Raw genomic sequence first — 53,724 nt, forward strand, 5'->3', positions numbered from 1 at the left:
AAGGTTTGCGAGGGCCGTTGCGATCGCCTCCGGGCCATCTGATGCAATATCACCAAACGGATCCGAGCGACTTAAATATTGTGCCGCAAAGCCGGCAGTCAGTTTTTCAACAAACCCAGGCAAATCCCCGTCATCAAGAACGTCCTGATCCGTTTTCTCGCTTACAAACTGCGCCAATGCAGCAGCGATAAAGCTCACCTGCCGAAAAGCTTTGTTAATTTGCGCGCTGGACGCCTTACCAGACATAAAGCCGGATAAAAGTGCTGGCAGGTTTTCCCAGTCCGCCTGGGACGTTACGTTTGCGCCAGGACCAGTTGCGAACGGTTTAAAATCGTTAATAGGCATTAGAGTAATTCTCCCCATGCGCCGTCATCAAATCCGGCGATATATTCATTGTCCATGTCAAAACCGAAGAATCGGTTACCTTCTGACGGTGTTTCTACCGCCGGGATTTCTATACTTCCTCCCCATACCCCTGCAGCTTTCACCGTCAGATACCCCTGTCGAATGGCCGCAATAAGTTCAAGAGAAACGTTTGAAATGTCAGTCTCCGGGAATACCCAGATGCTGATGGTCATGTCCTGGTTGTCGACGATCTGCATTTTCAGTCCAGAACCTTCCAGCGCAGCGTCAAGGATTGGCGGGAGCGAGTCGTTACGGCCGTCCCAGTTGTTAATTGCAATTTTCGCTTTAAGGATTATTCGGTAGGTTTCATCACTCAGGGTTGTGTAACCTGAATCAGGGTCATACGGCCCCTGCCATACCCCCTGATCGAAACCAAGACCATCAATATCCAGGCTGAAATAAACTCCACTGATTGGCTGGCTGACAATGCGGCTTCGTCCGATCCACAGACCGAGGATGTCGAGTTGCACACCGACGGCTGTATCGATATCAAAGGCACTTACCAGCCCTCTTGTGGCGGTAGAGATATCAATCAGTGGCCGGGTGCTGAGATCGATATGGTCAAAAAATTTGGGCTTCGTCGCGTGGTAGTTGGTGATTAACTCGGTGTACTTGCTCATGACGTCACCGTAATAGCGATATTTGCCGGGTTACATGACGCTGATTCGTTGTAGGCAATATCGATGTTTGCCGCCGCTAATGATCCAGCCGATTTGCCAATCAGCAGTTCCTGAATGTCGTAATAGCGCGCGCTGCCACCACTCACGACGCCGAGGTTCGCCGGCGAGTAAATGCGGCTCAGCAAAACAGAATCCCCTATCGTCAGCCCGTTGATATAATCAGCGACCGCCTGCTGGATCTGCACACCGATTTGAGATGTATAACCCGCGAAGGCTTTCAGCGTGATATGCCCGTAGACCGGGACATCAGTCGACCGGGAGAAGCTGATAACGTGCGGATTGCCGTAAGTGTCCGGCACCGTGACAGAGGTAGTCCCGTAGGTTGACGTCCCCTGCCCTTTGCTGCCCCTGATGGTCTGGGCGATTTCTGTAATGTCACCACCGTCAACAATGGCAGAAATTGAATGCGGAGGAAGACCGTTAGCATCAAAAGCGCCAGTATCGTTCTCGTAGAGCTTGTGTCGCGTCACGCCAGCAACATTGGCGATCGCACCGTCGACACCTTCAAACGGTGTGATCGATGGTAGCGCAACGCTCTGCCCCTGCCGGATGCGCAGCTCTGCGTCTGTTTCTGCTGGTGCGCCGACAGTAGCCGCAGTCGGGTTCGTTACCGACGTCCAGCCGCGGGTAGGTGTGTTGATGGTGGTGATAGTTCCGGCCAGCGCTGCAATCGCCCCGCTGTTAGCGCTCGTTGCAGTAGCCTGTACGGTTCCGTCTACACTGATTGACACCGAAGCTGGCAGATTCCAGATAATATTATTCTGATCCCGCACGGAGCCGTTTGTAATTGTCGTGCCGGCAGTTCCAGTAAGCAGCAGATCTACAGTCGAATTCGTCGCGCCTTTGCGGGCGATACCGTTAATTTTTACATTGCTTGTCAGCGCTGCGCCGTACCCGGTAGCAGGGGAAAAGCAGTTATAGACGGAAATAGCCGTGTTATTGGCATCGTGAATCGCCAGTGCCACCAGCGCCACCATCTGACCGTCTTTGCTGTCCGGTTCCAGATAAGCATCACTGCCATAAATCTGCTGGAAATAGCTTGTCAGGGTCTCGAGTATCGTCTGATAGTCAGGTGCACTGATCCCCTCAGCGGTTACCGTTGCCGATAAGCCGAGTGTGTTGAGGTTTAGGGCCATCACGCCTCCGATGTGACTGTTGTTGTCCCGAAAATGGTGTCGATCTCAGCGGCGAACGTGACGCGGCGCGTCGTGGTGTTCACCGTCGTATCGAAAGAGAGGATTGATTTAACGCCCCGCGTTTCAAGAATACGTTTGCGGATAGCAAGGTTGTATGTTTCCGGCTTCTGCTTACCCAGCACAGACTGGATCCACGGGGTGCCTTCCGTGGTGTCGAGAAACCATTGCCCGTACCACAATTCGAATCGCGTTTTCACAGCCTGCGCCACGGCCTCTGGCGAGTTAATCAGCCAGGTATCATCGCCGCTGCCAAAGGTGTAATCACCGTCGGCGTCTTCACGTCTGTATCGCATCAGTTCACCCCGTCTGTGTTGCTGGTGCCATGCTGCACGCCGCCGTGAGTGTGGGAATCATCAATGGTTTTGCCGTTCGCTTTCACACTGCCGATAAACTCAACAGCGCCGGTGATTGTTGATGCCACGCCGGAAGCGATGGAACCGATCATGCCGCCCATCCACGTTAACAAACCGTGAATAGTGACCTTCTCAGAGAAGTCAGCCAGCGGGGTAATCACCTCCACACCTCCCGGCGCCACAATTTTAATTTTCTGCGTAGTGGGGTTGAGCTCAAAGAACGTGCTTCCGTCGTCGCTACGCAACTGCGCGGCTCCCGCGCTGATTCCGCTTATTTTCTGAGCCTGTGACTGCGGTCCGACGATACAGAACGCATCAGATAAATCATGCACCCGGTCATCGACAGGCTCCTGCACTCCCCCGTTCTGCCACCAGAAATCGATGCAGCGATCGGCAAAAACCACCAGGCATTCATCACCTGCTTTAACCGGGAACGTTAGCGTGCATCCCCCGCCGCGCGGAAATACCACCGGCACATCAACCAGCAGCGGGTAATTTTTGGTAATGCGGTTACCGTCGTTATCGGTTTCAACCGAACGGATAGCTGGCTGCACAACAGCCGTAACCGCGTCAGGATCGAATGACTGAACGATGCCAGGCAAAGCGACGCGGATCTGATTCTTTGTGGCTTCCCGTTCAGATTTGAGGGTTTCGGCAAGGTCGCCGCTGCGGGTCTGGTCAGATACTGCCATTTGGTAGGCTCCAGAAAGCAAAAAACCCGCCGAAGCGGGTTTATCCATATTTAGATGAGATTGATCACGAAGCTTTTGCGGACTTAAGTTGAGACCATCTCTCGAAATAGATTTCTGCTGCTTCAATAGCATCCAACCCCATTTCAGCAGACACTGTTACGCTGGTTAAGTCGTAATCCGCTTCATTTCGCGCATCACGCCATTGCTTAAGAACCCAGCCTAATGATTTTAGTGTCTGAGTCGAATATGGTTCACCTTTACACTCTGCGGGGTTGACCATATAGCCCACCGTATTTTTATGGTGGTCGTGCGAAAAATGGGGCAGCGACTGCAGCGAGGTCATCGATTCATGAAGCATGCTGTAATAAGCTCGGGAAATCGCGCTCCGATATCCACTTTCGCAGTTTTCAGAAAGACACAAACGTGCAGTATCAAGAAGCTGATCACTAGTTACCGGCACTGTAGCTGACCCCCGTATGCAATTTCCGTGGCGAGGAAAAGCGAGCAACAAGGGCACAATCATCCAAGCGCTCATCAGCACAAACCCTGTCAGCAAGCTCAAAATTCATTTTAGCGATACTTTTAGGGTCAAGATTTTTCACATCTACGATGTAACACCCAGTCCCACGACCACTAAGTTCTACAAATCCCGTAACTGCTTTATGCTCGCTCAGTACAGACCAAATTATTGATGCCAGGATTTGGAATTGAGATTTTGAGCATTTAGAAGCATCAAAGATGCTATCCATTTCAGAAAGGAGTTCTTCTTTATGTTTCATAGCATTACTCCTACCTTCGGCCTCTGAAAGGAGCTTGATATGTTCGTTATAATAAAACTCAAGGTCCTCACGCTCACCATAACGATAAGCCCAACTCATGGCGTTATGGCTGAACTGTTTGCTCGGGTATTTTTTTGCCAGAGCATAGGAAACACTTCTCAACTCATTGTAGCTAAAAGTATGAAGAAGGATGTGATGATAATGGCGGGCTAGATTAACATCGTTAACCTCAAGCGAAAGCCTTGGGTACTTTAAAGCATCTTCACTTTTTCCCGATACAGCATCAAGGTACGAAAGCGCAATGTTGGTAAGCGGTGTCGGTTCAGCGGTTAATTCTGTGCGAATTTTCCGCTCAGTGAACGGGTCAATTGCCTTGTATTCCACTAAGAGTTGGTTGATCTCATCAAGATGTTTTTGTGCTTTTTCTAGTGGAATACCCGCAGCCATATGGTGAGTCTCATGCAAAATGGATAGTAATTGTGGTTCTTGCGCACAAACTAGTCAACATGAATGTTATCGGCAACCTTCCGATTTACTTCACCTTCACGCAAGGAAACGAGCCAATGACCTTTGGCGCGTCCATGTTGTTCTGCAGCAGCTGGACGTTCAGAAAACGCGTTTCGGTACCAGGGCGACGAATGTATTCAAAGCCGTAGTTGTTACCGTCTTTGGCTGGCATAAGCCCCATGTCTACTTTCAAACCATTGGTACCCAGCTCAGTGATTTTTTGAGAGGTAACTCTTTCACCGTTAATTGTCGATAACTCGCCCTGGTTTGCAACCATAGTGTAGCCACCGCATTTAACCGTGAAACCATCCGCCCACGCACTGCACGTAGAAAAGACAGCTAACAGAAAAATAATACCTCTCATTGCTCATCCCCTTTGCAAAGCCGATTGCGTATACAGATCCGCCGCGCCACGCGCTTCGCACATCATATCCATGTACCACGCCTGGCCCCTTGTGTCGCCAGTGTACATAATCCCGCGCACAATATAAACGCCATCCGTTGCAATGCTGGCAGGCTGTGCCGTGGTTCCGCTGAGCGTGATATTGCCGTCCGTGTTCTGGTCGGTAATCTGCCCGCCAGCCATCGCTATATCGTTGTTCGACAGCGCGGTGCGGAATACAGAAGCCTGATCCAGATGAATGAGCCCGTTTACCCGGATGTTCGGGTTAATCAGCGCGCGGACGTTCACACCGTTACCGATGGTTTGCTGCGGCATACCGATCAGCCCGGTGGCGCTGTTGAGCACGATCGCATCATGCACATACTCGTTATTCGCCACCATCTGCCGCTGGCCATCCACAAACTGCCACGTGGCGCCACACTGTGAAGCTACATTATCCATTAGGTGCCGGGTCATGCCGAACAGCACACGACCACGCGGAAACACCGTTGCGGGCATTTCCGATGTAAGCCCTTCGGTCGCGCCTTTGGCTCCGAAGTCTTTCATCAACGCGCGATTGACATCGGCGACCGTGTAACCGGAGGCCAGAGTCTGCGAGGTGATGCTGGTGGCGAAAGCCAGATCGGTATCTGCGGCCTGAATCAGCACGTAGGAATCAATCGGGCTGTCCTTCCCGGTCAGGGAATAGCGGATCTCCCCGCTGAAAATCAGCCCATAGTTGCGACCGTCACTCTGTCCAACCGCGTTGGTATCGACTTCCCGCGCAACACCAACATCGCTGGCCGCTACTTCAGGCGCAATGCCGTCATATCCAGCAATCAGCCGCACTTTCGAAAACTCCTGCCCGGTGATGCGGTTCACCGTATCTGCTGACAGGTTGTAAATTTTGAATGTGCCCACCCGTGACGCACTGCTGATGTTGAACCAGTCGATCGTGAAGGTCACTTTAAAATCGCTGAGCTGTATGCCCTGCCCGTTGTCGTCAACGAGCTGTAGCTCGAAATGCCGCATCCAGTTCTGTGACATGATTACTCCGTTGAAACCAGTAAATGACTGCGGCCACCCAGATCAGTTTTCGTCGGATAGTCCTGCGCGTTGTCGTCGCAGACGACCACCAGCTTAAACCCCAGATTCATATGTGCGTACTGAGCCAACAGGTCAGCACCCGTGACAAGCGGGATTCCGGAAATTACCGGCTCCGCCCTGTCGTTCTGCAGGTCCATAATCCAGTACAAATCCCGCCAGATGATGCTTATCCGGTACGTGGTCCCGGCGATGTTGATGCTGAATTCCTGGTTATCCGCCGTCAGTGGAATTTCCTGAATTGCCATTAGCCAAGCCCCAGTAGTGAAGCCGCGCCACCGGCGATGCTCTTCAGCAGGGAGGTGTTCGGCGGTTTGGTGGTTTTCGTGCCAGTGTTCTGCACTGAGGAAGTGCTTACGCCGTCTTTCATGTCCTTTTTATCCGCCACCGTAACCTGTTGCGTCTGGGAAATAATAACTTCCCGCAGGGTGATGATGGCTGAAAGGACATTTTCAGTCGTTTTATCCGTAGTCACTTCCAGCGCGCGGATCAGCATGTTGTTATACAGGCGTTTACCCGTCACCACATCAAACGGAACGCGGCTGTCCTGCAGGTTCAGTATCTCCTGATACGTTTCCTGCGGACTCAGACCGAGTAAACCGGTAGCCGTCAGGTTGCTGGCAAAGTCCAGGAGAGAACCACCACCAGCAAAACCGACCTCCATCACCACCTCGGAGGGCCGCTTGTAAGCATGGTCCGCAACAGCGGCACCAACTTCAACCGGGTGTTCGGTTATCTCCAGCGTATCGCTGTGTTTCTCGGTAACGACAACGCTGGGGATAATCACGCCGATTTTCCGGCTCTGCTGCTGAAACAGCGTTGAGAGAATATCCATTAGCCCACCTTAACCTGGTTGCCACGCATCACCTGGGCGTTTGATGACTGCTGTCGGCGTTCGACCTCCGTACCAACAGAACGAGCATCCCCGCCGCCATAAATGTAATAATTGTTGTTCTGATTCACCTGCGTTCCGCCAATACCAGCTATGGCCGCTTTGTTGATGAGCTCGCCGGAATAGATATTCCTTCCATTCTCATGATGGATAATGCTGCTCATCAGGGCGGACATGGTTTGCGGGTCGCTCATGTTCAGGGCTGCCTGCGGATCCACACCGAGCCGTTCAGATACTGCCTGAATGTATGCTGCAGTGTTGTTATTGTCAGAGGCTGGTGCCCAGGTGGAGATGATTTTCTCTATGCTGTTTATTCCGCGACCAGCATAGAGCGTCAGTTGTCGTGATAGCGCACGTAAACCATCGAAAGCAGTTTCAAACCTGGCAAATCTGCCGCCCGGGCGTTCGAGCGCCGCCCCCGCCTGTCCTGCGAAATTAAGGTTGCCGGGGTTGTTATTTCGTTCTCCGCGTTTCGTAGCCTGCGCGTATTGCTCTGGTTCATCATCACCAAACCATCCACGGACTGTCTGGCCCACTGAACGCGGGTCCCAGCCAGTTTTATTCTTGATCCATTCCGCTGTGCTGTTGGCGCTGTCGGTGACAGCAGGCATTGCGGAAGGCTGACCACTGCCCTGATTGAGTAGGTGCCTGCCAATGCTGGCCGCGTCGCTCCATCGCCCCTCGTTTATTGCGTTCAACAGGTCAGCGATCAGGTTCAGCATCTTGCTGAATTCACCCATCTGTGTGATGAAGTTCTGAACATCCCATTTCAGAGACCACGATTTCGGATCAATACCGAGCAGTTTCAACAGGGAATCTGTCAGGCCGCTGATGCTGTCCTGTAGCTCTTTGATGTTTTTCAGCGCTTCGTTGACGCCGGGAGCCCATTTTTCCCAGTCGATAAGACTGTCGCCGCCCTCTTTCCACGTTTTATAGTCGTCATAGAGCAGGACCAGTGCGCCCGCCAGCATCATGACAATGCCAATGGGTGACGCAAGAAACGCGGAATTCAGCAGCCGCCAGGCAACTAACAGCGCACCGAACAACGTGATTAACTGCTGGGTTGCCGGGTCGAGCCGTTTAAACCAGTCGATAATGTCACTGACGGCGCCACCAGCGCGCCAGAGTACGCGCGTAATGGCATCACCAGCCCAGAGAATGCCCTTGATGACTTTCGTCAGCACAGCTTCTATACGCGGCCAGTTATCCAGCAACTGTTTCCGCAGGTTATCCATGCTCCCGACAAGACCGCCGGCAAGTGTGGCACCAATCTTATCGCGCGCCATTCCAGCGGCTTCGCTGAACGCGCGTAGCGACGTCATAAAGCGGTTGGAGGAAACGGCGGCCTCGTTAGCGTTGAAGCCGATCGCTTTCGCCATCGCCGAGTATTGCGCACTGAACTGCCCGACGCCCCTGCGCATTGCCATCAGGGTATTTTCATCAATCCCCAGCATTTGTGCATACTGGTTGGCGCGGTAATACGGCATGCTGCTGAGCTTCTGCCCAACTCCCGTAAAGATGGTGGACATATCCCGCATTTTGCCACTGGCGTCACGCGTCTGAACGCCCAGGCGGTTAAGGAATCCCTCAGCGCCTGGATTGTTACGCATAAAACGTGACAGACTTTCCAGCGAACCGCGCGCGGCGTCGGCGCTGCCGCCAACCTGAGAAACGGCGTAGCCTACCGCCTTAATCCCCTGAACCGTCGCACCAGTGCGCTGCGATGCCCAGTAAAGCTGATCCAGTCCTGAGGCTATTTTCGCGGTGAATGCCACAACGGAGAGCGCAGCCCCTTCGACCGCCAGCCCCATTTTGATCGCGTTAGCGGTCGCTCCCGTAAGCACAGAATTAAATTTCTGATACCCGGACTCATCAAGGCTGAATCCCAGCGATACGAGGAAATCTTTAATAGTCTCCGCGTTCATTAGCCTCTCTCCATTTATCAATCCGGCGTTGGTTGTCGGCCTTAACAGCCAGATGGTCATTCATCAGCGCGATATCGCACAGATCGACAGATCCATCCTTCAACGCGTAGTAAGGAATTAACCCGGCATCCACCGGGTCAAGGAGATAAGACAGCCCGTCAGGCAGGCTGTTAAGAGTTAATCCTGAGACGGGTCCGGCGTCGCGCTGGTAGGGAGTGCGGGCAAAAAATTTCCGAGCGAATCGGCGACCACCCGCGCCACAATCTGTAGCATGGAAAACAGGTCGAGATCGTCGAACATCAACTGACCGCTGTTAAACACCGGCGCCCATGTTTTCCCGTTCTGGCGAGCCACTACCGCAAGGCAGGGGTGAATAATCGCGTTGGTGTCTTCTTCGCTCAGTGCTGAGAGCTCACTGGCGATACGCGGCAGCACTTTTTCAAGTACCGGTGCCAGCGCATCGAGATTCGCGTTTTCCATACCACCAGCAGGAAGCATCGCGCGAACACTGCCAAAATCCGCCAGCACACCGGCCAGAACTGGCAGCAATTTACGAGAAACCTTTAACTGATCAAAAACGCTGAGTTTCCCGGCATTGTATTTAATGCCCTTGATTTCAAATTCCATTGGTTAAAACTCCCCCAGCAGGCCGTCAACTTTGCCGCAGTCGAATACCCAGGCTACCGTTCCGGCGACCTTAGGGTTATTCCAGTCCGGCTGTTTCTGGAACGCACAGGATCGGGCGGTGAAAAAGTCGCCAGAGACCTTGTTACGCACCACGATCACGTTATTCCCCCAGGTCGCAGAAGACAGGCGTTGCGCGTTATACATCAGCGACAGTTTTTTGTTCACAGGAGAAGTTTTCAACAGAGTAACCGTCAGCGTCCCACTGTTGCCACCATGCAGACTGTGCATTACTTCGCCGTCAGCACCGATTGTCATGGTGTTTTTGGCTTCAGTCATCGACAGCGTAATACCCTCTTCGGAGTTAGCTGAGCCAGAACCGAGATCGATAGTTCCGGTTGGGCCCGCCAGGGTGCTTGATACATCGAGAAAAGAATACGTAGACATTTTTTCTCCTTAACGCACTACGGTGATTGCGACGTCGCCGTAATGAACGGCACCAGCCAGTTTAGCAGCGACCTGAATCGGTACGCCTTTGCGTGCTTCACGATCGGTCTGCAACTGGTTATCAACGGTGTCAGCCCAGGTGTAATAGCCCTTCGTCAGCGTATCGCCCGTATTGAGTTGTCCCATAGGGCCACCGCTCCAGACGCCAGGTGCAAACAGGCCGTTTCGTTCAGCCACATCAAGCACCTTCTCAATGTTGGCGATACGGGTGGTTGTCCCTGCGTCGGTCTGAGGGATCTTCGTGGTACTGGTGTACAGCGTGTTGTAGTCGGCGGTCTGAACCGCGTTCTGCAGCCAGTCGAGACCGTGGCGCTCGTCGAAGAAGTCGCCATTACACATCACGCCCTGTTCAAGAATGGCCGTATCGTTCTCGTAATAAACGTAAACGTTACAGTTTTTCGCTTCCAGCGCGTTCGCCTGTGACGTACTGATGGTTTCGTAGGTCACACCTGGCAGTTGCTTGAACTTCAGGGTGATAGTGGTGTTGCTACCGTTGAAGTTGACCGTAAAGGCACGACCAAACGAAGACAGCGCGGCGTAGCGACTGGTAGATGAGTACTGAATAAAAGAACGGCTGTATTTCGCCGCTTTTAGTTTCGACGCGAGATCCGTTTCAACAACCGTACTCATAACATCCGCATCATCAGAGGTGATCGCCAGAATGCGGGAGACAGTCGCTGATTCCACTGCCGCCGAAACGGTAATCATATCCGCGTCAGAAGGATAGTCGGCCTCAGGGACGGCGAGATGCAGCCCGTACCAGGAATTATAATCCAGCAGTGCATTCACCGCTTCCAGCAGGGTCTCCGGTTCACCGGTTTCCGCAGACTCGAGGGTTTTCACCCAACGCCCAACGTAGACCTGAGTCGGTCGCGGCGACTGGGAGAACCAGATAACCGCAGCTTTATATTCTTCACTGTCCACACCGAAATCATCGCCGATATCGTCCGGGGCTGAATACAGGCGCAGACGTTCGGCAATCGGAATAACAGTCGAGTTACCCAGAATCAGCATAGAGCCAAAGTTTCGGCCCTGTGCTGCTCTGGCTGAAAGCGTCACAGTCACGTTGGTGACGCGATTTAAAGGCAAGCCTTTCGCCATGATCAATCTCCGGTTGAAATTGTAACGTTGGGTTCAACGATGGATTTAATGTTGTAGGTGCGGATGGTTTTACGGGTCAGCGTGACGGTGAGATCGTAGCGCCTCACCCACTGCTTATTAATCAGTTCGGGCAGGTTATAAATGGTGCCGGCATCGCTGAGGGATAGTCCGACGCGGTTAAGCTCTGTGTTGTTTTGCTCAACAAAGAGACCAGCTCTGAAAGTCGTCGCCGTGCTGGCTCCCTGCGGACCGTAAAAGCATAAAATGACAGTCACGCTCTCCCATGCCCACTGATCAGAGGTATTCTCATCCACCTGGATATTCGCGGGTATGCCGGGGAGCGGTACGGTCGTGATGCCGAATGCACACCATGTGTTCCCGTTTTTCGGTATCGACGGTTGCGGATCCGTCCACCGGGGAAAAACCGCTTTGGCCGGTAACCCGGTGACGCCGCGGATCCATCGGCTGATTTCCCTTTCCAGCGCCTCATCGTAGGCAGGCCCACCAGCGGCAGGCGTCAGGTATCCGCGCGTGGTGCTGTCGTTACTCATCCGGCGTCCCTCCGTCAAAGTCCATCAGTTCACAATGTGCCTGGACGAATCCGGCACCGTAGCGGGTGTACGGGTCGACGAAAGTCACGCGATAGTCGCGGCCGCTATAGGTCACGATATCGGCATCCAGTCGCGGGGTACTGTCTGTACCAGGCTGGCCCTGCGTTAGTCTGAACTGCGTCACGATGAGGATTGCTCCGCTGATGTTCTGGCCTGCGGCCATACGTTTCGCCTCGAGGGAGCGATCGACAGTCACTACTCCGGAAAACGGAATATCCTGCGGGGTATTTGTCGCGAAATTATCCTCATCAACCGTCTGAACCTGTCGGTGACAAACCAGACTGGTGTCCATGAAGTCAGGATCGAGAAGAACCTCACTCACATCGAGAAAAGGCATTATTTTTTCCTCACGACGTAGTTAATGGAGCGCAGCAGATAACCGTGGGCATACAGCGGCTTCTCGCCGGGAATGCCTTCGGCCCGCCTGCGTTCAAGGGTTTTCTCAGAAAGAGGATGCAGGCGGTCACCAGCACCTATAACGGCTTTCGCAGCATCACGGGCAATCTGTCCGGCGCTTTCCAGCTCACGCATTGCCGCTTCTGTGTTCCCCTCCAGCGCAGCAGTTGCCGCCGCTTTCAGGTGCTCAGTAGTTCGGGGTTTTGAATCCTCGATCCCCATATCCAGAAATGGCCTCGGCGGTAACGTAACGGTCTCACCGTCAATTTCCACCGTTGCGCCGGTTGAGTGGAGGTAGCCCAGCTCTGCATTGCTTATCGGAGAGCCTTCGCGCGCCGCTTTGTCTTCCGGGATCCCCACCAGCACATCCATGCCGGATAACTGGCGCAGGGATTCCAGGACAGACGCTGCGTTGTCCGTTCGCACCGTCAGACCGCTTTTCATTACGGTGTCCCCAGTTGAATAGCCCCGGCGCCGAAAATCATCAGGTATTCCCAGAATTCAGAGCCGTAGCGGGTGTTATTCCAGAAACCCGCATCAGGATTCATGGTCATGCTGGCGTCATAGCTGACAGAAACCTTGTCCACTGATTTTGATGTCTGCACCCCGCTGTTCGCACCACCGGAAGAACCAACCGCGGCGCCACGCTGATCCGCTGCGTACAGAGCCATGTAGTGCGCCACGAATAACTCAACGACATAAGGGAAAATATCTTCGCCAAACCGTGACTCACTCATCAGTACATCTGCCAGGGCGAGACGGGCCTGTACCATCGGAGTGGGGTATTTTGTTGCATCAGAAAACTGTGGAAAGTCAGCGCGGAATTTCTCAGGCGTCGGCAGACTTTTGTTTTTTGCCATTAGCTTTTGCCTCTGCGAGTTGCGTTTCGAGCTCTGCAATACGGGTAGCCTGTTCCGCCGCCAGTGTTTCGAGCTCTGCAATACGCGGATCAGCTTCCAGCGCCGGTGCTTCACCATCAGGCGAACAGTGCGCCTTCACGAACCAGTGATCTGCCACATCGCTTTCGACGTCATGAAACCCGGGAGTAAACGTCTTGATGCTGGTGCCGTCGTTGAAGTTGAACGCGGTCAGTACATAGATTTTCTTCATTGGAATTCCTTAGAAAAAAGCCCCTGTGAAGGGGCTGTATCTGGATTAAATGCCATCCATGTAGTTCAGGGTTTCCGGGTAAACCGGCTCAACTGCACCCAGCTTGCCGTAGTAGGTCACAAGCTGATAAATGCCGCGGTACTGAATCGGAACGCTCTGCAGAGGGACCATCGGGAAGCGCACAAACTTTTTATCGTTCGTGTACGCGACCATACGGTCTTTACCTGCCACACCGCGACCGATAGACCATTTAACCGGGCGAATGTTCAGCGGCTTGCCGTTCTGGTGGAAAGCGATCGTGTTGGTTTCAAGGTAGGTCAGCAGTGACTGGTTACCCGCAGAAGAAACAATGGTGCTCGCCAGGAAGGAATACTGTTCCGGCGGGATCAGCAAATCTTCCGGTACTTTCGAATAAGCCGAGCGGATCCACGCATTGCTCAGTACCTGGTTGATGCTGGCGCGGATTTCGTCCGGAGAGGACGTCGCCCAGGTCTTCGCCGCGTTCGTCGGGGTTACCTGTGACAGGTTCAGCAGACCTTTAGCACCTTTCACCGAATCCCCGATATACACCTGCTCGTCAGTATCCATGTTCCACTTCAACTGCATACCGTCGTATTTCTGGGTGTCGATAGGACGGCCAACCTGCGCCGCTGCGGCCAGTTCGATAACCGTCCATCCAAGCTCCATCCCCCACAATTCCAGAGGAAAGCCTGTTTTTGTAATATCCACATTCAGACCAGCGATAGCGGTCGCAAGCTGGTTAATCCAGTTTTTACCATTCGCGTTCGGTGTGCCTGCTGCCGCAAAGGAAGTGTTGGTGAAAGAGCTCATCTCATCCGCAATAGAAATGTCTTCGCGCAGTTCAATATCGCGGCTCCATGTCTGGGACGTCAGCGGAAGGTTCAGCGTCTGGTCGAGTCTCTCCAGTTCGTGAACAAGGAAAGCACCAGTGCTGTCGACTGTTGCCTGATCAAAGGTCATTGGCATTTTTAATGCTCCCTTTAAATGTTGTACGCCAGTTCAATATTCCCGTCGGCATCGCCGGGACCATTGAAGTAAGCATTGGTGATCTGGACGGTGTTCGTACCGTCAGGAGCGGCGAGGAACGCGCCGAGCGGGCTGGTTTCGGTCGGTGTATCAACGCGCATATAGACCGGCGCGTTCAGGGCAACCGCTGACGCGTCGCCACCGATATTGACCGTGACATAACCACGCTTCAGGTTGTCGCCGGAAAAGTTGAAGCCAGTGCCAACCTGGCGAATCTTGTCGGGTTGTGATGCCGTCGGGTAAGGACGAACAAAAACCCCCGCCAGCACCGTAGCCTCATCGCCCGTTTCAACAGGAACAAATTTTCCGCCAGATATTTTCCCGCCCAGACCATACGCCGCGAATGGCTTTGTGGAATCGAGTACATGAGGCTCGACAGTTAAATCCTGCGGGCGTGAAATAGCCCCGGCGATGCCCGAAGACATCCGGTAAAGAATGGTGTTAGCCATGTTTTAGCCTCGTTTAGCCCAGATTTCTTTCGCGGCTTTGTTGATCTCCGCGATAGATTTTGTGGTGGTAGTGGTCATCGTGCGGAAACTGTCGACAGTCTGCGCGTTAGTGTTGCGGTTTTTCGCCAGTTCAGAAACGGCGTTGAACGCCATATCCACAGTGGCTTTTTTCAGTTTTGTCACATCCGCATCGCCCACAATGGAACGAACCAGTGACTGATCGGCAGCGGCAAGGATCTGGCGTTTGAACGCCGTAGGTTTCGCTTTCGCTGGCAACTGAATGCCTGGCTGAATCAGGTCGGCGCGGTAAGCAGCGTCTCCAGTAACAGCGCCCTCTTCTTCGCCCTTCTCGTCTTCATCTTCGTCAGCCGTCGCCGGAGCAGCCGGAGTGAGCTTCGCCACGGCTTCAATCAGCGCTTTCCCCCACGCCGGGATCTCTTCTTCCGAGTCGGTCGTGACAGGCAAAGTCGGCGCAGGCATTGGACTCTGGGGTGAAAGGTTGATGACCACGCCGCCCGGAGTCACGGCTGTTGATACATCGTCGTTATCGCCAGTCATATTGTCCGGCGGGTTATCGATCAGGTTCGCCATTTCGGCGGCGTCGTTGGTTTTACGGGCCTTTAAAAGCCGGGTAAACCAGTTTTTAGTCGTGCTAGGCATAGCATCCCCTATTTTGCAGCGGAAACCGGCCCGCCCGTTTGGGACAAGGGCCAGATGGTTACCGGTTATCGCAGACTGATTTGCGAGGCCGGGTGAGATTTGTTCATAATCAGCGTCATACCCACAACTGACCTCATCGTCACCATCGTCGATGGCCTGTAACCCCTCGGGGGTTTTAACGATCACATCAGCAAGCAACAGGTCGGATTCTGAACCTTGCCCGCGCCTGACGTTCTGAATGTGCCCGTTGGCTAGCTGGCGCCAGTTCTCCGGTGTGACAAAGATAATTTCCCCGTTGAAGTCTCGAGGGTGGCCGATGGTCACCGCCATACCTTCAAAGGAAGCCATCGCACGCTCACTAAAGACCTCTTCCGGCGTGCGTCTGACAATCACCTTGCCTCTGGAATCCGGTATCAGTTCCGGGCGTTCGGTGGCGTCATACTCCTGCTCGCCAGTGCGCCCTATCGGCACATCTTTAAAGAGCACCGAGCCATCAGCCAACTGGAAACGAGTGTTCCCCAGGCGGGTTTTAAAGAAATATTTCATGAGTTACCTGCCGAATTGCGGGCATAAAAAAGGCCGCCGATTGGCGACCTTAGATTAGTTTGCGATTTAATGAGAACTACTCATCATCTGTTTCGATTGGTGGTAATTTCGAACTAACGATTGCAGCTTCAATATCAGCATTGTCAGGCTTTTTCTCGTATGAAACGAGGTATTTTTTGACGCTGCCGTCAGGTTGAGTAAAGTCATATTCTTCTATATCAAACTCCACAGAACCTGGGGCATTAGGTCCCATCAAGATAGGCTTCAAGTGTTTAGTTTGACCATAGCTTGCGATATTCCGGCATGGTTTACCTGACGACGGAAAAAATAAATATGAGTTCATAATTCATTCCATTTGGTTGTTCTGAATCAGAATATCTATTTTCTCGGTTCGGGTATATGCACTTCTGACCAGCATTCGCAGTTCGGCAGACACCCGGCATGGCCGGTCATACCGTCCAACGTTGGCGGGGCGTCCCAACGCACGAACACATTTTTCATCTTGCGATGCGATGGGCGCGTTCCTGCCCCTTTAACCCGCCACCAATACCCCTCTGACCCAACGGCCTGTGCGCGAGCTTGCGTTAACGCACCAGTAGCCCTGCCTATCTCTGTGCGGGCAATAGTACGCGCACGGCCAGCAGCGACTTCACCAGACTGCATTATCATTTCGTAAAGCTGATCGGGGCGTTCGCCATTGATCACCGCTTGCATAGCGCGCTGCTGTATTTCGGTGACGCGTCCAGCCGCCTCAAGCGGGAGCGACTTCATGTACTGCACCTGCCTGGCGACAATATCCTGCGCCACCTGCCCGACAGGAGTGTTCCCCACCACATCGCGCAGACCGGCGGCAATCTCTTCCGAGACGGATCGCCACTGGTTCCACTCTTCGCGCTCGACCTGATCAAACATTTTGCGACCGACCATTTCCGCCCAGTCGCTGATGACGTCCGAATAGTCCACAAGAATGCTGGCGGTTTTGTCAGCGCTGGCCTGTGAACCATCGTAAGAGCCAGCTACGATTTCCCCGATCTGGTTTGCTATCGCCAACAGGCTTTTGCGGTACTGTATTTCCGAACGCCGGCGGAGGGCTGGTTTCAGATTCATCCTCCTCCCACTGGGTTTTCGCATTATTGATGTCCTCGTCGGATATGGACGCCCCGATTCCTGTCACGTCAGCCATTTCACGCAGGTCCGTCAGCGCGGCCGCTTGCGACATTCCCAGGTCCCGAACCGCTGTCGCCAGGGCATTCGTAGTATTGGTCGCTACAGTAGAACGGTCGACATCGCTCATCTGCCAAAGCGGGTTAAATTCAAAGGTAAAATCGTCTGGCAGAGGTTCGCCAAACTCCGAACGATGCAGCACGTCAAACAACAGTCTGATGTGTGGGCGTAGATCTCGCTCCTGCTGTGTTCCCACGTCGCCGTAATAGTTTGCCAGGTCAGCATCGCCAGTTGAAAAACCCTTTGGCGATTGTCGGAACATACGCACAAGAGGGATCCCAACGGCTCCGGCAATATCTTCCTTAAATTCACTTAACAGGTCGGAAAGCCCAGCGAATGAGTATGAGTGAGTTTCGAACGCATCCTCAGCATCGAATAGGGACATACCTTCATTGGTCTGGAACTGGCGAACCATATCCATTTGCTTGATCAACGCCTCGTACGGTTTCCCGCCCATTGCAATGATCTCGCGAAGCTTTTTTATTTTTGCCGTTCGAAGATGTGCCTTGTATGCTAACTGCGCTGCGCCGACGCTGGTGCTATCGTAAGATGTCAGGCGGTCGAAGATACGTTCGACAACAGACATTCCCCATTCGTTTTCGGTGACCTTCTGCTGATAGGGTAACTTCACACCGTCCATTCTTATGAGTCGGCTGTGGTGCAGGGTCCATGCTGGCAATCCCTGCGCCGTTGTGACGATGTCATAGAACTCTGGTTTGCCGAGGTTAGGACCTAGTGTTTTGATACGGCGGCCTAACTGCGGGTTGAGCATCCAGCGGTCAAGTACAGCCAGCCCCTTGAAACTACCTTTACCGACTTTATCCAGGATCAGCGGGGTCAATGGCGCCTGCCCTTCAATCAGGATCAGCGCCCCTGCGCCACCGTATAGACGCGACCACTTAAGCGACTCATTCAGGCTTTCCCAGAGTTGTAACTCTTCGAACCTGCTTTCAAGTATCCCCCGGCGTTTCGGGTCAATTTCGCTGGTAATGCGAACACCCTTTTTCGTCATGTCATCAGCAATAGCATCAACAGCTACGCCGATAATCCATGAAGAACGGTATGCCCATTCAATCAACAGACGGTTGCGGCTGGTGTAATTTGCTCGATAAGTTGACGCTGCATGCTGGTTAGGTTGCTGCATACCAACGCGAGCAACAAAGTTATCGTACGAATCAGCCGTGGCGACTCGTCCCGTTTTTTTCGCCATGGTTATTCTCCGAGTTTCGCCCAAACATCCATAGAAGTGTCGGTAGGCGCGAACGCCATGATGAAGGCGTCAGCGATGTTTGGGGATGGCACATCACGTTTAGCGAGGTCTTTTTTAGACTCCACCATCACACGCCCGTTTTTATCAAAATCACGGTGCGGCGTGGTCAGTTCAAGCTTGAGTTTTTCCAGCATCGGGCAGGATGAGTCGATGCTAATCAGTTCATCGACGGGATATTGCTCACCATTATTCACGGCATTGAAGGTGTTACGAAAACGGTCCGCCACCAGCCACCAGGCCTGCGCCTTCAGATTGGCGAAAAAGTCCTTGTTGGGGATCCCATTGTACTCATCGTCTGGTTCATGGACCGCAGCACCAGCATTGAACCGTTGATAATTTACTCTTGTGGAGTACATATTCTCGAGTTGCCTGGCGTTGTTGATTTCTGAGAACTTGGCACCTGCAGAAGCCCCTACGCCGATTGAGTCATAAACAATATCTGCGCCGCGCTCCATAGCGGATTGATAGGTCCGCTGGCAGCTCTTCAGTAACTCGTCTTCTTTGGCCTTCCATTCCTCAGCCCAGTACACGATGGATCCGTGGCGATAAATATTGGCGCATTTATCCGCACCACTATCTGCGACATCAAAACCAATACGCTTACGACCGCTGGGCTCGAAGTTCAAAATTTTGTGAGCATCTACTGCAGCTTCTATCCAGGACAGTTTGATGATGGCCGCATCATCATCCGATTCTGGCACTCCCTCATACACATGCTTAAACCCATCAGGATCGCGCCGTCTGGCGGCATCGATAACTTTCAGCATGGTGTCAGAAAGGAACGGATTTTCGTTGTAGTTTATTTTTCGGATCAGAGTATCTTCCGGTGGGTCGACTACGAAGTTACGCCAGACAAAATCAGTTACCAGTCCAGGGTTGAAGATGAACCAGCACTCCGAACCACTTTTACGGATTGTTGGTTCCAGTATTTTCCACTGGTATTCCGTCAGCGCATGCGCTTCCTCCAGCCACAAGACGCTGATACCTTCCAGCGACTTTATCTCTTCAATATTTCGCCAGAGTCCGTAAAAAACAAATTCAGAACCGGTAACCCGGTTGATGATTTTATTGTTCAGGATGCGGAAGCGATGACGCAGGCCAAAACGCTCAATCTGTATTTTTAGGAGGGTATAAACCGACTCTTCAATTTTGTTCTGGATCTGACGTGCACAGCAAAATCGCAGGTTGTATTTATTAGCCAGAAATATTGCAAACCCGGCAGCATCCCATGATTTTGACGAGGAACGTCCACCGAAAAGCACTTTGTTTCGCGCCTGCGTCGTCCAGAAATTTCGCAGTACCGGATTAAGTGTCGGTCTGGATGTCAGAGTAGAAGTCATTGAGGTCACGTTCTCCGTTGCCGTCGTCAATGCCAGCATCACGACGCAGACGATCTGCCTCAAGAGACACTTTATCGGTCGCCGCAACGCGGTAATCGGTATCAGCGAATATTTTGTTAACTGTCGCCAGCGTTCCGGTAATAGATTCTATTCGCACGGTGTTCCGCATCATGGCGTTCTCAGCAGCCCTGATGTTTTCCATCAGCACCTTTCGAGCCTGCACCTCCTCAATGCCAATATCCTCAAGCATGGTTATCCAGCGCCCGATGTTTTCTGCCGCAACCAGGTTACTCGCACGGAGCCGGAATAATTCATCCTCCAGCGTCAGGGCTCTGGCATCTTCGATAACCTCATCTTTGAGCAGGAGACGTCGGGCATAACCGCCATGCTTGAGAGCTTGCTGATTACCGGGCTTGAATGGATTGGTTGGAGGTGACCGCCTTGTGCCGCGTATCGGTTTCGTATCTGGAGAATTTGAGGGTTCAGGACAATCTTTGTCGTTCTTACCCTTAGGCAACATGAGGCGTTTACTGACTTTCCCCTTCTGCGAATTCGCACTTTTATTCGCAGTTTTTTTTTGCGAATTCGCAGTTCCATTCGCAATTTTGATATAGCGCTTTGCGCTGGCGTAGTTCAGTCCCTGCGCTTCACACCAGTCTTTGGGGGAGATACCGGATTTAGCATGCTCGGCGAGGAACTGGTGTTGCAGTGCTCCCCAGTCCGGTTTTGCCATATCTGATCACCTGCCTGTTTGTTATTATCGAAGCCCCTCAGCGAAGAGCTTCTGTAATACTTTGCCACTTCCCGGAGTGGCCACGCTCATGCCCTTGAGTTGCTGTCGCATCATCGCCGCTGATAACCGGTGCGCGTTTGGCGATCGCGCTGCCTTCCCGGAGCTTATTGTTATCTATGAACCCTTACCCATCACTACACAGGCTCGCCATTACGCGACTCGGAGCAGCATCACTACTGCTGCATTGCCTATCGGCTGCGGTCAATCCGCTTAATGCTTCATGGTCTTATCCTCGCGTGGGGATATTTAGTAATTTATCCGCACAAGGGGATAAGGCTCATTTTCGGTCCTGCTCGATTTGACGTATGCCAGCCAGTTGGTTATTCGCTTTTTCAATAGTGGCCAGTAACGGCTTAATCCAGAGAACGGCCTGGCAATACGTCAGCGAGCTGGTGGAAGCGGTGCTATTACTGGCTGCGTTAGCGTTACCGGAATCGGCGTGCATTGCCCCGGTACGTAAACGGTTCGCGTATTCGAGCAGCCCACCAGCGACATCAACAGGAACAGGCAGATCACAAGTTTTTTCACGTCGGAGGATCTCCCGGTATTCGATAACAGTTTTATCAGTGCTGGCATCAATCAGAGAATTGTTGCGGTTAGTGAATTCAGCAACCTGGTTAAACCGGTTGAAGTTGAGTGCCTGAGTGGCAATAACCTGTCCCTGCAGCGAGTTGTCATTGCGAAGCACATCGTTATCACTCTGAAGTAGAGCGACATCAGAACGGCTATTTTCCAGCAGGATACACAACACGGCGACAACGATAACCATGGTCATCACCGCCAGTGGCTTCCAGTATTTTCCCGTCAATGTAAGCATCATAACTATCAGTCCGCGCTTTATATGGACGTAAAAAAACCGCCACAAGGGCGGTTAGCATTACTAAGATACCATTTTAGTCTTCCACTCCACCTGGGTTTACAGGCTTTGTGATTTCCCTCAAGCGAACAACAGGACTACCGCGACCATCACTAACGGATGTTCGGATTGTCTTGTCGTCCCTTGGCGTGAAGGTTACTTCAACATCAAATCCCATCGCTGCATGCTCGTCGCACAAATAAGCATTGGTATTGTGGGCCCAAATTGCAGATAAATTATCCAGCTCACGTCTCAGACGAACACCGATAATTTTATCTGCATGTCTACCACATCCGTCAATGATGCATGTTCCTGACATTATTTTTTCCTTCTTTGGTTAACCAAGAAGGAAACTACCACAAACCAGAAGCCTATTCAGCCTTTTTGCTATAACTTATTACTCCGCCTAATCTTTTTCTCTTCAGGCCTAGTCTCTCTTTTGCAACAAGGCAGTGTTCTTCCAGCAATTCAAAACCCACTGTCTTTCTTGCAAGACGCTCCGCCACCAGAAGAGTTGTCCCAGAACCTGCAAACGGATCCAAAACAACATCCCCTTCAGCAGTGAATAAACGGATAAACCACTCGGGAAGAGACTCAGGGAATGCCGCGCTATGGCTTTTATTACCACATTCGGTGGCCATATGGAGCACGTTTGTTGGATAAGCCATATCTCTACCTTTCCAGTTAGATATGTTTTTACCGAAGCCGCTTCCAACACGAGATTCATCGCGGGTTACATCTCTGGCGCTCAGTTTTTTTAGTCGTTCATTTTTCCAGTCTCCCATAGGCACCATTACAGCTTCCTGATACATCGAGAATTTTTTACTTTTGGTGAAATGAAGACAGCGTTCCCATGAATCTCTGAACCGGTTTGGCCACTTTCCAGGGAATGAATTCTTTTTGTGCCAGATGTATTCTTCTGTCCACAACCAGCCAAGCTCTCGCATTTTAAGAATAAGTTCTAAAACATATGTATGTCTTTCGCCATTCACGGCTTTTTCTTTAATGTTAAGAACAAAGGATCCTGAGGGCTTAAGAACCCGTAGCAGTTGCTCAGCTATAGGTGAAAACCAATCAACATACTGGTCAGGAGAAATGCCACCATAGGTTCCCTTTCTCTGGTCTGCATACGGCGGCGATGTAACAATCAGGTCGACTGATGAGTCTTCCATCATTGACAACATACTGAGGCAGTCCCCTTGGTAGAGATTCACATCATCAGTATGTATATTAATCGTCGTTTTTCTAAGCATCCCTGAATACCTCAAAGCTAAAGTACCAGAAGAATAGCAGGCAATTCTCACGCGGTCCATCTCTTTATTTACTGGACGCCAGTTCGACTGCGCGAACAAACGTATCGAAGCCGTAAGGCTGACTGCCGTTCTCGTGCTTAATGATGGCCTGCAACAACTTCATCATGAAACGACTGTCGCTGGTATCGATGCGCTGGTCGGGGGAAACGCCCGTCGCCTGAGCCACGCTATTGATATACGACTGTGTGTTGTTCTCATTCGGCGGTGCCCAGCGTTTAATAATGCCGCTTACCGTGTTCAGCCCGTGCTTACGCTGGTAATTGCGCAGGATGATGATCATCGCCCGGACACCATACTCAGACGTGGTGAACTGGCAAAATGATTTATCTGTACGCTGTGCTTTGGGTACCAGACCCTGCCATTCGTCACCCCAGCGGATATTGCCGGGATTGTTGTTGCGGATACCGCGGGAAACATTACTGGTTGTCATCGTTCACTCCTGCCTTTTTTTTAAGTGCGCTGATAGCGATCTCGCGCAACTTGTCCACCCCGACGAATCCAATCACGCCACCAACAAAGGGTGATATCGATACCGGAAGCCCGACAACATCAAGTGCACTGGTGATACATAAAGAAAGAGCGCCACAAAGGACGCCCTCGAGCCATTTATTCTTACGGGTGGCACCGTCGTATATCAGTCGACCGTAGGCAATGAGTCCGGCCATTGACGCCCCCAGAATCTGGGGCCACGCATTTTTGAGTCCGGTCAAAACCGCAGCCCAGAATTCAGGGTTTTTGTCATTCATTTTCATAGCCTCACCTCGCATAGTTAGCGGGTGCTGTGTGTGTTTGAAAGGAGTCAGGCTTCACGGGCTGGATTTTCAACAAAGCACGTAGTGATTGATTCCCGTGAGCCTGAAATAAAAAACCCGCTCAAGGCGGGAATGTGAGGGTGTGGCAATGTCAGCTCTGCGGCTGAAGATACCCTGGCTGGGTTTTGGTGGGCCGTGAAGGATTCGAACCTGTCTACCCTTCCCTTATGAGGGGACCGCTCATACCAAATGAGCTTCCGGCCCGGAAACGAAAAAGCCCCGCATTTAGCGAGGCTCTTAATTCTTTGTCGACCTACGAAGCTATGGCGACGATATCAGATTTACATAAAATGTATGCTATTTAATTGACTTTTGCAATACCATGCCGCGAAAAAGTCGTTTTTTGTTGTGAACGTGATCGAGAAACCGTCAGCAAAGCCTGGCTATCCAGGCCCTGGAAAATTTCCCCCATAGCCCGCCAGTAGACAGAATAGTTATGGCTCCAGTTATCAGGTTTAATTCCGATCATAGAAGCAGGAGCATAACGTAAGCAGCCCTCCCTGCCTGAAATCTCTGCTTTTGCATTCTGAGCCGCCAGCCAGATGAGCTGACGCAGGCGATCTACCGTTTTCTTTGCAATGCGCACACCTGCAAATTGCTGGTTGAATTGCTCCCATGCCCAGCGGACAATCGTCTCCTGGTGTTCCCAGCGGATATTGTCGCTGTAGGTCCAGAGCAGCCAGGCTTTCTGATGCTCATCCAGCGACAGGACTGCGCGGCGCCACGATGCGGTGCCAAACTCTACCGGGCTTACCAGCGCGATGGATGATCCCTTGGCGCGGGATTGGCTACCGCTCATCGGCGGGCCGTCGGGGTTAACCATGCGCTTTTTCTGCACGTCATAGACTTTCTTCCGGCCCCGGCTACGCGCCGTCGCCTCAAACGTCGCGTTTTCAGCAAATGCGACAAGTTGCCCCTTCGTCGCCCCGCTCAGATCTGCGGTCGCCACAATGAGCTGCTGACGTACATATTCCAGTTGCTGATTGTTCATTGTGTGGCTCCTGCAAGGTGATAAATGCGAACGAAGTTACGAAGGATACGGTAATCCACCAATACAGATCCCGGGCGTCTGTAGATGCGCAGGCGCAGCCAACGAGTGCGGAATATCTCGAGCGTTTCTGGCTTCATGCTGCCTCCAGTTCGGTGATTGTCAGCTCGAGCTTTCCGCCTTTGACGACTGGCATTCTCTTCACGCTGTAGTAATCGACCTGCTGATCATCAAGCCAGAACCCGGACTTAGTCAGTGCGTCGAATGCGGCCTTTTGCAGGTTGTCCAGGTCACGGCGACGGCGATCCGGCATATGGCACTCGATACGGATTTTCACTGGTGTGGCCAGGCCGATATCCAACATTGAGTCTTTGATGATTCTGGCGACGATATCCCGGTACGCCTGCCCTTCTGCGCTGATATGCGTGCGCCCGCGGTTATGCCGGTAGTATCGGTTGTTGCTCGGCGGCCATGGCAATGAGATACGGTATTGGTTCATAATTTCACCATCCCCTCTTTCAGCCAGATAACCTGAGTTCTGGCCATGCCTTCCAGCGCACACTCCTTCGCATATTCCGCATCAACCAGGTGAGTACGGCGGTCGATCTCATCGTGGCAACTGCTGCATGCAATGGTGGCAATAAGGTCTGGCGGTTTGATGCCGGTGCCACATAACCCGGCAATGCGAATATGAGCCAGCACAGATGTCTCAGGGTTACCGTTGCATACTCCCGGAATACGCACCTGGCATTCCCGGCCACGCGCAGCTTTTCGAAGATTAGCCATGCTTATCCCCATCCTTTTTGTCGGAAGGTTCTCGGCGTCCGCGCCGGACGTCCGCACTCCGGCAATTTCACGCTGACCGTCCAGGTAAGGAAATCAGGGTTGAGGCTTTTTTCGGTCCTGATACCGCGAGCCCGATAATCTGCAATCAAGCGTTCTGCCTGCTCGTTGGTACATTCCGTGTGGTGAAAATATGAATATTTCATCACCCTCACCCCGCAAAGCTCATAAGCTGGGCGGCGGCATTCTCGGCCTCTTCCCTGCTGTTGAACGTGCGGGACAATATCCAGCGCCAGAGCACATCCAGAGCAGATTTATACAGATCCTGGAATTCGGTTTCGTCCATGTTCGCGAAGGCGATACTACGGGGATGTTTGCGGAGAGTTCCATCTGGTAACTGGATTGCGTCATAGTGCCCGGCTTCGACGGTCACCCATGCGCGGTAAGCGTCGAAGGATTTGCACAGACTTATGCCGTTCGTGATACGCCGACTGGCGATCTGCTCCAGATACTGCTCAGCAGCATCCAGCAGAGCGCTTTCATTTCCGCCGTATGAGGCAAGGAATCTGGCATAACCATTAACGAGTTTGCGTTCATTTGAAGAAATAGCGCCGCCGGTTGGTTCCCAGTATTCAAACCCGAGATTCAGGAGCGCAAAGAAACGGCGATGGAATGCAGGATTCCTCACCTGGCGAAACTCAGCCACCAGCACAGCGCCGAGCTTGATTTTTGATTGCAGAATATCGCTGGTCTCCGGCGTCGCGGGGATCAGAATTCCTGAGGACTGCTTGATGAGTTGTAGTTCGTGCGCCATGGTATTCCCCGTGGCGCATAATTGTCAGGCTACTGGTTGTTCAGGCCAGTGAGTGAATTATGATTGTGTATGCAGCAATAAGTCAATTTCCAGGAGTCATTTCCCTGACGACTTCCATGATGGTGTCTTTTGACCAGTAAAGATCATCCCTGGATAGTTTTCTGGTTGTCACTGTCCCATCCCTGTTTGAAATGATAAACCGGTCATCTGTTTTGATCCCGAAAGACAGAACCTCCCGCCCTTTCCCATCAGTTATGGTCACCCGAAAATTATCAGCAAGATCTGATTGAGCTATATCCGCCACGTAATCCCCCTGAGCGACATACAGACGCGATTATAAATGTCGGCAGCAGCATCAAAGGTATACACAATGCGGTATTCGGATAAATGCGCGCCAGCCCCAAGCGCAATGTCAGTAAAACCAGTCGTCAGCGCTTTCCCAGGTTTCCTGGAGGATCTTCTCAATTTTCTTTTTGTCGTCCTTATCAGCCCCGAAAACGCTCAAACCGTCAGAACCAGCCCGCCGAATTATTAGACTGCAATCCTCATACTGATGATTAAGGCGCTTCAGCAGTTCTTTCTCCAGTGCAGGCAGCGCTCCCTTTGGAAGTTCTTTAGTGCGATCAATGGTTATTTCAACTTTCATAATGGCCTCCATTGCACATACTGTATTTTTATACAGTATACCTATGAGAGAAAATGATCAACGTCTTAAGGGCACAAATTGTTAAGTTATTGTCAGCAGTAAATAACAAAACCCGCCGTAGCGGGTTGAATTGAATAATATTTTTAGGCGGCAATTTCTTTCGTCTGGCAGAGTTCCGGCAAGTTGGCGCGCACCAGCGCTTCAGCGAACGGTGGCGGGACTGCGTTGCCACAGCGTGCTACCTGCTTGTCTTTTGCGTATTTCACGCCACGATAATCTCGGTCGATGATGTACCAGTCAGGGAAGCCCTGTGCACGGTAAAGCTCGTGCGGCTGAAGCATGCGCATACCGATATCGACGATGCGGTACGTTATCCCATCGATGTCGACCATCCCGGTGCATTCCTCGCCGCAGTATTCACGCAGAAACGCCAGTGCCTGCTGTGCGCGGTATTCGTCGTAGTCGTCAACCGCCAGAGTGGTTTTGACTTCCCCGACATGCAGGCCGCCGGCCGTAACTGTCGGCATTGGTTTACTCGTGGGCTGACCATCGCGACAGGTGCCGCGCAGTTTTACCAGGTGAGAAGCCACAACAGCATGATGATCGACCGTCGTCACCGAGTGGACTGGTTCATCCAGCCCGACGCCCGGCCCCGTATAGTTGCCGCCGTAGTGCTTCGCCAGAAATGCGCTGGCCACGGCGAACTTGTTACCACCAGCGGTTACTGTCCCCAGCGGCTTTTCAAGCTGCAACACGCGCGGGTCCTGCCCCGGTCTTTCGCCATAACCCATCTGGATCAACGTTGGCGTCACCAGTTGTGAATGACCACCGCCGCCCGCCGTAATCGTCGCGCTCGGCTCGTCTGCCCGGTGACCGATGCTGGCCCCAAACTGGCGAGCAATAACCGGCGCAACCAGACAGGCACGAGACTGTTTCAGGATGGTGTGAGCGGGTTTATCCAGCGGGCGCGGCTTTGCCTGGTACTCACTGCCACCGTTACCAGCCAGGAACGGTGTAAGCGCGGCCTCAACGATGCCGAGGGCATGGCCATTCCCGCCCGGGCGCCGCGATGTGCCGGCAGTGATTGTCGGAACTGGTTGTGTGACATCCTGCCCTGTCGCGCCTGTTCTGAATTTCGTCAGGTGCGGTACCGCGATTGCGTAGCCGTGGGTTTTGGTGATTGTCTGCAGCGGTTCTTCCAGCGACTGGCCCCGGAAGCAGTCGTAATGCGTTTTGGTGCTGGTATGGTTGCACTTCACGATAAATGGCGACGCGCTGTCGATTACGAAACGCTGAATGCCGCGCGCGATGCGCTTGAGCGTATTCACTGCCAGTGGCTTTTTGCGGTCGAAGATCGACGGAGCTGGAATAGTCCAGTCGATGCACTCCGCAGCGGTGCGCCACGGCAACAGCTTGCCAGCCTGAACCGCCGGTGATTTCGGATCCCCGTGTGTTGGCTCCGGCCACACTATAGGTTTCCCGTCACAGCGCATAACCATGAAGAAGCGTTTTCTGATCGTCGGCGCACCGTAGTCACAGGCGCGAAGTTCGCGATACTCAACAACATAACCCAAACCTTTTACCAGCATGGCGGCGTCCTCGCTGTCGAGAGGAATACCCAGGAATTCGCAGCACTCCACCAGCGCAGGATGATCGGCAGAAATTCCGGTAGTCAGCATGCCAATGAACGCTTCAAAAGTTTCACCTGTACGGGCCGGGTCTGGTCGCATTTCTCCAGCCAGTAGCGGTCCCCACGTTTTAAACTCTTCGACGTTCTCCAGTTTCATCACCCTGGGTTTTACATCCAGCCCCCAGCGCAGTGTCACCCAGGCCAGACCGCGTATCGCTTTTTCTACTGGCTTTGCACCTTTAGCTTTCGAAAAATGGCGGCAATCCGGGGAAAACCACGCAAGCGCAACCGGGCGGCCAGCAGTCGCAACTTTTGGACTGACGTCGTATACAGATTCGCAGTAGTGCAACGTATCAGGATGGTTTGTCGTGTGCATCGCCACGGCGTTCTCATCGTGATTAATCGCAATATCGACGCTTCGACCAATCGCCATTTCAATACCGGTTGACGCGCCACCACCACCAGCAAAATTATCAACAATGATTTCTCTCACGCGTAATTCTCCATCGCGCTTGCCAGCGAACGGGCAGCTGTAACAATTGACGGTACCGGCATTTTCTCCAGCCACATCCTGTTTATGTGATGCTGCAGGCGTCGCTGGTGGTGAGAAGGGAGATCACTGGCATTCTCGACCTGAGAAAAAACCATTTTCACCTCCGCTGGCCAGACGGTTTCAGGAACATCCACCAGCAGCAGATTTTCCAGCTCAATAATCCGGTTGGTTGCGTATTGCAGTGGCTGATCCATCACTTGTGCTCCTGCTGTTGATCCGCTTTGATGTGCAGCCGCGGTTCTCCGTCTTTCGGTTCTGGCCACTGGCGCGCCATATTCACCTTCAGCTTTTCTTCCATTGCCGCGGTGATTTCACCGTCACTGATACCAGCGCGCCGCTGTGCGTCCCACAACAGGAACTGCATGTCAGCCCACTCGCTGAGGTCGTCAGGTTCTGCTGCGGCTTCCAGCGCCTCTTTAGACAGATGCTTAAGTGGACCAATCGGGCCAACATTGCCAAACGTCTTATCTGACCATTCAGCATGGCGCTGCCGGATTAGATTGCGAAGTTGGAGTGATGCGCCCTTCTCAGCCTCCAGCGATGCCAGCGCGATTTCAGCGACGCGCAAGCGGATAGCGGCGTATTCCTTTTGCCGACCGCTATCGGTATCCATAGCCAACTGCCAAACATCAACGTTTTCCTGCGCGATCTCAATTAACTGCTCTTTGGTGAATCTGGTAGTGGTCATGGGTTAGTCCTCACTTTTGAAGCTTCTTTCGTGACCGTTCTTTTTGAGCATGCGGTCAATAAGGCCAACATAACGCGCCCAAGCTTTGTCTGAATCATCCTCACCGCTACCGATCATTGATGCGCAGTCATCGGTGAGGCGCTTAATTGCTTCAAGTTGAGCGGGGGTGACATCCAGCTTCATACTTGTCCCCCCTTATCGATGCCAGCGGCGACCGCGCTGATTGGTTTGATGCTTTCCAAGAGCAACCGGCGGTGCATGTTAGGCGCGCCCCAGCGGTAACCAGTCGTTTTGTCGTAGGATTCACAACGCCCGACAACCCATGAGTTTTCAGTGGAATGTAGTTTCAGCCGTTTTTTCCCGTCGCGAGTTATCACGATCCCGGTGTGCGTTTTGATAGTTTTCACGCTGACACCCTCCCACCTAACCGTTTCAATCCGTGATTCTGTTTGCTCACTTCGCGCGCCGCATCCCGTAGTTTGTACAGACGCTCCAGTTTGGCTTTCGTCCGGCGGATCTCGTTTGAAATAAAACGGACATTAGGGATAAGCAGGTCATCTGGGCACGCTCCGTGTAAGGCCGGTTCTGCCAGGTCATCGGCATTGTATTTTTGCTCCTTTTTGGCAGTGACTTCTGACGCGGGAATGTGAACTGCTTCCGGCGTTGTCGGAATACAGGACCAGGTAACGCCCTTCCCTGAACCGTTTTTCACAATCAGCCCTCGGTCAGAAAAGTGACGCAGCGTTGTACCCAGGCCACGAGGATTACGTTTGAGCAGTTCGGCAAGATCTGACGTGTTCATCGAACCATTTCCGGTAAGCAGATCGATAACCATTTCCGGGGTGACGGGAGAAGGTTCGGCTCCGCGCACAACTTTGGAGCTTTTGCGCGGCGGTGTAGTTCTTTTCGGGGTAACGGCTGGCGCCGTAATAACCTTCGGAACTGATGCATCGTTGCTTGCAATATCCCAGTAGCCGTTGATGAAAGTCACAGTTCCGCTTTCTTCCTGTTCGCGAAGCATAGTCAGAGCTTCAACCGGTTCGATTTTCAGGCGCGCGGCAATTTCACGTGCAGTCGCTTTTCCCATTACGCTTAATACACTTATTACGGTTTCCATAGTGTCTCCTGTTAGATCAAACCGGCGTCTTTGCGTTGTTTGTACTGAGCCAATAACAGCTCTGCTGGCGTTGGGCCACTTGCTTTCGCTGGTGCCGCGAGTGCTCTGCGGACTGGCGGAACGGGTTTACCTTCGGCAGCCCTCTTCTCCCATCCAGCCAGGACTTTTGAGGCTGCCTGACGCAGCTCCTTCTCGGTCATTTGCCGATCAGTACTCTGGCGACGAAGCTCAATGCAGATGTGATACAAAACCGGTGCTGGCCATGGATATTGCTCGCTGGTCGGATAGCGGAAAACCAGCCTGCGCCATTTCCAGTACTCAGCCATCACGTCGTCAACGGTGATACCAAGCAGGCAGCGTTCTTCCTTGCACCATGCAACGAACTGACCAGGCGATGGCAGGAATGGTTTTTCCTGGCGACGAGCAACGCGCATTCCAGCGGCAACTTGTTCCATGGTGGTGATCCCGTTTTCATGGAAAGCCAGGACCCACTGCCGACGTAATTCGTTGAAATCGTTTTGTTCCCGGAATCCTGCCATTGCAGCGGGGAATGCTGCACGTAAGGCACTGAACAAGGCATTGAATATTTCAGCCGTTTGCTCAGCTTGTGGACGTTCTGCTGGCGTTTCTGGCATGTCGTGAGCAATGCGGAGAAAGGTCTCGCGATCGCAATTCATAAGCTGCTCAGATAGTCTTTCCATCGAACACCTCGTTTATCCAGTCTGTGTTGTTGAAGTCGATAACCTGAGAGGAACTGGTTATCGTACGGCGACCAGCAGCCTCACGCTGGAGACTGAGTGTGTCCCACTTGGCGCGCAGCTTTGCAGGAGAAAGGATGTTGGTATGCCAGAACGCGTCTCTGCTTGCCCACAGGAATAACTCGCAGATCTCCCGATGGGTGTGGCCATCCAGTTCTCGCATTAGACGTACGTCGTTAGCCCAGGACACGAGACTGGGTTTCTTTGGAAAGGGTTTTACTTTTTCAAGTAGAGCGATGATCCACTCTGCGCATTGTTGGTCTGCAACTGTTCCCCATTTAGTGAAGTTGGGGGTGTAAATTGCAGCATCAGGATGGGTAGATAAAAATCTTTTCAGGCGGTCGCCAGAGGATTCGAGAGAATTCTCTGACGATGATCTTTTAATATTGTTATTGTTATAGTCTTGGGTGTCTACCGTTTCCGGGAAGGTTTTTCCCGTTTTAGGGAAGACTTTTCCCGATTTCGGGAAGGTTTTTCCCGTTTTCGGTTTGTCTAAAATCCAGGCAGATAGCTCAGTATTTATACCAACCATTTTCATCACGCCTTGCTTATGACTGAAAATAATTCCACGTTCAGCCAGAGACCTGATCGCATCAGAAACATGCGAATCTGACAGACCGGTCAGACCTGAAATTACTGTATTCGTAACCCGGTCCTGTTTTTTATTCCATCCGTAGGTAAGCCAGATCACCGCTTCAAGGCACTGCCATTCCCGCCCTGACATGCGAAGGCGCGGTTTCAGCTTCTGAATCTCATTTGCGATCCTGGTGTACCCGTTGGACAGGTCGGCCATGTGACCTCCTGCTTGTTCGGTTTTCATGGGGAAATTGATAACTTCAGCGGTATTTGACATACTCATCTCCGCAATTACCTACCGTTTTTGCACCCGAAAGCCGTTGGTGTTCGAGCACCGCGGCTTTCACCTTTTCATAACAGTCCTTTTTGCCTGTCACGTTTAGCGCGTTTCGATTCAAACCGATCCGCCGGCAATGTTTGTTTCTCAGCCCATAATTTCGCGTGGCGTAAAACATCATCAAAAATCCTCCCTTTCCTGCTCGCCTGGCTCATGCGCTTGTACATATCGACAGCCTGAAATGCCCCCCCCCTGCGCTACTGCCGCAGTGAAGCCCTGCCGGATTAACTCTTCCCGGACGTGCTTTTCTATAAATTCCATATGATTCATGGATTAATCCCACCCTAACGGTCCAGGCCTTGCTCGTTCTGCTTTCAGCCCTATATCCGCGAGAGTTTCAACTGACGCCAGATATTCCCGGGATACCAATACCGCTTCCGGTGGAGCAGCCTGGATCCCCAGAAATGCCAGCTCTTTCGCCATATTGCTGAAATGCCCCTCAGCTTTACGTCTGCTGGCTGTCGACTCGCTAATGCCCATATGCTCTGCATATGACTTCTGACCAACTAACGAAAGCCGGTTGAGCAGAACGCTCTCTATCTCAATCGGGTTGATAACTGGCGGATCTAACTTTCGTGCTATTGCGTTCTCCATAGTTGAATATCCTCTGTATGAATTGGTGTGCGGTTTAATCCTGTTGGCCTGGCAACCCGTCGGTGGGGTTTGGGTAAATATCGCTACGAACCTCATGAGGGGTGATTTTCCAGTCCAGTAACTTGCAGATCGGGAGCACTCGATGCGCGGGAACTTCATGGTTTAGCCACAGGCTCACCGCCTGAGACGTCGTACCAAGCCGTTTAGCAATTTCCGTTTGTGTCGTGAGTGCGCAGATCTGACGCTTTAATTCAGGGGTCATATAGTCTCCTTAACAATTTCAAGAAAAACTATACATGCAAATTTTAAGAGTTTCTAGTTTTTCTTGAACAAGACTTGAAGTGATGTTCGCAAGGCGGCCTTGTAGAATGAATGGTATGAAAGAAGAAAATCAAAACTTCGCTTATCGGATTCAACTGATCCTAAAACTTACTGGCTGGAATTTATCTGAGCTGGCGCGTAGGGTTGCAGTTAGTCCGCAAGCAACTCACCAATGGTCTCGCGGAGACACAACTGCCAGAGGGGAGCGCCTCAAACGGCTTTCTGCTGCCACAGGCAAACCTGGCCACTGGTTCTTCCTACCACCTGGCGAGGAGCCGAGTGAGGAGGAATTGCAGGAATTAGCCAGAACAACTCCTCTTGATGATAAAGAACAGGCTTTACTGGCTTTGTTTAACCAAATGCCAGAAGCTGAGAAAAACAGACTTATCGTCCACGCAAAGGGTGTTTTGAAAGAGCTTGATCTACTTAAAGGTGACGTTGCTGACATTATAAAAAACATATCAAACTAGCCTTTCATGCAGCACAGCATTCGCTATGTGCTGTTTTTTTACACCCTCAATTTAAAGTTTTTCTATAAATCCACTTTACAGTTTCTAGAATTACTTGTAATGTTTATCCCATCGACAACAAGCGCATCGTTGTCAGGTGATAAACGTTCTGGCAGCCGGGAAGACGGCAAGGGGAAAAGTATGGCAAAGGCATACGAGGAATACTTTGAAGGTCTCGCCGAAGGCGAGGAAGCACTGAGCTTCGCAGAATTTAAAGAGGCTCTGTCATGAAAGCAACCAGCTCAATTCCTAACAGCGGGCGCGCTGTACCAATGCGGAACATCCGTACTGGCGCAGCATGGCAGGTTTCATTTGACTACCGAGACGGCACTTACTGGCACGAACCGCAGGGAAATCTGCGCAACATTCGCCGACCGTATGCCTCACGAACCATTGAACCAAATCTTGTACCGGCGGGGACACATTGATGGGAACTCTGTACGCATTAGTGCTGACGATCGCCATGACAAATGGTGATTACCAGGAAGCTGTTATTGGTGTTTTTGGAAGTGAAAGAGAGTGTCTGTCGGCAGCAAGTGAGCAAAGCAGCGTCACCAATTGTTACCCGGTTGAGAAGATTATCCGCGCCGATGAAGTTCAGGCGGGGGAAGGCGTAAATCTCTGAGGGGGAAAAGTGGAAAAGGAAAGGTCATGCGCTTACTGCAACAAGTCCATTGAGCAAGGCAAGGAAGTAAAAAACGTATTGCTCTATCTCAACGGCCCACAGTTGGCACAGAAAGAAAAAGAATATTGCTCTAAGCAATGCGCTGAATACGACCAGATGGCGCACGAAAGTTAAATAGCAGTCCTGAAATATGAAATGAAAAATTCGCCATTAATTTGGTGCGGCTTCTTACACCCTTAATTTAATAACTGGAGATTTTATGGAAATCGTAAAAATCGAAATGAACCTGAAAGCAGTGAATAAAGAAGTGGCTGCATTCAACTGCGAGAAGAAAGTATCAGGCGTTATTCACTCAACTACAAACGGTGAAACAACAGTCATTCTCGACGGTGGCTATGTGCTTGGCAAGTTCGACTGTCCTCTCTGCGCTGTAGAGGCAATTTCAATACTGTCCGTGAAAGTGAGTGATGGCGATAACGCCGGGTTTGGTAACTACCGCAGCTACAAACTCGATTACTCAGAAAAAGTTTTCAGCACCGTTAATTAAGCGAAAGCCCACCGAAGTGGGCCCGCCATGTCCGGTCTCACCGACCAAAGCGAACCGGACATTTCTACCTGGTAAATCAGAGGTGTCATTAAAGCACCTCTTATCTACACGGTATTAATTCTACACAATTTATTGAGGACAAAGCAATGAGTGGAACTAATCCTGTATTTTTAGTCCGCAAAGCAAAAAAATCATCAGGCCAGAAAGATGCTGTTCTCTGGTGCAGTGATGATTTCGAATCGGCAAATGCCACGCTGGATTATCTCCTGATTAAATCTGGCGCAAAGCTGAAAGATTATTTCAAAGCTGTCGCTACTAATTTCCCTGTCGTCAACGAGCTGCCGCCGGAAGGCGAATTGAGCTTAACCTTTTGCGATTTCTACCAGCTCGGCAGCGACAACATGACCTGGGCGCAAATTCCAGGCGTGACACTGCCATCATCTGAAGCCGTTGCCGCCGCCCGTCAGCGTATCGTTGACGGTGTTGATACCGAAACAGGCGAAGTGCTGGAAGACCATACAGAAACCTTTGGCAACGAAGATAACGCTGTAAAGCCTGGAGATCTCCCTGCTTACGCTTACAACGTCAACGGCGAACTGATGGAGGAAGTGGAAAAGGAAATGAACCAGCCGGTCGCCAGAATGAGCGAACGCCACCGCATACTCTCTCAGTTCATTCTTGATGATGCATTCTCACATCACGTGACACCGGTACAGCTCGCCGAAGTAAGCCGCCTTGAACTGGACATGAGTAACAGTTATATCCAGGACATGTTGCTTGCCTGCCATAACGTACCAGCCATTCAAAAGCTGGATACTCCAAACCTGTGGAAATTTACTGACGCCTTTAAACGAATTTTCCCACAGGACAAACGACACACCCTGCATTTGATGATGAATTTTGCACAAGCATTTGTTGATACAGAATACATCGATCGTGGCCTGCTCGTTAAAGAATGGGTGAAAGGCAATCGTGTGTCTGAAATTAATCGCACACCATCTGGCGCGAACGCCGGTGGCGGTAATAAGACTGACCGTCTTACTCCACTGACAAAAACCGGGCTCGAATATGAAATAGCACTTGGCCTGATCGCCCGTAACAAAGAGTTCGATATTTACAGCCCTTCCTTCGAGATCGATGTTGAAGCCAACGCCATTATGAATCTCTCCCGCTCAGGGGAAGATAACGTACTCGATGAATTTATTGCGACCTGCAAATTGTTTGAAGAAATGCTTGGTGGGATGGATTACTCCCGCGCCTGCAATGTCGCTACGGTAAAAACAACACCAGAGGAACTGTTTAAATCTCCTTTCCGTCATCGCGAGTATCTAAATCGTGTCATGACTGAAACCGACCACGCACACCCGGATGAAATGATCGTTGATATCGCCTGCGGTCGCTCATCAATGCCAATGCCTCAGAAGGTGACAGCAGAAGAAGTGAATAAAATCCTTGCGGCTTCACGTGGTGATTACGTTGAAGGAATCAGCGACCCGAACGATCCGAAATGGGTGAAGACAGAGACAAGCCAGCAGACCACGCAACCGGAAAAAGCTGCCGATGGCATTTTTGACGCTGCCGCTTTAATCAAGAACTCTTCGACTCATGGCACTAAAAAGGATCCGGAGACCACCAGCAATGTGCAGGTTCAAGAAACTAACGGTGATGAAAAACAGGCTGGTGATGCGCTGTACACAGGCGAAAGTAATCTGGGGAATGGTGAAGAAGCAGATGCCGGAGAGCAAGCCATTCTGAACCAGAGTCAGGCTGAAACGCACCAAAATGCCGACTCAGTAAACCATTCTGAACCAGAAGCGCAACAAAATGCGCCGGAAACGCAACTGGATGAACCAGCACCGGAGTGGCCGTCATACTTCGAGCCTGGCCGTTATGAAGGTGTGCCAAACGACGTTTATCACGCCGCAAATGGTATCAGTTCAACGATGGTAAAAGACGCACGAGTGAGCCTGATGTATTACGACGGGCGCCACGTATCTAAAACCATCAAGAAAGAACGCTCCAAAGTTCTGGATATGGGAAATCTGGTTCATGCGCTGGCGTTACAGCCTGAAATTCTGGATGAAGAGTTCAGCATTGAACCGGTTATCCCGGAAGGCGCTCTCACGACGACAGCAACGATCCGCGCAGTTATCGACGACTACAACAATGGTTTGCCGGTGCAGCTCAGCGCAGACGATATTAAAAGGTTCCTGGAGGAATACAACGCCACCCTGCCGCAGCCAATTCCTTTAGGCGATGATGTTACCCAGACTGGCGAAAGCTACATGTCGTTACCGCCTGAATTCCAGCGAGTGGACGAAGGCCAAAAAGTTACAGCAGCCAAAATGAAGGCGTGCATCAGGGAATACAACGCCACTCTGCCGGCGCAAATGAAAACCAGCGGTAGCCGCGACACGCTACTGGAGCAACTGGCAATCATCAATCCTGATCTCGTTGCGCAGGAAGCACAGAAACCTCAACCGTTGAAAGTATCTGGCACCAAAGCGGATCTGATTCAGGCAGTGAAATCCGTCAAGCCTGACACAGTGTTTGCCGACGAGCTGCTTGACGCATGGCGAGAAAACCCAGGCGATAAAATCCTTGTTACCCGCCAGCAATACGCTACCGCGCTGGCTATCCAGTCTGCGCTCTATGCCCACCCTGAGGCAGGTAAGTTACTGCAAAACCCAACACGCGCCGTTGAAGTCAGCTATTTCGGCATTGATGACGACACCGGGCTTGAAATCCGTGTTCGACCGGATGTTGAACTCGAGTACGAAGGTCTGCGTATCGGCTTCGACCTGAAAACAATCAGCATGTGGGATGTGAAGGAAGATGCCCTGAAATCGCGGCTTCACCGCGAAATAACCATGCGTGATTACCACCTCAGCGCCGGTATGTACTGCAACGTTGCCGATCTGGACAAATTCGCCTGGATCTTCGTGAACAAAGACGAGGGTTATCACTGGGTGGCTGTTGTGTGGGCTTCGGAATCACTGCTGGAACTCGGAAAGCTTGAGTATTGCCAGACGATTCGTTCCATCGCGAACGCCATGGACACTGGCGAATGGCCAGCACCGATAACTGAAGACTATACCGACGAACTGAACGATTACGATCTGCGCCGTCTCGATGCGCTGCGTGAAATGGCTTAAGGGGGAAACTATGGAAAACAAAAACATAACTGTTGCCGATCAGAATGCAGTAGTTAACTCAAACATTGCTTTGTTTGACTCGCAGTACCTGAACGCTATCAGTGCATTTGCTCAGATGATGTCTCAGGGGGCTGCAACGGTTCCTCGCCATCTGCAGGGTAATGCAGCAGATTGCATGGCAGTAGCTATGCAAGCTGCACAATGGCAGATGAATCCTTTCGCTGTGGCGCAGAAAACGCACCTGATCAATGGCGTTCTGGGTTACGAAGCACAACTGGTTAACGCAGTTATTTCCCGCAGTGGCGTACTGGCAAGCCGTTTTGAATATGAATGGTATGGCCCATGGGAAAAGGTCATCGGCAAGTTCAACATCAGAAAAGGTGAAAAAGGCGAATACCGCGTACCGGGTTGGACAATGGCTGATGAAGAAGGTATCGGCATCATTATCAAAGCGCGCCTGAAAGGTGAGGATCAACCGCGAGAACTCGACCTGCTGCTTGCTCAGGCACGCGTTCGTAATTCCACTCTCTGGGCTGACGATCCGCGCCAGCAACTTGCTTACCTCGCAGTGAAGCGCTGGGCTCGCCTTTTCTGCCCTGACGTCATTCTTGGCGTCTATACGCCAGACGAACTCGATGAGCGGGAAGAGAAGATTATCAACCCCACCCAGAGCACCCAAAGCATCACCATGCAAGATATTAATGCAGATAACCTGCAGACCACCAGTACGCAGGAAGCTGATGTAAATATCGATGATGCTGCAGAGAAATTCCGTGCGCGCATTGATTCGGCTGAGACGCTGGAAGATGCAACTGCTGTGGGAAACGATATCAATACGGCAAAACCTGCATTAGGTACGGCACTGTTCACTGAGTTGAAGAATAAAGCTACCCGCCGTTATCACCTGGTTAAGCATCGCGCCATGCTTGATGAAGCAATCAACGGTCTGCCACAGCCTGGCACACCAGACGCTGCAACGTGCTTTGAAGTGGTAGAGAAAAAACTCTCCGCAGCGAAACGGCATCTTGGTGACGAACTGCACGATAAGTACCGCATAACTCTTGACGACATGAAACCGGAATACATCGGCTAATTGAATAGGGAGGGGTAACGCCTCCCTCACTGGGGGTTCTTATGCGCCTTATCAATCGCAGTAAACAATCACCATTGGGACGCCGGGCATGTGATGCAGCACTGGCAAAGCATGTTGAACGATACGGTGACTATGGTCGCAGTGACAGGAAGGAAACATACACAGTGAACGTGGACGGCGTGAAGATCTGGGTAGAAGTGGTCAACCGCCATAAGAGCTATGTGGCGACCGCTATGACAGGAATGCGGCGCCTGCGAACACTGCCCGGGCAGTATAACTGAATTAAATAATCAATAACGGCCCCGGTCGGGGCCACAGGAGAACATCGATGGAAGAAGAAGTATTCACCAGAGATGAGGCCGCAGCCTTCCTGAAAGTGGATAAAGGCACGATTGCCCAGTGGATTAAGTCCGGTCGTCTGGTCGCCACCCGAAAAAATCCGCATAAGAAAAAAAGCCCATACCTAATCTGTAAAACAGACTGTATTGCGGCTGTGAAGAACCCGATCCACAATCAACCTGTGAATGCGGTTGATGTGCAGGAGGATAAAGCATGTCAATCAAACTACGTGCCGGTACGTGGCACTGCGACTTCGTTACGCCTAGTGGAAGTCGAATTAGACGGTCTCTTGGGACAACGGACAAAAGGCAAGCGCAGGAGCTCTATGACCAGCTGAAAGCCGAAGCCTGGCGAGTTGATAAGATGGGAGAGTTTAAGCCGAGAACGTTCGATGAAGCGTGCGTTCGCTGGCTTAATGAAAAGCAGCACAAGAAAAGTCTGGATGATGACAAAAGCCGGATCGGATTCTGGAGGATGCACTTCAAAGGAATGAACCTGTCAGATATCACTGAAGACAAAATATTGTCAGCAGTGAGTACGATGGTTAACCGTAAGCACAGAATGAACTGGGAGGCCAAACGCGACAGCTTGTTGCGCAAGGGTAAGCCTGTTCCTGAATTTAAGGATAAGCCGGCATCACTGGCAACAAAGGCTACGCACCTAGCATTCATACGTGCCCTGCTACGATGCGCAGCCAACGAATGGCGATGGATCGCCAAAGCACCGAACATCAAATGCCCGGTACCAAAAAACAAACGAATCCGTTGGCTGACAAAAGAGGAAGCGGCAAACCTCATTCGGGAGCTTCCCGAGCATATGAAGCCTGTTGTTATTTTTGCACTGGCGACGGGGTTGCGCAGATCGAACATCACCGATCTGGAGTGGTCGCAAATTGATATGCAAAGGAAGGTCGCATGGATTCATCCGGAAGACGCGAAAGCAGGAAGGGCGATTGGGGTCGCCCTGAATGAATCGGCCTGCAAGGTCCTGCGGGCTCAACTGGGGAAACATAACCGGTGGGTCTTTGTTCACACTGAATCATCTGTTCGCCCGGATGGAACCAGAACAAAGGCAGTACGCAAAATGCGGTCTGATGCTAACACGGCATGGCGTGCAGCGTTAAGGCGGGCTGGGATAGAAAATTTCCGCTTCCATGACCTGAGGCATACCTGGGCAAGCTGGCTTGTACAGTCCGGCGTACCACTCAGTGCACTACAGGAAATGGGCGGGTGGGAGAGTATAGAGATGGTGCAGCGTTATGCACATCTGGCACCAAATCACCTGACGCAACATGCCATGCAAATCGACTCATTCCTGGCGGGGAATGGCACAAATATGGCACAAGGCACTTTTGCTGAACTGGTGAATATCGCGTGAAGCCGCGTGGTTGTTGGTGCCGATAATAGGAGTCGAACCTACGACCTTCGCATTACGAATGCGCTGCTCTACCAACTGAGCTATATCGGCCCTGATGAGGACATGCCCACGAGTGTGAACACGGGGTAGAAGGTTAAAACTAACCGAGTGATGCGTCAATAGCCTTGCGAATCAAGTGGCTGATTTTGCATCACCCGGCGTTAATTAGGCACGAATCGTGTCGTCACCAAAGCCGATCCACTTGTAGGTAGTCAGCGCTTCCAGCCCCATTGGACCACGGGCATGTAATTTTTGCGTGCTGACGGCGACTTCCGCCCCGAGACCGAACTGACCGCCGTCAGTGAAGCGCGTGGAGGCATTCACGTACACCGCAGACGAATCCACTTCATTCACAAAACGGTTCGCGTTGTGCATGGTGCGCGTCAGGATGGCGTCGGAGTGCTGGGTGCCGTGCGCGCGAATATGCGCGATGGCGTCATCCAGGTCAGCGACAATTTTGACGTTCAAATCCAGCGACAGGAACTCGTCGTCAAATTCTTCCGCTTTAACCGCCACCACGTTCGCGGGGCCCGTGCTCAACGGGGCAAACGAGCGCTCATCCGCATGTAGCGTCACACCGCTCTCAGCCATCTGCTGACTCAGCGCGGGCAGGAAACGCGCAGCGATGTCCTGATGTACCAACAGCGTCTCTACCGTGTTACAGGTACTTGGACGTTGCGTTTTCGCATTGACGATAATCTTCAACGCCGGAGCAATCTCTGCGCTATCGTCGACAACGATGTGGCAAACGCCAATCCCGCCGGTAATCACCGGAATGGTCGACTGCTCGCGGCACAATTTATGCAGACCCGCGCCACCACGAGGAATCAGCATGTCGATGTATTTATCCATGCGCAGCATCTCATTCACCAGCGCACGGTCGGGGCTTTCAATTGCCTGAACCGCCGCTTCCGGTAAACCGCAGGAGATTAACGCCTGCTGGATCACGCGTACGGTGGCCGCATTGGTGCGGTATGTCTCTTTACCACCGCGCAGAATTGCCGCATTACCCGTTTTCAGGCACAGGGAGGCGACATCAACAGTGACATTCGGTCTCGCTTCATAAATGACGCCAATCACGCCCAGCGGCACGCGGCGACGCTCCAGACGCAGCCCGCTGTCCAACAGTCCCCCGTCAATCACCTGACCGACCGGATCCGCCAGATTACAGACCTGACGGACATCATCAGCAATTGCTTTCAGCCGCGCAGGCGTTAGCGCCAGGCGATCGAGCATCGCCTCACTCAGACCGTTCGCGCGCGCTTCGGTTACGTCCTGCGCATTCGCGTTCAGGATAGTTTCCGTTTGTGCTTCAAGCTCATCAGCTATTTTTTCCAGTACGCGATTTTTTTCGCGGCTGGAGAGCAGCGCCAGTTTGTACGACGCCGCTTTGGCAGCAATGCCCATTTTTTCCAGCATTTATCTGCTCCTTAACGGGTAATCATGTCATCGCGATGGACGGCGACAGGGCCATATTCATAACCCAGAATCGCGTCGATCTGTTGGGAGTGGTGTCCGGCAATTCGGCGCAGCGCGTCACTGTTGTAACGGCTCACGCCGTGGGCGATGTCGCGCCCTTCCTGGTTACAGATACGGATCACTTCACCACGTGAGAAGTTGCCTGTCACGCTTTTAATGCCTTTTGGCAACAGGGAGCTGCCGCGTTCCAGAATAGCCGCCGTCGCCCCTTCGTCCACGGTGATTTCACCGGCAGGCGGCGCGCCGAAGATCCAGCGCTTGCGGTTCTCCAGTGGAGAAGCCTGCGCGTGGAAGCGGGTCCCGACAGAGATGCCTTCCATCACGTCACCAATCACGCCCGGCTTGCTGCCAGCGGCAATGATAGTGTCGATACCGGCGCGACAGGCGACGTCAGCGGCCTGCAGCTTGGTACCCATGCCGCCCGTTCCCAGCCCCGACACGCTGTCGCCGGCAATAGCGCGCAGCGCATCATCAATCCCGTAGACATCTTTAATCAGCTCAGCCTGCGGATCGGTACGCGGATCGGCGGTGAACAGCCCCTGTTGGTCGGTTAACAGCAGCAGTTTGTCTGCGCCGGCGAGGATCGCCGCCAGCGCGGAGAGATTGTCGTTATCCCCCACTTTAATTTCCGCCGTGGCAACCGCATCGTTCTCATTGATTACCGGAACAATATTGTTATCCAGCAGCGCACGCAGGGTGTCGCGCGCATTCAAAAAGCGCTCCCGGTCTTCCATATCCGCCCGCGTCAGCAGCATCTGCCCGACGTGAATGCCGTAAATCGAAAACAGCTGTTCCCACAGTTGAATCAGTCGGCTCTGCCCAACCGCAGCCAGCAGTTGCTTGGTGGCAATGGTCGCAGGCAGTTCCGGGTATCCCAGGTGTTCACGCCCGGCAGCGATAGCGCCCGACGTGACGATAACAATACGATGTCCTGCGGCATGCAGCTGCGCGCACTGACGAACAAGTTCTACGATGTGGGCACGGTTAAGGCGGCGCGATCCGCCCGTTAGTACACTGGTGCCGAGTTTTACCACCAGCGTCTGGCTGTCACTCATGATTCTCTGCCGTTCAAAATAGGGAAAATGATAGTAAACGAACGTTTTAGCAGGACTGGCCCCGGTTGCCAACAAGCAGCGCACAAAGCATGGAATTTTGTTGTGCTGGATCAGCAAGCGTAGCGGTAGTTTTTGACGTTTGTATTACCGAAACAGAAAAACATCCTTTTTTAAAATTATTCTTACTTTGTCATAAAAACTTCACCCCAGAGCGATAAAAACCCTCCTGTCTTTCAACGGGGATCACACCCAGTAAATATTAGCGCGTACTTTAAATCAGGACTGAAAATGAAAAAGAGCACTCTGGCATTAGTGGTGATGGGTATTGTGGCATCGGCATCCGTGCAGGCAGCGGAAGTGTTTAACAAAGACGGTAATAAACTGGATGTGTATGGCAAAGTCAAAGCGATGCACTATTTCAGCGATAATGATGACAAAGACGGCGACCAGACTTATGTCCGCTTTGGTTTTAAAGGCGAAACGCAGATTAACGATCAACTGACCGGCTACGGTCGCTGGGAAGCGGAATTTGCGGGCAACAAAACCGAGAGCGAAACCGGTCAGAAAACGCGTCTGGCGTTTGCCGGGGTTAAACTGAAAGATATCGGTTCTTTTGATTATGGTCGTAACCTGGGCGCACTGTATGACGTTGCCGCCTGGACCGATATGTTCCCGGAATTTGGTGGTGACGGCCTGGCGCAGACCGATAACTTTATGACCAAACGCGCCAGCGGCCTGGCGACATACCGTAACACCGACTTCTTCGGCATGATCGACGGTCTGAACATGACCCTGCAATATCAGGGTAAAAACGAAAACCGTGACGTGAAGAAACAGAACGGTGACGGGTTCGGGACCTCACTGAGCTATGACTTCGGCGGCAGTGATTTCGCTGTCATTGGCGCCTACGCCAACTCTGACCGTACTAATGAGCAAAACCTGCAAACACGCGGCCATGGCCAGAATGCTGAAGGTTGGGCGACCGGTCTGAAATACGATGGCAACGACATCTATCTGGCAACCATCTATTCTGAAACCCGCAACATGGCGCCTATTTCCGGTGGTTTTGCCAACAAAGCGCAAAACTTCGAAGCCGTTGCCCAGTATCAGTTTGATTTTGGCCTGCGTCCGTCCATCGGTTATGTTCAATCGAAAGGCAAAGATATTGAAGGTATCGGTGATGAAGATATCGTGAAATATATCGACGTCGGCGCGACCTATTATTTCAACAAAAATATGTCGGCGTTTGTTGATTATAAAATCAACCAGATTGATGACAACAACAAACTGGGCGTCAACAGCGATGACATCGTGGCGCTGGGTATGACGTATCAGTTCTGATTCCGTGAAGGTATCGGATGACGATGCTCTGACGTCGTATCCGGTCTGAGGACGGAGAAAACAGAGAGGCCGGATGAATCATCCGGCCTCTTTTTTGGATTACGCCGTTAACTTCACCGGCTCATCACGGAAATTGTCAGCAGGCTCCAGCGACAAATGCAGCGTGTTCAGCAGCCCCCGCAACTTCTCGTGAAACTCGCGCAGGGTATATTCCAGCCGCTCTACCACTTCTTTATCTTTGACAGGAACCGTCGTCCAGTTCCCCGCTTTGTCGAACAGACCAAATTTATAGCTATAGGTGAAACGCTTTTCCTGCGCTTCCAGTTCCATCCACCAGCCCCAGAATTCGCGCAGTTCAGGCGCGGGTTTCACGTTGACGCAAACGGCCAGACAATCGAAAAAGAATCGATTATCTTCGCACTTTCCTTCCCGGATATAGGGGCCAAGCGCGGTGAATTTCTTGATCAATCTGCTCTTCGGGTGTCCACTCGGTAACGTCATTGCGATCTCCTGTTGTGAAGCAACTGTTTTACCAAAACAGTAGAATTTAGCAAATTATTAACACAATCTCTTTTCAATCCAGCGGGTGATTTCTTGTAACGCGTTGTCAAAATTGCGATACACCGGATTGAATGGAATCTCCAGCAGCTTACCGTCAGAAGATGAAGACGTGATTAAGCGCGACTCCTCTTCCGGACTAAAGGGATCGTTCTTCCAGAAGCCCGACAGCATTGGCGTTGGGCAACGTCTGCCGAGCAGTCCCTGCACCTTCAGCGAATAGCGATTGAGCTCCACGCGCAGCGCTTCATCGGACGCATCGTGCATTCCCAGTCGGCTCGCCAGAACGTCAAGATACATTTCCGGTACCGCCCCCTGACGCAATGGATCGCTTAGCAACGCATGGACAACCGGACCAAGACAGGCCACCGCCTTCAGACGCGGTGATTCAAGATAAGCCAGCCGCACCGCCACATTGGCACCAAAACGGAATCCGAACGCCGCCACTCGGGTATGATCCACCCACGGCACATTCGGCAGCGCTTTCAGCACATGCTGATGCAGCAGGCTGGAGTCCTGTGAGAGCTTCCACTTTGAAGAGAAACCGACGGAAGGCATGTCCAGCGTGAGCATGGCAATGCCACGCGGCGCGAAATAGCGTTCATACAGGGTGTAGTAATCGGTTTGCATCGAATCCAGACCGCCGCACATAAGTACCGTCGGGAACGGGCCGTCGCCTTTTGGCATATGCAAGAACCCGGTGATGGGGGAACCACCGGGCACCGTAAACTCCATCTCACGCAGTGAACCAGGCAGTCGCTGCGCGGCTTCCTCATAGGCTCGGTTAGATAATGCCTGTGCCTGTTCCGCCAGATCGTCCCCTTTCAGGTGTGGATAGGCGGCGATGTTGTACAACGTCGAGGCATGCAGCCAGTGGCGACCGCTGCGTTCAGGATCCGTTTCCTGGCAGGCTTTTTGCTGCCAGTCCATTGCCTGCTTTGCCCATTCATAAATCCAGTTACCGCCACGATAACCGATCACCGTATCGTAAAGCTCGGCATCGGTGCGCTCGGCGTCGCTCATCACGATACGCGCCTGGACATCAAGAATTTCTCGCGGATCCACCCCGCGCCAGATCCACATCAGGCGGTTAATCATGCGATACCAGTGGGGAACGTTCTTGCCATCCAGCGCCGATTGCACAGGCGGCTGCGTCCCGGCATTAAAACGGCGGACAAGGGTCGACGTTTCGGGATGTTTAAAACGGGGTTTGAACAGGATTTCGCTAAGATTAGCCTGTGACATGCGTACAGCCTCCTGAAGTACTGACTGAGGCACATTGTAACCCGACACCGGCTAAATAGAACAACGCCCGGCAGTGCCAGGCGTTGAAAAAGTCAGAGATTAGCGGCCAGAAATCGGCGGAATAAAGGTCACGCCCATATCCCACGGCTGCTCAATCCAGGTATCCTGCGGGATATCAATCACATAATCATCGACTAACGGACGACCCGCCGGTTTCGCGAAGATGGTGACAAAGTGCGCTTTTGGATACATTTCACGGATAGCCACGGCGGTACCACCGGTATCCACCAGATCGTCGATGACGATAAAACCTTCACCGTCGCCTTCTGCGCGCTTGAGAATTTTCAGCTCACGCTGGTTGTCGTGATCGTAGCTGGAAATGCATACGGTATCGACATGACGAATGCCCAGTTCACGTGCCAGCAATGCGCCCGGCACCAGACCGCCACGGCTAACGGCAATAATGCCTTTCCACTGTTCTGAAGGCATCAGGCGGTTTGCCAGTTTGCGTGCATGAATCTGCAGCATGTCCCAGGTGACGACGTATTTTTCGCTCATGTGAAGTGTCCCAGCCTGTTTATCTACGGCTTAAAAAGTGTTCAAGGGGGAAATGGGTTGCGCGAGATTATAGAGATCTGAGCCACCAAAAACCAGTGTTTCGCGGAATCGGGCCCTCTTTTTACGTGCTTTATACTCGCAGCGAGCGCAGAAAGTGGTATTCTCAAGCGCATCTCGCAAGCCTGACTTGTGGTAATAATTAACCTGCTAACCCTGTGACCTGCAAGCTTGTTTGCAGAGCATCTATACCTTAAATAATTCGCGTTGCAGGCAAGCCAACACACATGCAACCTGAAATATGACGGGTATACAAGGAGAATGATCGTGTCTGAATTATCTCAACTCTCCCCGCAACCGCTGTGGGATATTTTTGCAAAAATCTGTTCTATTCCTCACCCGTCCTATCATGAAGAGCAACTCGCTGAACACATCATCGGCTGGGCAAACGAGAAAGGTTTCCACGTTGAGCGCGACCAGGTGGGCAATATCCTGATTCGTAAACCGGCCAGCGCGGGAATGGAAAACCGTAAACCGGTGGTCCTGCAAGCGCACCTGGATATGGTGCCGCAGAAAAACAACGACACCGTACACGATTTCACTAAAGATCCGATTCAACCTTATATTGATGGCGAATGGGTGAAAGCGCGTGGCACCACGCTGGGTGCCGATAACGGCATCGGGATGGCTTCCGCACTGGCCGTTCTGGCTGACGACAGCGTCGTTCACGGCCCGCTGGAAGTGCTGCTGACCATGACGGAAGAAGCGGGTATGGACGGTGCATTTGGTCTGCAGGCTAACTGGCTGCAGGCGGATATCCTGATCAACACCGACTCTGAAGAAGAAGGTGAAATCTACATGGGTTGCGCGGGGGGGATCGACTTCACCTCTAACCTGCCGCTAACCCGCGAAGCCGTTCCGGCAGGTTTCCAGACCTTTAAGCTGACCCTAAAAGGGCTGAAAGGCGGCCACTCCGGTGGCGAAATCCACGTCGGTCTCGGCAACGCAAACAAACTGTTGGTTCGTTTCCTGGCCGGTCATGCTGAAGAGCTGGATCTGCGTCTGGTTGATTTCAACGGCGGTACGCTACGTAACGCGATTCCGCGTGAAGCCTTTGCGACCGTCGCCGTCGCGGCGGACAACGTTGATGCGCTGAAAGCGCAGGTCAACGCTTATCAGGACATCCTGAAAAACGAACTGGCCGAAAAAGAGAAAAACCTGGTGGTTCTGCTGGAAAGCACGGCGAACGATAGAGCGGCACTGACGGCGCAGTCTCGTGACGGCTTTATCCGTTTGTTGAACGCGACGCCAAACGGCGTGATCCGCAATTCCGACGTCGCAAAAGGCGTGGTTGAAACCTCACTGAACGTGGGTGTCGTCACCATGACCGATGACAACGTCGAAATCCATTGCCTGATCCGTTCGCTGATTGACACCGGTAAAGACTATGTCGTTAGCATGCTGGACTCACTGGGCAAACTGGCGGGCGCGAAAACCGAAGCCAAAGGGAGCTACCCTGGCTGGCAGCCGGATGCGAACTCGCCGGTGATGCATCTGGTACGCGAAACCTATCAGCGTCTGTTCAACAAGACGCCGAACATCCAGATTATCCACGCAGGTCTGGAGTGCGGTCTGTTTAAAAAACCGTACCCGGATATGGATATGGTCTCTATCGGGCCAACCATCACCGGTCCGCACTCACCGGATGAGCAGGTGCATATCGAAAGTGTCAGTCATTACTGGACGCTTCTGACCGAACTGCTGAAAGCGATTCCGACAAAGTAAGTCACGATCGTTATGCTTTAAAAATGCCGGATGGCGGCGCATTGCGCCTTATCCGGCCTACGAACTGTCAGCAGATTTGTAGGCCGGATAAGTGAAACGCCATCCGGCAGTTTTCATACCCGTTATTCATCGCGGTTATAACCCCAGTAATAACTGTCGTTCCAGTTGCGGGTCAAGCAGAGTAACATGAAGTCCCACCAGACGAACGCCCCGCCCTCCCCGGCGTTCTTCCCAGGTTTTACGCGCGGTAGAAATCAGATCTTCTTTATTCAGTCGCGGCCAGACGTGTTCCTGGGTGGTTTGCTGAAAGTCATTAAACTTTAGCTTCACCCCCTGACGGGCGATGAGCAGATCGGGTTTCACTTTCGCCAGTCTTCGCTCAAGTTCCGGATATAACCGTTCAATAATCGCTTCACAGTCAGACCATTCATGAATGTCTTCCGCCATTGTGCGTTCAACGCCGACCGATTTGCGTAAGCGTTCATTATTGACGTCCCGTTCGTCGATTCCCTGACTGCGCTCCCACAGTACCCGCCCAAACTTACCGAAGCGCTTGAGTAATGTCGCCAGGTCGAACTGTTGCACATCACCGCAGGTGCGTAGCCCCATGCTTTCCAGCTTTGCCGCAGACACTTTACCGACGCCGGGAATTTTACCCAGCGGCAACGTGCTGAGGAACGCCGGGACATCATCCGGCGTAATGACATATTGCCCGTTGGGTTTATTCAGATCGGAGGCGATCTTGGCCAGAAACTTCACCGGTGCCACGCCCGCCGATGCGGTAAGTTGCAGTTCGTTGAAGATAGTCTGGCGGATCTCCTGGGCGATGAGCGTTGCTGAACCATGACAGTGCGTGCTGTTTGTGACATCCAGGTATGCTTCATCCAGAGACAGCGGTTCAATTAACGAGGTGTAGCGTGAAAAGATGTCCTGAATCTGGCGGGAGGCTTCTTTATAGGCTTCGTAGCGGCCGGGTAACAGCGTGAGGTGTGGGCACAACTTCAACGCCATTCCAGTCGGCATCGCGCTGCGCACGCCAAATTTACGGGCGGGATAGTTGGCGGTACTGATGACGCCTCTGCGCTCGCGGCTGCCGCCAATCGCAATAGGAATATCGCGCAGCGCCGGGTTGTCACGCATCTCAACCGCTGCGAAAAAACAGTCCATATCAATATGTATGATTTTACGCATCACTCACCTCCACAACACTGTTTAAGTATACAGTGTTTTTCTGCAATGGGAAGTCGATGAGAACGCACTAAAGTAAAACGCGGCGAGTTGCAACAAAAGAAATATCTGAGATCGTTTTAGTATAAATTGTAAACGCACCACGAGGGGCTTGCGAAAAAATGTCGTGGTGTTAATGTGAGCGCTCCAAATCCAGATTAGTCCGATTTGGGGATCTTATTATTTGCCGTTCTGGCGTGTGCAATCGTTTTATCAAGGAACAAGCAGTATGCGTAAAATCGCATTATTTATTGCGATGCTTTTGATCCCGTGCGTGTCATTCGCCGGCTTGCTGAGTAGCAATAGCTCCACGACGCCGATCAGCAAAGAGTATAAGCAGCAATTGATGGGATCGCCGGTCTATATACAGATCTTCAAGGAAGAGCGCGCGCTCGATCTCTACGTCAAGATGGGCGAACAGTATCAACTTCTCGATAGCTACAAGATTTGTAATTACTCCGGCGGCTTAGGTCCAAAACAGCGCCAGGGGGATTTTAAAAGTCCGGAAGGTTTTTATAACGTCCAGCGTAGCCAGCTCAAACCCGATAGCCGCTTTTATAAAGCCATTAATATTGGCTTCCCGAACGCCTATGACCGTGCTCACGGTTATGAAGGCAAATACCTGATGATTCACGGTGCCTGTGTCTCCGTTGGCTGCTATGCCATGACCGACAGCGGCATTGATGAGATTTTCCAGTTTGTCACTGGCGCGCTGGTCTTTGGTCAGTCGAGTGTTCAGGTCAGTATTTATCCTTTCCGCATGACCGACGCCAACATGCAGCGCCACAAGTATTCCTATTACAAAGAGTTCTGGTCGCAGTTAAAGCCGGGATACGATTACTTTGAGCAAACTCGCAAGCCACCGACCGTTTCTGTTGTCGATGGCCGCTATGTCGTCAGCAAGCCGTTGAGTCACGAAGTGGTTCAGCCGCAACTGGCGTCAAACTACGCGCTCCCCGAGACAAAATAACGCCCACTCGCCTGGCATAATTTTTTGCCAGGTTTCGTTTCCTGTCAGCGGTTGCGTCGCAATCACGGTGACCACATCGTTGGGTGTGGTCTCTGAGCTGAAGTCAATTTCCACATCCTGATCCAGTAGCGTCGCCACACCAAACGGCGCGCGGCGGGTGATCCAGAAAAGATTGGTTGAGCAGAATGCCATCACATAGCGGCCATCTGACAACAACATGTTAAAGACCCCTTTCTCACGCAGTACCCCCGCCAGCGTCGCGATATACCTGAATACCGCCGTCATATTGCCCGGCGTGCGAGGGTAGCGCTGAGTCAGTTTGTGCAGCAGCCAGCAGAAGGCCTTTTCGCTGTCGGTTTCACCGACGGGGCGAAAATTGCCGGTTTCCAGCGATTTATAGCCTGAGAGTTGCCCGTTGTGCGCATAGGTCCAGTTACGGCCCCACAGCTCACGCGTGAAGGGATGCGTGTTCTCCAGCGCCACTTCACCCCGGTTCGCCTGGCGAATATGGGCAACCACGGAGCAGGATTTGATCGGGTAGTCCTGTACCAGCCTGGCGATGGGAGAATTAAAGCTGGGTTGCGGATCTTTGAACGTCCGACAGCCTTTGCCTTCATAGAAGGTGATGCCCCAGCCGTCTTTGTGCGGCCCGGTTCCTCCCCCCCGCTGAACCAGCCCGGTGAAACTAAAGCAGATATCGGTAGGCACATTGGCGCTCATCCCGAGCAGTTCGCACATACATCACCTCCACGAAACGCCACAATGAAGCGGAAGGCGTAATTGTTACAGCCAATCAGGACTCAAAATGGCAGATAAAATAATATGCTATACCCTAAATAATTCGCGTTGCAGGAAGGCGGCAAGGGAAGAAATCCCCAGGAGCATAGATAACTATGTGACTGGGGTTTCTGAGTACAGCCAACGCACCTGCAGCTTGAAGTATGACGGGTATAGTTATTTAACCATCTCTTTTTCGATCAGCTGGATCAGGATATGAATCACTTTAATATGAATTTCCTGAATACGGTCAGCATAGCCGAAATGCGGAACGCGGATTTCGATATCGGCGGTACCGGCCATTTTGCCGCCGTCTTTACCGGTCAGGGTGATTACTTTCATCCCCTTCTCGCGCGCCGCAGCGATGGCTTTGATCACGTTACCCGAATTGCCGGACGTCGAGATGCCTAACAGCACATCGCCTTCGCGCCCTACCGCTTCCACATAACGGGAAAAGACGTAGTCGTAACCGAAATCATTGCTGACGCAGGAGAGATGGCTAACGTCGGAAATCGCAATGGCCGGATAGCCCGGACGGTTTTCGCGATAGCGCCCCGTCAGCTCTTCTGCAAAGTGCATGGCGTCACAATGAGAGCCGCCGTTACCGCAGGACAGTACCTTACCACCTGCTTTAAAACTGTCTGCCAGCAGGACCGCCGCGCGCTGAATGGCGTGAATATTGGCGTCATCTTTTAAAAAATTAGCCAGCGTTTCCGCCGCTTCGTTCAGTTCGTTACGAATAAGATCCTGGTACATGAGGATATCCTTCAGCATGAATGTAAATGACAGGATGCAGTGTACCGGATAGCTCTGGCAGCGAGAAGCATAAGCCACATCAATGGCGACGGCTTTTGATTTTTCGTGCCGCGGAAAACAGCAACAATGTGAGCTTTGTTGTAATTATTTTGTAAACACATTGATAAAAGATTTTACATCCACTACAACCATAACATCACAAGTGGTCAGACCTCCTACAAGCAAGGGAGCTTTTCGTTATGATGATTTTGAGTATTCTCGCTACGATCGTTCTGCTCGGCGCGCTGTTCTATCACCGCGTGAGCTTATTTCTCAGCAGCCTGATTTTGCTCGTCTGGACGGCGGCGCTTGGTGTTGCCGGACTGTGGTCAGTCTGGCTGCTGATTCCGCTGGCCATTATCCTCGTGCCGTTCAACTTTACGCCAATGCGTAAGTCGATTTTCTCCGCGCCGGTGTTCCGCGGCTTCCGTAAGGTCATGCCGCCAATGTCGCGTACGGAGAAAGAAGCGATTGATGCCGGTACCACCTGGTGGGAAGGCGATCTGTTCCAGGGCAAACCGGACTGGAAAAAACTGCACAACTACCCGCAACCGCGTCTGACCGCCGAAGAGCAGGCGTTCATCGACGGCCCGGTAGAAGAAGCGTGTCGCATGGCGAATGACTTCCAGATAACCCATGAGCTGGCCGATCTGCCGCCGGAGCTGTGGGCATTTCTGAAAGAGCATCGCTTCTTCGCGATGATCATTAAGAAAGAGTACGGCGGGCTGGAATTCTCGGCTTACGCACAGTCTCGCGTACTGCAAAAATTGTCCGGCGTCTCCGGGATCCTGGCGATCACCGTGGGCGTGCCAAACTCTTTAGGTCCTGGCGAACTGTTGCAGCATTACGGTACGCAAGAGCAAAAAGACCATTA

At 52.2% G+C, this 53,724-nt stretch carries 71 protein-coding genes, 2 tRNA genes and 3 pseudogenes (1 of these 76 only partly in view); 15 read left to right on the forward strand and 61 right to left on the reverse strand.

What is annotated here, in order from left to right; all coding sequences use genetic code 11:
• The 52 genes and pseudogenes from OGY35_RS03780 to OGY35_RS04035 form a co-directional block, all read right to left on the reverse strand.
• Positions 1-345, reverse strand: a pseudogene (locus OGY35_RS03780) (phage tail protein); the annotation flags it as partial.
• A complete protein-coding gene (locus OGY35_RS03785; protein ID WP_286631457.1) occupies positions 345-1,025 on the reverse strand; it encodes a baseplate wedge 1 family protein in 681 nt (226 codons plus the stop codon). The gene OGY35_RS03785 and the pseudogene OGY35_RS03780, both read right to left, overlap by 1 nt.
• Positions 1,022-2,221, reverse strand: a complete 1,200-nt coding sequence (locus OGY35_RS03790) for a baseplate J/gp47 family protein (protein ID WP_286631458.1) — start codon at positions 2,219-2,221, stop codon at positions 1,022-1,024. The genes OGY35_RS03785 and OGY35_RS03790 overlap by 4 nt, the downstream gene beginning before the upstream one ends.
• The gene (locus tag OGY35_RS03795) at positions 2,221-2,574 is read right to left on the reverse strand and encodes a contractile injection system sheath initiator (protein WP_286631459.1); all 354 of its coding nucleotides are present in this window, start codon (positions 2,572-2,574) and stop codon (positions 2,221-2,223) included. The genes OGY35_RS03790 and OGY35_RS03795 overlap by 1 nt, the downstream gene beginning before the upstream one ends.
• On the reverse strand, positions 2,574-3,326 hold the full coding sequence (locus OGY35_RS03800) for a Gp138 family membrane-puncturing spike protein (protein WP_286631460.1): 753 nt from the start codon (positions 3,324-3,326) through the stop codon (positions 2,574-2,576). Before OGY35_RS03800 ends, OGY35_RS03795 begins: the two co-directional genes overlap by 1 nt.
• A 64-nt stretch (positions 3,327-3,390) precedes the next feature.
• On the reverse strand, positions 3,391-3,786 hold the full coding sequence (locus tag OGY35_RS03805) for a hypothetical protein (protein ID WP_286631461.1): 396 nt from the start codon (positions 3,784-3,786) through the stop codon (positions 3,391-3,393).
• Positions 3,773-4,552: a hypothetical protein gene (locus tag OGY35_RS03810; protein WP_286631462.1), complete on the reverse strand. Its 780-nt coding sequence runs from the start codon at positions 4,550-4,552 to the stop codon at positions 3,773-3,775. Before OGY35_RS03810 ends, OGY35_RS03805 begins: the two co-directional genes overlap by 14 nt.
• Positions 4,553-4,637: 85 nt before the next feature.
• The gene (locus OGY35_RS03815) at positions 4,638-4,976 is read right to left on the reverse strand and encodes an STY1065/STY2022 family phage-derived protein (protein WP_286631463.1); all 339 of its coding nucleotides are present in this window, start codon (positions 4,974-4,976) and stop codon (positions 4,638-4,640) included.
• A gap of 3 nt (positions 4,977-4,979) precedes the next feature.
• Positions 4,980-6,041: a hypothetical protein gene (locus tag OGY35_RS03820; RefSeq protein WP_286631464.1), complete on the reverse strand. Its 1,062-nt coding sequence runs from the start codon at positions 6,039-6,041 to the stop codon at positions 4,980-4,982.
• A 2-nt stretch (positions 6,042-6,043) separates the two neighbouring features.
• A complete protein-coding gene (locus tag OGY35_RS03825) occupies positions 6,044-6,346 on the reverse strand; it encodes a phage baseplate plug family protein (protein ID WP_286631465.1) in 303 nt (100 codons plus the stop codon).
• Positions 6,346-6,933, reverse strand: a complete 588-nt coding sequence (locus OGY35_RS03830) for a phage baseplate protein (protein WP_286631466.1) — start codon at positions 6,931-6,933, stop codon at positions 6,346-6,348. Before OGY35_RS03830 ends, OGY35_RS03825 begins: the two co-directional genes overlap by 1 nt.
• Entirely contained in the window at positions 6,933-8,915 is a 1,983-nt protein-coding gene (locus tag OGY35_RS03835) for a lytic transglycosylase (protein WP_286631467.1), read from the reverse strand. The genes OGY35_RS03830 and OGY35_RS03835 overlap by 1 nt, the downstream gene beginning before the upstream one ends.
• A complete protein-coding gene (locus tag OGY35_RS03840; protein ID WP_090049856.1) occupies positions 8,896-9,081 on the reverse strand; it encodes a DUF6889 family protein in 186 nt (61 codons plus the stop codon). The genes OGY35_RS03835 and OGY35_RS03840 overlap by 20 nt, the downstream gene beginning before the upstream one ends.
• Positions 9,082-9,092: 11 nt before the next feature.
• Positions 9,093-9,542: a phage tail assembly chaperone gene (locus tag OGY35_RS03845; protein WP_061069934.1), complete on the reverse strand. Its 450-nt coding sequence runs from the start codon at positions 9,540-9,542 to the stop codon at positions 9,093-9,095.
• Between the two features lie 3 nt (positions 9,543-9,545).
• Positions 9,546-9,986, reverse strand: a complete 441-nt coding sequence (locus OGY35_RS03850) for a phage structural protein (RefSeq protein WP_169328848.1) — start codon at positions 9,984-9,986, stop codon at positions 9,546-9,548.
• A gap of 9 nt (positions 9,987-9,995) precedes the next feature.
• Positions 9,996-11,147 carry a DUF3383 family protein gene (locus OGY35_RS03855; RefSeq protein WP_152951570.1) on the reverse strand — a complete coding sequence of 384 codons (1,152 nt, stop codon included), beginning with the start codon at positions 11,145-11,147 and terminating at the stop codon, positions 9,996-9,998.
• A 2-nt stretch (positions 11,148-11,149) separates the two neighbouring features.
• Positions 11,150-11,698, reverse strand: coding sequence for a phage neck terminator protein (locus tag OGY35_RS03860; RefSeq protein ID WP_286631468.1), 549 nt, complete (start codon positions 11,696-11,698; stop codon positions 11,150-11,152).
• The gene (locus OGY35_RS03865) at positions 11,691-12,095 is read right to left on the reverse strand and encodes a head-tail adaptor (RefSeq protein WP_169328846.1); all 405 of its coding nucleotides are present in this window, start codon (positions 12,093-12,095) and stop codon (positions 11,691-11,693) included. Before OGY35_RS03865 ends, OGY35_RS03860 begins: the two co-directional genes overlap by 8 nt.
• A complete protein-coding gene (locus OGY35_RS03870; protein WP_286631469.1) occupies positions 12,095-12,598 on the reverse strand; it encodes a hypothetical protein in 504 nt (167 codons plus the stop codon). The genes OGY35_RS03865 and OGY35_RS03870 overlap by 1 nt, the downstream gene beginning before the upstream one ends.
• Positions 12,598-13,014: a DUF4054 domain-containing protein gene (locus tag OGY35_RS03875; protein ID WP_286631470.1), complete on the reverse strand. Its 417-nt coding sequence runs from the start codon at positions 13,012-13,014 to the stop codon at positions 12,598-12,600. The genes OGY35_RS03870 and OGY35_RS03875 overlap by 1 nt, the downstream gene beginning before the upstream one ends.
• The gene (locus OGY35_RS03880; protein ID WP_152951575.1) at positions 12,983-13,264 is read right to left on the reverse strand and encodes an STY1053 family phage-associated protein; all 282 of its coding nucleotides are present in this window, start codon (positions 13,262-13,264) and stop codon (positions 12,983-12,985) included. The genes OGY35_RS03875 and OGY35_RS03880 overlap by 32 nt, the downstream gene beginning before the upstream one ends.
• A 45-nt stretch (positions 13,265-13,309) precedes the next feature.
• Positions 13,310-14,251: a DUF2184 domain-containing protein gene (locus OGY35_RS03885; RefSeq protein WP_187251959.1), complete on the reverse strand. Its 942-nt coding sequence runs from the start codon at positions 14,249-14,251 to the stop codon at positions 13,310-13,312.
• A 14-nt stretch (positions 14,252-14,265) separates the two neighbouring features.
• Entirely contained in the window at positions 14,266-14,760 is a 495-nt protein-coding gene (locus OGY35_RS03890; protein WP_286631471.1) for a structural cement protein Gp24, read from the reverse strand.
• A gap of 3 nt (positions 14,761-14,763) precedes the next feature.
• Positions 14,764-15,966, reverse strand: coding sequence for a DUF2213 domain-containing protein (locus OGY35_RS03895; protein ID WP_286631472.1), 1,203 nt, complete (start codon positions 15,964-15,966; stop codon positions 14,764-14,766).
• A 76-nt stretch (positions 15,967-16,042) separates the two neighbouring features.
• Positions 16,043-16,309: a hypothetical protein gene (locus OGY35_RS03900; RefSeq protein WP_286631473.1), complete on the reverse strand. Its 267-nt coding sequence runs from the start codon at positions 16,307-16,309 to the stop codon at positions 16,043-16,045.
• A 35-nt stretch (positions 16,310-16,344) separates the two neighbouring features.
• Entirely contained in the window at positions 16,345-16,893 is a 549-nt protein-coding gene (locus OGY35_RS03905; protein WP_353655474.1) for a phage head morphogenesis protein, read from the reverse strand.
• A 55-nt stretch (positions 16,894-16,948) separates the two neighbouring features.
• Positions 16,949-18,400 (reverse strand): DUF1073 domain-containing protein, encoded by a 1,452-nt coding sequence (locus OGY35_RS03910; RefSeq protein ID WP_286631474.1) that lies wholly within the window; start codon positions 18,398-18,400, stop codon positions 16,949-16,951.
• A 2-nt stretch (positions 18,401-18,402) separates the two neighbouring features.
• Positions 18,403-19,800 (reverse strand): PBSX family phage terminase large subunit, encoded by a 1,398-nt coding sequence (locus OGY35_RS03915; RefSeq protein ID WP_192477545.1) that lies wholly within the window; start codon positions 19,798-19,800, stop codon positions 18,403-18,405.
• Positions 19,766-20,533: a hypothetical protein gene (locus tag OGY35_RS03920; RefSeq protein WP_353655473.1), complete on the reverse strand. Its 768-nt coding sequence runs from the start codon at positions 20,531-20,533 to the stop codon at positions 19,766-19,768. Before OGY35_RS03920 ends, OGY35_RS03915 begins: the two co-directional genes overlap by 35 nt.
• Before the next feature lie 337 nt (positions 20,534-20,870).
• Positions 20,871-21,413 carry a hypothetical protein gene (locus OGY35_RS03925; RefSeq protein ID WP_286631475.1) on the reverse strand — a complete coding sequence of 181 codons (543 nt, stop codon included), beginning with the start codon at positions 21,411-21,413 and terminating at the stop codon, positions 20,871-20,873.
• A 73-nt stretch (positions 21,414-21,486) separates the two neighbouring features.
• A complete protein-coding gene (locus tag OGY35_RS03930) occupies positions 21,487-21,768 on the reverse strand; it encodes a hypothetical protein (protein WP_061069740.1) in 282 nt (93 codons plus the stop codon).
• Positions 21,769-21,820: 52 nt separating this feature from the next.
• Positions 21,821-22,702, reverse strand: a complete 882-nt coding sequence (locus OGY35_RS03935) for a DNA-methyltransferase (protein WP_061069739.1) — start codon at positions 22,700-22,702, stop codon at positions 21,821-21,823.
• Between the two features lie 64 nt (positions 22,703-22,766).
• Complete coding sequence (locus tag OGY35_RS03940) at positions 22,767-23,192, reverse strand: structural protein (protein WP_061069738.1); 426 nt, start codon at positions 23,190-23,192, stop codon at positions 22,767-22,769.
• Complete coding sequence (locus OGY35_RS03945; RefSeq protein WP_081097267.1) at positions 23,179-23,508, reverse strand: phage holin, lambda family; 330 nt, start codon at positions 23,506-23,508, stop codon at positions 23,179-23,181. The genes OGY35_RS03940 and OGY35_RS03945 overlap by 14 nt, the downstream gene beginning before the upstream one ends.
• Positions 23,509-23,700: 192 nt before the next feature.
• A tRNA-Met gene (locus OGY35_RS03950) sits at positions 23,701-23,778 on the reverse strand.
• A 97-nt stretch (positions 23,779-23,875) separates the two neighbouring features.
• Positions 23,876-24,565: a bacteriophage antitermination protein Q gene (locus tag OGY35_RS03955; protein WP_286631476.1), complete on the reverse strand. Its 690-nt coding sequence runs from the start codon at positions 24,563-24,565 to the stop codon at positions 23,876-23,878.
• Entirely contained in the window at positions 24,562-24,702 is a 141-nt protein-coding gene (locus OGY35_RS03960; protein ID WP_286631477.1) for a YlcG family protein, read from the reverse strand. The genes OGY35_RS03955 and OGY35_RS03960 overlap by 4 nt, the downstream gene beginning before the upstream one ends.
• A complete protein-coding gene (gene rusA, locus OGY35_RS03965) occupies positions 24,699-25,061 on the reverse strand; it encodes a crossover junction endodeoxyribonuclease RusA (protein WP_284885679.1) in 363 nt (120 codons plus the stop codon). The genes OGY35_RS03960 and rusA overlap by 4 nt, the downstream gene beginning before the upstream one ends.
• Positions 25,058-25,348, reverse strand: a complete 291-nt coding sequence (locus OGY35_RS03970; RefSeq protein WP_286631478.1) for a DUF1364 domain-containing protein — start codon at positions 25,346-25,348, stop codon at positions 25,058-25,060. Before OGY35_RS03970 ends, rusA begins: the two co-directional genes overlap by 4 nt.
• Before the next feature lie 2 nt (positions 25,349-25,350).
• Positions 25,351-25,551, reverse strand: a complete 201-nt coding sequence (locus OGY35_RS03975) for a hypothetical protein (protein WP_042999741.1) — start codon at positions 25,549-25,551, stop codon at positions 25,351-25,353.
• A gap of 5 nt (positions 25,552-25,556) precedes the next feature.
• Entirely contained in the window at positions 25,557-26,159 is a 603-nt protein-coding gene (locus OGY35_RS03980; RefSeq protein ID WP_061069733.1) for a DUF1367 family protein, read from the reverse strand.
• A 412-nt stretch (positions 26,160-26,571) separates the two neighbouring features.
• On the reverse strand, positions 26,572-26,805 hold the full coding sequence (locus tag OGY35_RS03985; protein ID WP_152951849.1) for a DinI-like family protein: 234 nt from the start codon (positions 26,803-26,805) through the stop codon (positions 26,572-26,574).
• Between the two features lie 143 nt (positions 26,806-26,948).
• Complete coding sequence (locus tag OGY35_RS03990; RefSeq protein WP_286631479.1) at positions 26,949-28,928, reverse strand: DNA cytosine methyltransferase; 1,980 nt, start codon at positions 28,926-28,928, stop codon at positions 26,949-26,951.
• Positions 28,925-29,182, reverse strand: a complete 258-nt coding sequence (locus OGY35_RS03995) for a hypothetical protein (RefSeq protein ID WP_286631505.1) — start codon at positions 29,180-29,182, stop codon at positions 28,925-28,927. Before OGY35_RS03995 ends, OGY35_RS03990 begins: the two co-directional genes overlap by 4 nt.
• 26 nt (positions 29,183-29,208) lie before the next feature.
• A pseudogene (locus OGY35_RS04000) lies at positions 29,209-29,547 on the reverse strand (dATP/dGTP pyrophosphohydrolase domain-containing protein); the annotation flags it as partial.
• A gap of 132 nt (positions 29,548-29,679) precedes the next feature.
• The gene (locus OGY35_RS04005; RefSeq protein ID WP_061070299.1) at positions 29,680-29,859 is read right to left on the reverse strand and encodes a hypothetical protein; all 180 of its coding nucleotides are present in this window, start codon (positions 29,857-29,859) and stop codon (positions 29,680-29,682) included.
• Entirely contained in the window at positions 29,856-30,083 is a 228-nt protein-coding gene (locus OGY35_RS04010) for a hypothetical protein (RefSeq protein ID WP_286631480.1), read from the reverse strand. The genes OGY35_RS04005 and OGY35_RS04010 overlap by 4 nt, the downstream gene beginning before the upstream one ends.
• Positions 30,080-30,793 carry a hypothetical protein gene (locus OGY35_RS04015; protein WP_286631481.1) on the reverse strand — a complete coding sequence of 238 codons (714 nt, stop codon included), beginning with the start codon at positions 30,791-30,793 and terminating at the stop codon, positions 30,080-30,082. The genes OGY35_RS04010 and OGY35_RS04015 overlap by 4 nt, the downstream gene beginning before the upstream one ends.
• Positions 30,794-30,804: 11 nt before the next feature.
• Positions 30,805-31,494, reverse strand: coding sequence for a replication protein P (locus tag OGY35_RS04020; protein WP_240874400.1), 690 nt, complete (start codon positions 31,492-31,494; stop codon positions 30,805-30,807).
• On the reverse strand, positions 31,478-32,404 hold the full coding sequence (locus OGY35_RS04025; RefSeq protein WP_152951854.1) for a phage replication protein O: 927 nt from the start codon (positions 32,402-32,404) through the stop codon (positions 31,478-31,480). The genes OGY35_RS04020 and OGY35_RS04025 overlap by 17 nt, the downstream gene beginning before the upstream one ends.
• 333 nt (positions 32,405-32,737) lie before the next feature.
• On the reverse strand, positions 32,738-33,058 hold the full coding sequence (locus OGY35_RS04030) for a CII family transcriptional regulator (protein ID WP_160377055.1): 321 nt from the start codon (positions 33,056-33,058) through the stop codon (positions 32,738-32,740).
• Between the two features lie 34 nt (positions 33,059-33,092).
• Positions 33,093-33,320 (reverse strand): transcriptional regulator, encoded by a 228-nt coding sequence (locus OGY35_RS04035; protein ID WP_042997807.1) that lies wholly within the window; start codon positions 33,318-33,320, stop codon positions 33,093-33,095.
• Positions 33,321-33,435: 115 nt separating this feature from the next.
• Here OGY35_RS04035 and OGY35_RS04040 point away from each other — a divergent pair, with 115 nt between their 5' ends.
• The 11 genes and pseudogenes from OGY35_RS04040 (at position 33,436) to OGY35_RS04085 (ending at position 41,024) form a co-directional block, all read left to right on the forward strand.
• A complete protein-coding gene (locus tag OGY35_RS04040; RefSeq protein WP_082195349.1) occupies positions 33,436-33,849 on the forward strand; it encodes a transcriptional regulator in 414 nt (137 codons plus the stop codon).
• Between the two features lie 6 nt (positions 33,850-33,855).
• Entirely contained in the window at positions 33,856-34,119 is a 264-nt protein-coding gene (locus OGY35_RS04045) for a hypothetical protein (RefSeq protein ID WP_286631506.1), read from the forward strand.
• Positions 34,116-34,316: a hypothetical protein gene (locus tag OGY35_RS24535; RefSeq protein WP_080070728.1), complete on the forward strand. Its 201-nt coding sequence runs from the start codon at positions 34,116-34,118 to the stop codon at positions 34,314-34,316. The genes OGY35_RS04045 and OGY35_RS24535 overlap by 4 nt, the downstream gene beginning before the upstream one ends.
• Positions 34,316-34,513 (forward strand): DUF1482 family protein, encoded by a 198-nt coding sequence (locus OGY35_RS04050; protein WP_286631482.1) that lies wholly within the window; start codon positions 34,316-34,318, stop codon positions 34,511-34,513. Before OGY35_RS24535 ends, OGY35_RS04050 begins: the two co-directional genes overlap by 1 nt.
• Positions 34,514-34,522: 9 nt before the next feature.
• On the forward strand, positions 34,523-34,687 hold the full coding sequence (locus OGY35_RS04055; RefSeq protein ID WP_286631483.1) for a YdaE family protein: 165 nt from the start codon (positions 34,523-34,525) through the stop codon (positions 34,685-34,687).
• 21 nt (positions 34,688-34,708) lie between these two features.
• A pseudogene (locus tag OGY35_RS04060) lies at positions 34,709-35,060 on the forward strand (DNA breaking-rejoining protein).
• A 146-nt stretch (positions 35,061-35,206) separates the two neighbouring features.
• Entirely contained in the window at positions 35,207-38,215 is a 3,009-nt protein-coding gene (locus OGY35_RS04065) for a RecE family exodeoxyribonuclease (protein ID WP_286631484.1), read from the forward strand.
• Positions 38,216-38,225: 10 nt separating this feature from the next.
• Positions 38,226-39,308, forward strand: a complete 1,083-nt coding sequence (locus tag OGY35_RS04070) for a RecT family recombinase (RefSeq protein WP_286631485.1) — start codon at positions 38,226-38,228, stop codon at positions 39,306-39,308.
• 41 nt (positions 39,309-39,349) lie between these two features.
• Entirely contained in the window at positions 39,350-39,589 is a 240-nt protein-coding gene (locus OGY35_RS04075; protein WP_152951859.1) for a DUF4060 family protein, read from the forward strand.
• A gap of 47 nt (positions 39,590-39,636) precedes the next feature.
• A complete protein-coding gene (locus OGY35_RS04080; protein ID WP_251032506.1) occupies positions 39,637-39,984 on the forward strand; it encodes a helix-turn-helix domain-containing protein in 348 nt (115 codons plus the stop codon).
• Positions 39,867-41,024 (forward strand): site-specific integrase, encoded by a 1,158-nt coding sequence (locus OGY35_RS04085; protein WP_251032508.1) that lies wholly within the window; start codon positions 39,867-39,869, stop codon positions 41,022-41,024. Before OGY35_RS04080 ends, OGY35_RS04085 begins: the two co-directional genes overlap by 118 nt.
• Before the next feature lie 14 nt (positions 41,025-41,038).
• Here OGY35_RS04085 and OGY35_RS04090 read toward each other — a convergent pair.
• The 3 genes from OGY35_RS04090 to proB all read right to left on the reverse strand — a co-directional run bounded on the left by OGY35_RS04090 (position 41,039) and on the right by proB (position 43,597).
• Positions 41,039-41,114 (reverse strand) — tRNA-Thr (locus tag OGY35_RS04090).
• Between the two features lie 114 nt (positions 41,115-41,228).
• Positions 41,229-42,482 (reverse strand): glutamate-5-semialdehyde dehydrogenase, encoded by a 1,254-nt coding sequence (proA, locus tag OGY35_RS04095; RefSeq protein ID WP_286631486.1) that lies wholly within the window; start codon positions 42,480-42,482, stop codon positions 41,229-41,231.
• A gap of 11 nt (positions 42,483-42,493) precedes the next feature.
• On the reverse strand, positions 42,494-43,597 hold the full coding sequence (gene proB / locus OGY35_RS04100) for a glutamate 5-kinase (RefSeq protein WP_152405771.1): 1,104 nt from the start codon (positions 43,595-43,597) through the stop codon (positions 42,494-42,496).
• 288 nt (positions 43,598-43,885) lie between these two features.
• Here proB and phoE point away from each other — a divergent pair, with 288 nt between their 5' ends.
• Positions 43,886-44,938: a phosphoporin PhoE gene (phoE, locus tag OGY35_RS04105; RefSeq protein WP_178824749.1), complete on the forward strand. Its 1,053-nt coding sequence runs from the start codon at positions 43,886-43,888 to the stop codon at positions 44,936-44,938.
• Positions 44,939-45,037: 99 nt separating this feature from the next.
• Here the strand turns inward: phoE and crl are convergent, their stop codons facing one another.
• The 3 genes from crl to gpt form a co-directional block, all read right to left on the reverse strand.
• Positions 45,038-45,439, reverse strand: a complete 402-nt coding sequence (gene crl, locus OGY35_RS04110; protein WP_178824747.1) for a sigma factor-binding protein Crl — start codon at positions 45,437-45,439, stop codon at positions 45,038-45,040.
• Positions 45,440-45,496: 57 nt separating this feature from the next.
• Positions 45,497-46,741: an esterase FrsA gene (frsA, locus tag OGY35_RS04115; RefSeq protein WP_152405774.1), complete on the reverse strand. Its 1,245-nt coding sequence runs from the start codon at positions 46,739-46,741 to the stop codon at positions 45,497-45,499.
• Positions 46,742-46,840: 99 nt separating this feature from the next.
• On the reverse strand, positions 46,841-47,299 hold the full coding sequence (gene gpt, locus OGY35_RS04120) for a xanthine phosphoribosyltransferase (protein ID WP_042324801.1): 459 nt from the start codon (positions 47,297-47,299) through the stop codon (positions 46,841-46,843).
• 324 nt (positions 47,300-47,623) lie between these two features.
• Here gpt and pepD point away from each other — a divergent pair, with 324 nt between their 5' ends.
• Positions 47,624-49,081 (forward strand): cytosol nonspecific dipeptidase, encoded by a 1,458-nt coding sequence (gene pepD, locus OGY35_RS04125; RefSeq protein WP_286631487.1) that lies wholly within the window; start codon positions 47,624-47,626, stop codon positions 49,079-49,081.
• Positions 49,082-49,216: 135 nt separating this feature from the next.
• On the opposite strand, the gene dinB is transcribed toward pepD, so the two are convergent.
• Entirely contained in the window at positions 49,217-50,272 is a 1,056-nt protein-coding gene (dinB, locus tag OGY35_RS04130; RefSeq protein WP_152405779.1) for a DNA polymerase IV, read from the reverse strand.
• Positions 50,273-50,537: 265 nt separating this feature from the next.
• Here dinB and dpaA point away from each other — a divergent pair, with 265 nt between their 5' ends.
• Positions 50,538-51,278, forward strand: a complete 741-nt coding sequence (gene dpaA / locus OGY35_RS04135) for a peptidoglycan meso-diaminopimelic acid protein amidase (RefSeq protein ID WP_042324816.1) — start codon at positions 50,538-50,540, stop codon at positions 51,276-51,278.
• On the opposite strand, the gene OGY35_RS04140 is transcribed toward dpaA, so the two are convergent.
• Together OGY35_RS04140 and lpcA are read right to left on the reverse strand one after the other, a co-directional pair.
• Positions 51,249-52,016 carry a class II glutamine amidotransferase gene (locus tag OGY35_RS04140; RefSeq protein WP_178827971.1) on the reverse strand — a complete coding sequence of 256 codons (768 nt, stop codon included), beginning with the start codon at positions 52,014-52,016 and terminating at the stop codon, positions 51,249-51,251. The genes dpaA and OGY35_RS04140 overlap by 30 nt on opposite strands.
• 216 nt (positions 52,017-52,232) lie before the next feature.
• The gene (gene lpcA / locus OGY35_RS04145; RefSeq protein WP_046475922.1) at positions 52,233-52,811 is read right to left on the reverse strand and encodes a D-sedoheptulose 7-phosphate isomerase; all 579 of its coding nucleotides are present in this window, start codon (positions 52,809-52,811) and stop codon (positions 52,233-52,235) included.
• A gap of 239 nt (positions 52,812-53,050) precedes the next feature.
• Here lpcA and fadE point away from each other — a divergent pair, with 239 nt between their 5' ends.
• Positions 53,051-53,724: the 5' portion of an acyl-CoA dehydrogenase FadE gene (gene fadE, locus OGY35_RS04150; RefSeq protein ID WP_286631488.1), read on the forward strand. 1,771 nt of this gene lie beyond the right edge of the window; the window shows 674 of its 2,445 coding nt (coding positions 1-674); its start codon is at positions 53,051-53,053; its stop codon lies off the right edge, out of view.

It is taken from the genome of Citrobacter sp. Ct235, assembly GCF_030332305.1.
Classification (GTDB): domain Bacteria; phylum Pseudomonadota; class Gammaproteobacteria; order Enterobacterales; family Enterobacteriaceae; genus Citrobacter_A; species Citrobacter_A telavivensis.

Excerpts from the sequence above, each read along its gene's own strand:
- OGY35_RS03785 (WP_286631457.1), bottom strand. The coding sequence starts at position 1,025 with ATGAGCAAGTACACCGAGTTAATCACCAACTACCACGCGACGAAGCCC.
- OGY35_RS03790 (WP_286631458.1), bottom strand. The coding sequence starts at position 2,221 with ATGGCCCTAAACCTCAACACACTCGGCTTATCGGCAACGGTAACCGCT.
- OGY35_RS03795 (WP_286631459.1), bottom strand. The coding sequence starts at position 2,574 with ATGCGATACAGACGTGAAGACGCCGACGGTGATTACACCTTTGGCAGC.
- OGY35_RS03800 (WP_286631460.1), bottom strand. The coding sequence starts at position 3,326 with ATGGCAGTATCTGACCAGACCCGCAGCGGCGACCTTGCCGAAACCCTC.
- OGY35_RS03810 (WP_286631462.1), bottom strand. The coding sequence starts at position 4,552 with ATGGCTGCGGGTATTCCACTAGAAAAAGCACAAAAACATCTTGATGAG.
- OGY35_RS03815 (WP_286631463.1), bottom strand. The coding sequence starts at position 4,976 with ATGAGAGGTATTATTTTTCTGTTAGCTGTCTTTTCTACGTGCAGTGCG.
- OGY35_RS03820 (WP_286631464.1), bottom strand. The coding sequence starts at position 6,041 with ATGTCACAGAACTGGATGCGGCATTTCGAGCTACAGCTCGTTGACGAC.
- OGY35_RS03825 (WP_286631465.1), bottom strand. The coding sequence starts at position 6,346 with ATGGCAATTCAGGAAATTCCACTGACGGCGGATAACCAGGAATTCAGC.
- OGY35_RS03830 (WP_286631466.1), bottom strand. The coding sequence starts at position 6,933 with ATGGATATTCTCTCAACGCTGTTTCAGCAGCAGAGCCGGAAAATCGGC.
- OGY35_RS03835 (WP_286631467.1), bottom strand. The coding sequence starts at position 8,915 with ATGAACGCGGAGACTATTAAAGATTTCCTCGTATCGCTGGGATTCAGC.
- OGY35_RS03845 (WP_061069934.1), bottom strand. The coding sequence starts at position 9,542 with ATGGAATTTGAAATCAAGGGCATTAAATACAATGCCGGGAAACTCAGC.
- OGY35_RS03850 (WP_169328848.1), bottom strand. The coding sequence starts at position 9,986 with ATGTCTACGTATTCTTTTCTCGATGTATCAAGCACCCTGGCGGGCCCA.
- OGY35_RS03855 (WP_152951570.1), bottom strand. The coding sequence starts at position 11,147 with ATGGCGAAAGGCTTGCCTTTAAATCGCGTCACCAACGTGACTGTGACG.
- OGY35_RS03860 (WP_286631468.1), bottom strand. The coding sequence starts at position 11,698 with ATGAGTAACGACAGCACCACGCGCGGATACCTGACGCCTGCCGCTGGT.
- OGY35_RS03865 (WP_169328846.1), bottom strand. The coding sequence starts at position 12,095 with ATGCCTTTTCTCGATGTGAGTGAGGTTCTTCTCGATCCTGACTTCATG.
- OGY35_RS03870 (WP_286631469.1), bottom strand. The coding sequence starts at position 12,598 with ATGAAAAGCGGTCTGACGGTGCGAACGGACAACGCAGCGTCTGTCCTG.
- OGY35_RS03875 (WP_286631470.1), bottom strand. The coding sequence starts at position 13,014 with ATGGCAAAAAACAAAAGTCTGCCGACGCCTGAGAAATTCCGCGCTGAC.
- OGY35_RS03880 (WP_152951575.1), bottom strand. The coding sequence starts at position 13,264 with ATGAAGAAAATCTATGTACTGACCGCGTTCAACTTCAACGACGGCACC.
- OGY35_RS03885 (WP_187251959.1), bottom strand. The coding sequence starts at position 14,251 with ATGCCAATGACCTTTGATCAGGCAACAGTCGACAGCACTGGTGCTTTC.
- OGY35_RS03890 (WP_286631471.1), bottom strand. The coding sequence starts at position 14,760 with ATGGCTAACACCATTCTTTACCGGATGTCTTCGGGCATCGCCGGGGCT.
- OGY35_RS03895 (WP_286631472.1), bottom strand. The coding sequence starts at position 15,966 with ATGAAATATTTCTTTAAAACCCGCCTGGGGAACACTCGTTTCCAGTTG.
- OGY35_RS03900 (WP_286631473.1), bottom strand. The coding sequence starts at position 16,309 with ATGAACTCATATTTATTTTTTCCGTCGTCAGGTAAACCATGCCGGAAT.
- OGY35_RS03905 (WP_353655474.1), bottom strand. The coding sequence starts at position 16,893 with ATGGTCGGTCGCAAAATGTTTGATCAGGTCGAGCGCGAAGAGTGGAAC.
- OGY35_RS03910 (WP_286631474.1), bottom strand. The coding sequence starts at position 18,400 with ATGGCGAAAAAAACGGGACGAGTCGCCACGGCTGATTCGTACGATAAC.
- OGY35_RS03915 (WP_192477545.1), bottom strand. The coding sequence starts at position 19,800 with ATGACTTCTACTCTGACATCCAGACCGACACTTAATCCGGTACTGCGA.
- OGY35_RS03920 (WP_353655473.1), bottom strand. The coding sequence starts at position 20,533 with ATGGCAAAACCGGACTGGGGAGCACTGCAACACCAGTTCCTCGCCGAG.
- OGY35_RS03925 (WP_286631475.1), bottom strand. The coding sequence starts at position 21,413 with ATGATGCTTACATTGACGGGAAAATACTGGAAGCCACTGGCGGTGATG.
- OGY35_RS03930 (WP_061069740.1), bottom strand. The coding sequence starts at position 21,768 with ATGTCAGGAACATGCATCATTGACGGATGTGGTAGACATGCAGATAAA.
- OGY35_RS03935 (WP_061069739.1), bottom strand. The coding sequence starts at position 22,702 with ATGCTTAGAAAAACGACGATTAATATACATACTGATGATGTGAATCTC.
- OGY35_RS03940 (WP_061069738.1), bottom strand. The coding sequence starts at position 23,192 with ATGACAACCAGTAATGTTTCCCGCGGTATCCGCAACAACAATCCCGGC.
- OGY35_RS03945 (WP_081097267.1), bottom strand. The coding sequence starts at position 23,508 with ATGAATGACAAAAACCCTGAATTCTGGGCTGCGGTTTTGACCGGACTC.
- OGY35_RS03955 (WP_286631476.1), bottom strand. The coding sequence starts at position 24,565 with ATGAACAATCAGCAACTGGAATATGTACGTCAGCAGCTCATTGTGGCG.
- OGY35_RS03960 (WP_286631477.1), bottom strand. The coding sequence starts at position 24,702 with ATGAAGCCAGAAACGCTCGAGATATTCCGCACTCGTTGGCTGCGCCTG.
- rusA (WP_284885679.1), bottom strand. The coding sequence starts at position 25,061 with ATGAACCAATACCGTATCTCATTGCCATGGCCGCCGAGCAACAACCGA.
- OGY35_RS03970 (WP_286631478.1), bottom strand. The coding sequence starts at position 25,348 with ATGGCTAATCTTCGAAAAGCTGCGCGTGGCCGGGAATGCCAGGTGCGT.
- OGY35_RS03975 (WP_042999741.1), bottom strand. The coding sequence starts at position 25,551 with ATGAAATATTCATATTTTCACCACACGGAATGTACCAACGAGCAGGCA.
- OGY35_RS03980 (WP_061069733.1), bottom strand. The coding sequence starts at position 26,159 with ATGGCGCACGAACTACAACTCATCAAGCAGTCCTCAGGAATTCTGATC.
- OGY35_RS03985 (WP_152951849.1), bottom strand. The coding sequence starts at position 26,805 with ATGAAAGTTGAAATAACCATTGATCGCACTAAAGAACTTCCAAAGGGA.
- OGY35_RS03995 (WP_286631505.1), bottom strand. The coding sequence starts at position 29,182 with ATGGATCAGCCACTGCAATACGCAACCAACCGGATTATTGAGCTGGAA.
- OGY35_RS04005 (WP_061070299.1), bottom strand. The coding sequence starts at position 29,859 with ATGAAGCTGGATGTCACCCCCGCTCAACTTGAAGCAATTAAGCGCCTC.
- OGY35_RS04015 (WP_286631481.1), bottom strand. The coding sequence starts at position 30,793 with ATGGAAACCGTAATAAGTGTATTAAGCGTAATGGGAAAAGCGACTGCA.
- OGY35_RS04020 (WP_240874400.1), bottom strand. The coding sequence starts at position 31,494 with ATGGAAAGACTATCTGAGCAGCTTATGAATTGCGATCGCGAGACCTTT.
- OGY35_RS04025 (WP_152951854.1), bottom strand. The coding sequence starts at position 32,404 with ATGTCAAATACCGCTGAAGTTATCAATTTCCCCATGAAAACCGAACAA.
- OGY35_RS04030 (WP_160377055.1), bottom strand. The coding sequence starts at position 33,058 with ATGGAGAACGCAATAGCACGAAAGTTAGATCCGCCAGTTATCAACCCG.
- OGY35_RS04035 (WP_042997807.1), bottom strand. The coding sequence starts at position 33,320 with ATGACCCCTGAATTAAAGCGTCAGATCTGCGCACTCACGACACAAACG.
- OGY35_RS04040 (WP_082195349.1), top strand. The coding sequence starts at position 33,436 with ATGAAAGAAGAAAATCAAAACTTCGCTTATCGGATTCAACTGATCCTA.
- OGY35_RS04045 (WP_286631506.1), top strand. The coding sequence starts at position 33,856 with ATGCAGCACAGCATTCGCTATGTGCTGTTTTTTTACACCCTCAATTTA.
- OGY35_RS24535 (WP_080070728.1), top strand. The coding sequence starts at position 34,116 with ATGAAAGCAACCAGCTCAATTCCTAACAGCGGGCGCGCTGTACCAATG.
- OGY35_RS04050 (WP_286631482.1), top strand. The coding sequence starts at position 34,316 with ATGGGAACTCTGTACGCATTAGTGCTGACGATCGCCATGACAAATGGT.
- OGY35_RS04065 (WP_286631484.1), top strand. The coding sequence starts at position 35,207 with ATGAGTGGAACTAATCCTGTATTTTTAGTCCGCAAAGCAAAAAAATCA.
- OGY35_RS04070 (WP_286631485.1), top strand. The coding sequence starts at position 38,226 with ATGGAAAACAAAAACATAACTGTTGCCGATCAGAATGCAGTAGTTAAC.
- OGY35_RS04075 (WP_152951859.1), top strand. The coding sequence starts at position 39,350 with ATGCGCCTTATCAATCGCAGTAAACAATCACCATTGGGACGCCGGGCA.
- OGY35_RS04080 (WP_251032506.1), top strand. The coding sequence starts at position 39,637 with ATGGAAGAAGAAGTATTCACCAGAGATGAGGCCGCAGCCTTCCTGAAA.
- proA (WP_286631486.1), bottom strand. The coding sequence starts at position 42,482 with ATGCTGGAAAAAATGGGCATTGCTGCCAAAGCGGCGTCGTACAAACTG.
- proB (WP_152405771.1), bottom strand. The coding sequence starts at position 43,597 with ATGAGTGACAGCCAGACGCTGGTGGTAAAACTCGGCACCAGTGTACTA.
- phoE (WP_178824749.1), top strand. The coding sequence starts at position 43,886 with ATGAAAAAGAGCACTCTGGCATTAGTGGTGATGGGTATTGTGGCATCG.
- crl (WP_178824747.1), bottom strand. The coding sequence starts at position 45,439 with ATGACGTTACCGAGTGGACACCCGAAGAGCAGATTGATCAAGAAATTC.
- frsA (WP_152405774.1), bottom strand. The coding sequence starts at position 46,741 with ATGTCACAGGCTAATCTTAGCGAAATCCTGTTCAAACCCCGTTTTAAA.
- gpt (WP_042324801.1), bottom strand. The coding sequence starts at position 47,299 with ATGAGCGAAAAATACGTCGTCACCTGGGACATGCTGCAGATTCATGCA.
- dinB (WP_152405779.1), bottom strand. The coding sequence starts at position 50,272 with ATGCGTAAAATCATACATATTGATATGGACTGTTTTTTCGCAGCGGTT.
- dpaA (WP_042324816.1), top strand. The coding sequence starts at position 50,538 with ATGCGTAAAATCGCATTATTTATTGCGATGCTTTTGATCCCGTGCGTG.
- OGY35_RS04140 (WP_178827971.1), bottom strand. The coding sequence starts at position 52,016 with ATGTGCGAACTGCTCGGGATGAGCGCCAATGTGCCTACCGATATCTGC.
- lpcA (WP_046475922.1), bottom strand. The coding sequence starts at position 52,811 with ATGTACCAGGATCTTATTCGTAACGAACTGAACGAAGCGGCGGAAACG.